Source organism: Rhodanobacter lycopersici (genome assembly GCF_040812335.1).
Taxonomy (GTDB): Bacteria; Pseudomonadota; Gammaproteobacteria; order Xanthomonadales; family Rhodanobacteraceae; genus Rhodanobacter_A; species Rhodanobacter_A lycopersici.
The window spans coordinates 1-53,817 of sequence record NZ_JBFOHK010000001.1 but is presented as its reverse complement, the minus strand read 5'-3'; the positions used below and the strand labels follow the sequence as shown (position 1 = coordinate 53,817).

The 53,817-nt window shown below is 66.6% G+C and carries 55 protein-coding genes; 30 read left to right on the top strand and 25 right to left on the bottom strand.

Annotated elements, in window-relative coordinates:
- Positions 1-84 precede the first annotated feature (84 nt).
- Positions 85-1,911 carry an excinuclease ABC subunit UvrC gene (gene uvrC, locus ABQJ54_RS00275; RefSeq protein WP_367852284.1) on the bottom strand — a complete coding sequence of 609 codons (1,827 nt, stop codon included), beginning with the start codon at positions 1,909-1,911 and terminating at the stop codon, positions 85-87.
- 76 nt (positions 1,912-1,987) lie between these two features.
- Here uvrC and ABQJ54_RS00270 point away from each other — a divergent pair, with 76 nt between their 5' ends.
- A complete protein-coding gene (locus tag ABQJ54_RS00270) occupies positions 1,988-2,146 on the top strand; it encodes a hypothetical protein (protein WP_367852283.1) in 159 nt (52 codons plus the stop codon).
- Between the two features lie 42 nt (positions 2,147-2,188).
- On the opposite strand, the gene ABQJ54_RS00265 is transcribed toward ABQJ54_RS00270, so the two are convergent.
- The 6 genes from ABQJ54_RS00265 to ABQJ54_RS00240 form a co-directional block, all read right to left on the bottom strand.
- Complete coding sequence (locus tag ABQJ54_RS00265; RefSeq protein ID WP_367852282.1) at positions 2,189-2,665, bottom strand: low molecular weight protein-tyrosine-phosphatase; 477 nt, start codon at positions 2,663-2,665, stop codon at positions 2,189-2,191.
- Positions 2,662-3,435, bottom strand: coding sequence for a 3-deoxy-manno-octulosonate cytidylyltransferase (gene kdsB, locus ABQJ54_RS00260; RefSeq protein ID WP_367852281.1), 774 nt, complete (start codon positions 3,433-3,435; stop codon positions 2,662-2,664). The genes ABQJ54_RS00265 and kdsB overlap by 4 nt, the downstream gene beginning before the upstream one ends.
- Before the next feature lie 26 nt (positions 3,436-3,461).
- A complete protein-coding gene (aroA, locus tag ABQJ54_RS00255; protein ID WP_367853535.1) occupies positions 3,462-4,856 on the bottom strand; it encodes a 3-phosphoshikimate 1-carboxyvinyltransferase in 1,395 nt (464 codons plus the stop codon).
- An 8-nt stretch (positions 4,857-4,864) separates the two neighbouring features.
- A complete protein-coding gene (gene pheA, locus ABQJ54_RS00250; RefSeq protein WP_367852280.1) occupies positions 4,865-5,953 on the bottom strand; it encodes a prephenate dehydratase in 1,089 nt (362 codons plus the stop codon).
- Between the two features lie 326 nt (positions 5,954-6,279).
- Entirely contained in the window at positions 6,280-7,365 is a 1,086-nt protein-coding gene (gene serC, locus ABQJ54_RS00245; RefSeq protein ID WP_367852279.1) for a 3-phosphoserine/phosphohydroxythreonine transaminase, read from the bottom strand.
- 195 nt (positions 7,366-7,560) lie between these two features.
- Positions 7,561-8,328, bottom strand: a complete 768-nt coding sequence (locus ABQJ54_RS00240; RefSeq protein ID WP_367852278.1) for an FHA domain-containing protein — start codon at positions 8,326-8,328, stop codon at positions 7,561-7,563.
- A gap of 134 nt (positions 8,329-8,462) precedes the next feature.
- On the opposite strand from ABQJ54_RS00240, the gene ABQJ54_RS00235 reads away from it, so the two are divergent.
- Together ABQJ54_RS00235 and infA are read left to right on the top strand one after the other, a co-directional pair.
- Positions 8,463-8,738, top strand: a complete 276-nt coding sequence (locus ABQJ54_RS00235; protein ID WP_367852277.1) for a polyhydroxyalkanoic acid system family protein — start codon at positions 8,463-8,465, stop codon at positions 8,736-8,738.
- Positions 8,739-8,898: 160 nt separating this feature from the next.
- On the top strand, positions 8,899-9,117 hold the full coding sequence (gene infA / locus ABQJ54_RS00230; RefSeq protein ID WP_077485337.1) for a translation initiation factor IF-1: 219 nt from the start codon (positions 8,899-8,901) through the stop codon (positions 9,115-9,117).
- Positions 9,118-9,189: 72 nt separating this feature from the next.
- Here the strand turns inward: infA and clpA are convergent, their stop codons facing one another.
- Both clpA and clpS read right to left on the bottom strand, forming a co-directional pair.
- A complete protein-coding gene (gene clpA / locus ABQJ54_RS00225; RefSeq protein WP_367852276.1) occupies positions 9,190-11,463 on the bottom strand; it encodes an ATP-dependent Clp protease ATP-binding subunit ClpA in 2,274 nt (757 codons plus the stop codon).
- A gap of 97 nt (positions 11,464-11,560) precedes the next feature.
- Entirely contained in the window at positions 11,561-11,887 is a 327-nt protein-coding gene (gene clpS / locus ABQJ54_RS00220; protein ID WP_367852275.1) for an ATP-dependent Clp protease adapter ClpS, read from the bottom strand.
- 115 nt (positions 11,888-12,002) lie between these two features.
- Between clpS and ABQJ54_RS00215 the strand changes: the two genes are divergently transcribed.
- Genes ABQJ54_RS00215 through hflD form a run of 3 tightly spaced genes read left to right on the top strand, consistent with a single transcriptional unit; the run spans position 12,003 to position 14,243 of the window.
- Positions 12,003-12,488, top strand: a complete 486-nt coding sequence (locus ABQJ54_RS00215) for an NUDIX hydrolase (protein WP_367852274.1) — start codon at positions 12,003-12,005, stop codon at positions 12,486-12,488.
- Positions 12,485-13,606, top strand: a complete 1,122-nt coding sequence (mnmA, locus tag ABQJ54_RS00210) for a tRNA 2-thiouridine(34) synthase MnmA (protein WP_367852273.1) — start codon at positions 12,485-12,487, stop codon at positions 13,604-13,606. Before ABQJ54_RS00215 ends, mnmA begins: the two co-directional genes overlap by 4 nt.
- Before the next feature lie 10 nt (positions 13,607-13,616).
- Positions 13,617-14,243 (top strand): high frequency lysogenization protein HflD, encoded by a 627-nt coding sequence (hflD, locus tag ABQJ54_RS00205; RefSeq protein ID WP_367852272.1) that lies wholly within the window; start codon positions 13,617-13,619, stop codon positions 14,241-14,243.
- Between the two features lie 161 nt (positions 14,244-14,404).
- On the opposite strand, the gene ABQJ54_RS00200 is transcribed toward hflD, so the two are convergent.
- A complete protein-coding gene (locus ABQJ54_RS00200; RefSeq protein WP_367852271.1) occupies positions 14,405-15,310 on the bottom strand; it encodes a LysR family transcriptional regulator in 906 nt (301 codons plus the stop codon).
- A gap of 113 nt (positions 15,311-15,423) precedes the next feature.
- Positions 15,424-15,783 carry a helix-turn-helix transcriptional regulator gene (locus ABQJ54_RS00195; RefSeq protein WP_367852270.1) on the bottom strand — a complete coding sequence of 120 codons (360 nt, stop codon included), beginning with the start codon at positions 15,781-15,783 and terminating at the stop codon, positions 15,424-15,426.
- A 114-nt stretch (positions 15,784-15,897) separates the two neighbouring features.
- Between ABQJ54_RS00195 and ABQJ54_RS00190 the strand changes: the two genes are divergently transcribed.
- The 3 genes from ABQJ54_RS00190 (at position 15,898) to ABQJ54_RS00180 (ending at position 18,081) form a co-directional block, all read left to right on the top strand.
- Entirely contained in the window at positions 15,898-16,389 is a 492-nt protein-coding gene (locus tag ABQJ54_RS00190) for a hypothetical protein (RefSeq protein ID WP_367852269.1), read from the top strand.
- Between the two features lie 74 nt (positions 16,390-16,463).
- The gene (locus ABQJ54_RS00185) at positions 16,464-17,525 is read left to right on the top strand and encodes a hypothetical protein (RefSeq protein WP_367852268.1); all 1,062 of its coding nucleotides are present in this window, start codon (positions 16,464-16,466) and stop codon (positions 17,523-17,525) included.
- 10 nt (positions 17,526-17,535) lie between these two features.
- Positions 17,536-18,081, top strand: coding sequence for a zinc ribbon domain-containing protein (locus ABQJ54_RS00180; RefSeq protein WP_367852267.1), 546 nt, complete (start codon positions 17,536-17,538; stop codon positions 18,079-18,081).
- Positions 18,082-18,214: 133 nt separating this feature from the next.
- Here the strand turns inward: ABQJ54_RS00180 and ABQJ54_RS00175 are convergent, their stop codons facing one another.
- Complete coding sequence (locus tag ABQJ54_RS00175) at positions 18,215-20,806, bottom strand: bifunctional aconitate hydratase 2/2-methylisocitrate dehydratase (RefSeq protein ID WP_367852266.1); 2,592 nt, start codon at positions 20,804-20,806, stop codon at positions 18,215-18,217.
- A gap of 339 nt (positions 20,807-21,145) precedes the next feature.
- On the opposite strand from ABQJ54_RS00175, the gene acnA reads away from it, so the two are divergent.
- Together acnA and ABQJ54_RS00165 are read left to right on the top strand one after the other, a co-directional pair.
- A complete protein-coding gene (gene acnA / locus ABQJ54_RS00170; RefSeq protein ID WP_367852265.1) occupies positions 21,146-23,896 on the top strand; it encodes an aconitate hydratase AcnA in 2,751 nt (916 codons plus the stop codon).
- 181 nt (positions 23,897-24,077) lie between these two features.
- Entirely contained in the window at positions 24,078-25,769 is a 1,692-nt protein-coding gene (locus ABQJ54_RS00165; RefSeq protein WP_367852264.1) for an AMP-binding protein, read from the top strand.
- Between the two features lie 60 nt (positions 25,770-25,829).
- Here the strand turns inward: ABQJ54_RS00165 and ABQJ54_RS00160 are convergent, their stop codons facing one another.
- Complete coding sequence (locus tag ABQJ54_RS00160; protein WP_367852263.1) at positions 25,830-26,192, bottom strand: PilZ domain-containing protein; 363 nt, start codon at positions 26,190-26,192, stop codon at positions 25,830-25,832.
- 735 nt (positions 26,193-26,927) lie between these two features.
- Between ABQJ54_RS00160 and ABQJ54_RS00155 the strand changes: the two genes are divergently transcribed.
- Genes ABQJ54_RS00155 through arsC form a run of 4 tightly spaced genes read left to right on the top strand, consistent with a single transcriptional unit; the run spans position 26,928 to position 30,495 of the window.
- Positions 26,928-27,887: a segregation and condensation protein A gene (locus ABQJ54_RS00155; RefSeq protein ID WP_437343301.1), complete on the top strand. Its 960-nt coding sequence runs from the start codon at positions 26,928-26,930 to the stop codon at positions 27,885-27,887.
- 17 nt (positions 27,888-27,904) lie between these two features.
- Positions 27,905-28,732: an SMC-Scp complex subunit ScpB gene (gene scpB / locus ABQJ54_RS00150; protein ID WP_437343300.1), complete on the top strand. Its 828-nt coding sequence runs from the start codon at positions 27,905-27,907 to the stop codon at positions 28,730-28,732.
- Between the two features lie 12 nt (positions 28,733-28,744).
- Positions 28,745-30,160: a pseudouridine synthase gene (locus tag ABQJ54_RS00145; RefSeq protein ID WP_367852262.1), complete on the top strand. Its 1,416-nt coding sequence runs from the start codon at positions 28,745-28,747 to the stop codon at positions 30,158-30,160.
- Complete coding sequence (arsC, locus tag ABQJ54_RS00140) at positions 30,157-30,495, top strand: arsenate reductase (glutaredoxin) (RefSeq protein ID WP_367852261.1); 339 nt, start codon at positions 30,157-30,159, stop codon at positions 30,493-30,495. Before ABQJ54_RS00145 ends, arsC begins: the two co-directional genes overlap by 4 nt.
- Before the next feature lie 13 nt (positions 30,496-30,508).
- Here arsC and ABQJ54_RS00135 read toward each other — a convergent pair whose 3' ends face one another.
- From ABQJ54_RS00135 to ABQJ54_RS00115, 5 genes are all read right to left on the bottom strand, one after another.
- Positions 30,509-30,745, bottom strand: a complete 237-nt coding sequence (locus tag ABQJ54_RS00135; protein ID WP_367852260.1) for a hypothetical protein — start codon at positions 30,743-30,745, stop codon at positions 30,509-30,511.
- Complete coding sequence (locus tag ABQJ54_RS00130) at positions 30,742-30,936, bottom strand: hypothetical protein (RefSeq protein ID WP_367852259.1); 195 nt, start codon at positions 30,934-30,936, stop codon at positions 30,742-30,744. The genes ABQJ54_RS00135 and ABQJ54_RS00130 overlap by 4 nt, the downstream gene beginning before the upstream one ends.
- A gap of 119 nt (positions 30,937-31,055) precedes the next feature.
- Positions 31,056-31,853: an amidohydrolase gene (locus tag ABQJ54_RS00125; RefSeq protein WP_367853532.1), complete on the bottom strand. Its 798-nt coding sequence runs from the start codon at positions 31,851-31,853 to the stop codon at positions 31,056-31,058.
- A 2-nt stretch (positions 31,854-31,855) separates the two neighbouring features.
- Positions 31,856-33,001, bottom strand: coding sequence for a pyridoxal phosphate-dependent aminotransferase (locus ABQJ54_RS00120; protein WP_367852258.1), 1,146 nt, complete (start codon positions 32,999-33,001; stop codon positions 31,856-31,858).
- Between the two features lie 127 nt (positions 33,002-33,128).
- Entirely contained in the window at positions 33,129-34,094 is a 966-nt protein-coding gene (locus ABQJ54_RS00115) for a LysR substrate-binding domain-containing protein (protein ID WP_367852257.1), read from the bottom strand.
- A 112-nt stretch (positions 34,095-34,206) separates the two neighbouring features.
- Here ABQJ54_RS00115 and ABQJ54_RS00110 point away from each other — a divergent pair, with 112 nt between their 5' ends.
- From ABQJ54_RS00110 to ABQJ54_RS00060, 11 genes are all read left to right on the top strand, one after another.
- Positions 34,207-34,788: an FMN-dependent NADH-azoreductase gene (locus tag ABQJ54_RS00110; RefSeq protein WP_367852256.1), complete on the top strand. Its 582-nt coding sequence runs from the start codon at positions 34,207-34,209 to the stop codon at positions 34,786-34,788.
- 191 nt (positions 34,789-34,979) lie between these two features.
- Positions 34,980-35,360, top strand: coding sequence for a hypothetical protein (locus tag ABQJ54_RS00105; RefSeq protein WP_367852255.1), 381 nt, complete (start codon positions 34,980-34,982; stop codon positions 35,358-35,360).
- A 3-nt stretch (positions 35,361-35,363) separates the two neighbouring features.
- A complete protein-coding gene (locus ABQJ54_RS00100) occupies positions 35,364-35,738 on the top strand; it encodes a GntR family transcriptional regulator (protein ID WP_367852254.1) in 375 nt (124 codons plus the stop codon).
- Positions 35,735-36,592: an ABC transporter ATP-binding protein gene (locus ABQJ54_RS00095; RefSeq protein ID WP_367852253.1), complete on the top strand. Its 858-nt coding sequence runs from the start codon at positions 35,735-35,737 to the stop codon at positions 36,590-36,592. Before ABQJ54_RS00100 ends, ABQJ54_RS00095 begins: the two co-directional genes overlap by 4 nt.
- Entirely contained in the window at positions 36,589-37,557 is a 969-nt protein-coding gene (locus ABQJ54_RS00090; RefSeq protein WP_367852252.1) for a hypothetical protein, read from the top strand. The genes ABQJ54_RS00095 and ABQJ54_RS00090 overlap by 4 nt, the downstream gene beginning before the upstream one ends.
- 32 nt (positions 37,558-37,589) lie before the next feature.
- Positions 37,590-38,300 carry a hypothetical protein gene (locus tag ABQJ54_RS00085; RefSeq protein WP_367852251.1) on the top strand — a complete coding sequence of 237 codons (711 nt, stop codon included), beginning with the start codon at positions 37,590-37,592 and terminating at the stop codon, positions 38,298-38,300.
- Between the two features lie 109 nt (positions 38,301-38,409).
- On the top strand, positions 38,410-38,856 hold the full coding sequence (locus ABQJ54_RS00080) for a hypothetical protein (RefSeq protein WP_367852250.1): 447 nt from the start codon (positions 38,410-38,412) through the stop codon (positions 38,854-38,856).
- Between the two features lie 55 nt (positions 38,857-38,911).
- Positions 38,912-39,298: a hypothetical protein gene (locus ABQJ54_RS00075; protein ID WP_367852249.1), complete on the top strand. Its 387-nt coding sequence runs from the start codon at positions 38,912-38,914 to the stop codon at positions 39,296-39,298.
- Positions 39,299-39,352: 54 nt separating this feature from the next.
- Positions 39,353-40,075 carry a DUF4386 domain-containing protein gene (locus ABQJ54_RS00070; protein WP_367852248.1) on the top strand — a complete coding sequence of 241 codons (723 nt, stop codon included), beginning with the start codon at positions 39,353-39,355 and terminating at the stop codon, positions 40,073-40,075.
- 43 nt (positions 40,076-40,118) lie between these two features.
- Positions 40,119-40,562 (top strand): DUF6326 family protein, encoded by a 444-nt coding sequence (locus ABQJ54_RS00065; RefSeq protein ID WP_367852247.1) that lies wholly within the window; start codon positions 40,119-40,121, stop codon positions 40,560-40,562.
- A gap of 12 nt (positions 40,563-40,574) precedes the next feature.
- Complete coding sequence (locus tag ABQJ54_RS00060; protein WP_367852246.1) at positions 40,575-41,144, top strand: YggN family protein; 570 nt, start codon at positions 40,575-40,577, stop codon at positions 41,142-41,144.
- 54 nt (positions 41,145-41,198) lie between these two features.
- On the opposite strand, the gene ABQJ54_RS00055 is transcribed toward ABQJ54_RS00060, so the two are convergent.
- Positions 41,199-42,581 carry a class II fumarate hydratase gene (locus tag ABQJ54_RS00055; RefSeq protein WP_367852245.1) on the bottom strand — a complete coding sequence of 461 codons (1,383 nt, stop codon included), beginning with the start codon at positions 42,579-42,581 and terminating at the stop codon, positions 41,199-41,201.
- Positions 42,582-42,831: 250 nt separating this feature from the next.
- Here ABQJ54_RS00055 and purB point away from each other — a divergent pair, with 250 nt between their 5' ends.
- Positions 42,832-44,199, top strand: a complete 1,368-nt coding sequence (gene purB, locus ABQJ54_RS00050; RefSeq protein WP_367852244.1) for an adenylosuccinate lyase — start codon at positions 42,832-42,834, stop codon at positions 44,197-44,199.
- 131 nt (positions 44,200-44,330) lie between these two features.
- Here the strand turns inward: purB and ABQJ54_RS00045 are convergent, their stop codons facing one another.
- Together ABQJ54_RS00045 and gstA are read right to left on the bottom strand one after the other, a co-directional pair.
- The gene (locus ABQJ54_RS00045; protein WP_367852243.1) at positions 44,331-44,945 is read right to left on the bottom strand and encodes a CPBP family intramembrane glutamic endopeptidase; all 615 of its coding nucleotides are present in this window, start codon (positions 44,943-44,945) and stop codon (positions 44,331-44,333) included.
- Between the two features lie 294 nt (positions 44,946-45,239).
- Complete coding sequence (gstA, locus tag ABQJ54_RS00040; RefSeq protein WP_367852242.1) at positions 45,240-45,845, bottom strand: glutathione transferase GstA; 606 nt, start codon at positions 45,843-45,845, stop codon at positions 45,240-45,242.
- A 175-nt stretch (positions 45,846-46,020) separates the two neighbouring features.
- Here gstA and ABQJ54_RS00035 point away from each other — a divergent pair, with 175 nt between their 5' ends.
- Both ABQJ54_RS00035 and ABQJ54_RS00030 read left to right on the top strand, forming a co-directional pair.
- Positions 46,021-46,404 carry a winged helix-turn-helix transcriptional regulator gene (locus ABQJ54_RS00035; RefSeq protein WP_367852241.1) on the top strand — a complete coding sequence of 128 codons (384 nt, stop codon included), beginning with the start codon at positions 46,021-46,023 and terminating at the stop codon, positions 46,402-46,404.
- A 131-nt stretch (positions 46,405-46,535) separates the two neighbouring features.
- Positions 46,536-47,141 carry a DUF6624 domain-containing protein gene (locus ABQJ54_RS00030; RefSeq protein WP_367852240.1) on the top strand — a complete coding sequence of 202 codons (606 nt, stop codon included), beginning with the start codon at positions 46,536-46,538 and terminating at the stop codon, positions 47,139-47,141.
- A 76-nt stretch (positions 47,142-47,217) separates the two neighbouring features.
- Here ABQJ54_RS00030 and cysK read toward each other — a convergent pair whose 3' ends face one another.
- Both cysK and cysG read right to left on the bottom strand, forming a co-directional pair.
- Complete coding sequence (gene cysK / locus ABQJ54_RS00025) at positions 47,218-48,159, bottom strand: cysteine synthase A (protein ID WP_367852239.1); 942 nt, start codon at positions 48,157-48,159, stop codon at positions 47,218-47,220.
- A 71-nt stretch (positions 48,160-48,230) separates the two neighbouring features.
- The gene (gene cysG / locus ABQJ54_RS00020; protein ID WP_367852238.1) at positions 48,231-49,700 is read right to left on the bottom strand and encodes a siroheme synthase CysG; all 1,470 of its coding nucleotides are present in this window, start codon (positions 49,698-49,700) and stop codon (positions 48,231-48,233) included.
- Positions 49,701-50,164: 464 nt separating this feature from the next.
- Between cysG and ABQJ54_RS00015 the strand changes: the two genes are divergently transcribed.
- Positions 50,165-51,214 carry a LysR substrate-binding domain-containing protein gene (locus ABQJ54_RS00015; RefSeq protein WP_367852237.1) on the top strand — a complete coding sequence of 350 codons (1,050 nt, stop codon included), beginning with the start codon at positions 50,165-50,167 and terminating at the stop codon, positions 51,212-51,214.
- Here ABQJ54_RS00015 and ABQJ54_RS00010 read toward each other — a convergent pair.
- Together ABQJ54_RS00010 and cysI are read right to left on the bottom strand one after the other, a co-directional pair.
- On the bottom strand, positions 51,180-52,058 hold the full coding sequence (locus ABQJ54_RS00010) for a phosphoadenylyl-sulfate reductase (protein ID WP_367852236.1): 879 nt from the start codon (positions 52,056-52,058) through the stop codon (positions 51,180-51,182). The genes ABQJ54_RS00015 and ABQJ54_RS00010 overlap by 35 nt on opposite strands.
- A complete protein-coding gene (cysI, locus tag ABQJ54_RS00005) occupies positions 52,055-53,740 on the bottom strand; it encodes an assimilatory sulfite reductase (NADPH) hemoprotein subunit (RefSeq protein WP_367852235.1) in 1,686 nt (561 codons plus the stop codon). Before cysI ends, ABQJ54_RS00010 begins: the two co-directional genes overlap by 4 nt.
- Between the last annotated feature and the right edge of the window lie 77 nt (positions 53,741-53,817).

Below are 53,817 nucleotides of genomic sequence, written 5' to 3'. Positions count from 1 at the left end.
CCTGCGGGTTTGCCACAGTGTCGCATGCCGCCGCGTCATGGCGCAGCGAAAAATGCCGAAACGCGCCGTCCGGTCGGCGCGCCTTCAACCGTGCAACGCGTCGTAGATGCGTTCGGCCAGGCCGCGGTCGATGCCCTTCACGCGCATCAACTCCTCCACGCCGGCAGCCTCCACCCCGGCCAGGCCGCCGAAGGTTTTCAGCAGCGCGGCGCGACGGCGCGCGCCCACGCCGGGCACGTCCTCCAGCACGCTGCGCTCGCGCGCCTTCTCGCGCCGCTTGCGGTGGCCGCTGATCGCGAAGCGGTGCGATTCGTCGCGCACCGCCGCCACCAGGTGCAGCGCCGGCGAAGTCGGGCCGGGATGGATCTCGCGGCCCTGGTCGACCAGGATCAGCGTCTCCTCGCCCGCGCGCCGCGCCGGCCCCTTGGCCACGCCAACCACGTGGATGCCGGCGACGCCCAGTTCCTTCAGCACCTCCAGCGCCTGCGCCACCTGGCCACCGCCGCCGTCGATCAGCAGCACGTCGGGCTTCGCGCCCTCGCCTTCGGCCACCTTGCGGAAGCGCCGGGTCAGCGCCTGGTGCATGGCGGCGTAGTCGTCGCCCGGCGTGATGCCGGCGATGTTGAAACGGCGGTAATGCGACTTCTCCGCCCCTTCCGGCCCGAACACCACGCAGGAGGCCACGGTGAGCTCGCCACGGGTGTGGCTGATGTCGAAGCACTCGATGCGCCGCGGCGGCTCGGGCAGTTCCAGCAGCTTCTGCAGGTCCTCGAAACGCGTGCCCAGGGTCTGCCGACTCGCGAGGCGCTGGGTCAGCGACGCCTGCGCGTTGCGCTCGGCCATCTGCAGGAAACGCGCGCGCTCGCCGCGCACGCTGCTCTTCAGTTCCACCGCATGCCCGCTCTGTTCCGCCAACACCTCGGCGAGCACGGCCTGTTCCGGCAGTTCCTCGCCCAGGATCAGCTCACGCGGCACCGGGCGCTCCAGGTAGTACTGCGCCACGAACTGGGCCAGCAGGTCGGCCGGCTCGGCATCCAGCGGCAGGCGCGGGAAGAAGTCGCGCGTGCCCAGGCTGATGCCGCCGCGGAAGAACAGCACGCTGACGCAGGCCAGGCCCGACTCGATGCGACAGGCGATCACATCCATGTCGGCGCTGGCGCCCTGCACGTGATGCTGCGCCTGCAGTTGCCGCAGCGCAGCCACCTGGTCGCGCAGCGCGGCGGCGCGCTCGAAGTCCAGTTTCGCGCTGGCCTGCTCCATCGCCATGGCCAGTTCGTCGATCACCGCGCTGCTGCGGCCTTCCAGGAACATCTCGGCGTGGCGCACGTCGCCGGCATAGTCCTCCTTCGTGACCAGCCGCACGCACGGCGCGGTGCAGCGGCCGATCTGGTACTGCAGGCAGGGCCGCGAGCGGTTGCGGAAGTAGCTGTCCTCGCACTGGCGCACCTTGAACAGCTTCTGCATCAGGCCCAGGCTCTCGCGCACCGCGAAAGTGCTGGGGTACGGTCCGAAATAGCGTCCCGGCAGGTTCTTCGCGCCGCGGTGGAAGGCCAGCCGCGGATAGTCCTCGCCACCGGAGAGATAGATGTAGGGGTAACTCTTGTCGTCGCGCAACATGATGTTGTAGCGCGGCTTCAGCGACTTGATCAGCTGCGACTCCAGCAGCAGCGCCTCGCCTTCCGTGCGCGTGACGGTGATCTCGCAGCGTGCGATCTGCGCGATCATCGCGGCGATGCGCGGCTCCAGGCGCGGCTTGAGGAAATAGCTGCCCACACGCTTCTTCAGGTTGCCCGCCTTGCCCACGTACAGGAGCTCGCCGTCCGCGTCGAAATAGCGGTAGACGCCGGGCGAAGTGGTAAGGGTGCGGACGAAGGCCTTGCCGTCGAAGGCCAGCGGCGATGTGGGCTGCATGCGTGGATTCTAGCCGCTTCGACTTGTCGCGGCCGATATCATGGACGCTCCTGTCGATTGCCTGGCGGAGACACCCATGGGCTGCCTGCCGATCCCCATCCTGTTCGTGCTCGGCGTGCTGATCGGCGATTGGCTGTGGGGCGACCGCGGCGTGCTGTGGGGCGCCGGCGTTGGCCTGCTGCTCGGGGTGATCCTGTTCGGCATCTTCATCGCGAAGCTGCGCCAGCGTCGCTGAGCCTTGCCAAAAGGCTGCAGCGCGTCGGGCGCCATCCGGGGATCAGCAGCCAGCGTCGCGCAGGCGCTCGACCAGGCCGGCGACGCCGCGTTCGGCCAGTTTCACCGCTGCGGCAAAGCCGGCAGTGTCGCCATGCCACGGATCGGGAAATTCCACTGGCGGTGCCGTGCCGGTCCACTCGAGGAACAAAGCGGTCTGCTCCACCTGTCCAGGCGTTGCGGCGAGTTTGCGCAACTCGCGCAGGTTGTCGCGATCCATCGCCAGCAACAGGTCGTAGTCCGTGAAATCGTGCCCGCGCAGTTGGCGTGCGCAGTGCAGCGACAAGTCATGGCCCGCGGCTCGCGCCGCCGCGATCATGCGCGGGTCGGCGCCCTCGCCTGCATGCCAGCCGCCGGTGCCGCAAGACGCCACGGCCACGTCCAGTCCGGCCTCGGCCAGACGCTTGCGCGCAACGGCTTCGACCAGCGACGAACGGCAGATGTTGCCGAGGCAGACGAACAGCACGCGCCGCACGTTCATCCCTGCGTTCGCAGCCATTGTTCGGCGCGCACCAGGTCGGCCTCGGTGTCGATGCCGGGCGGGAACGGCTCCGGCGTGAGCCGCACGGCGATCGCATGGCCGTGCTCCAGCACGCGCAGCTGTTCCAGCGACTCGGCCTGTTCCAGCGGCGTACGCGCCAGCCGCGCGTACCGTGCGAGGAAGCCTGCGCGATAGGCATAGATGCCGATGTGGCGCAGGAACGGCGTGTTTGCCGGCACCACCTCGCGACTCGCGGCAAAGGCGTCGCGCGCCCACGGCAAGGGTGCGCGGCTGAAGTACAGCGCACGGCCGTTCGTGCCGCGCACCAGCTTCACCACGTTCGGATCAAACAGTTCATGCGCGTCGGCGATCGGGGTCGCCAGCGTGGCCATCGGCGCATCGTCCTCGGCCAGCGCACACGCCACCTCGCGGATGCCGGCCGCGGGCGCGAACGGTTCGTCGCCCTGCAGGTTCACCACGATGGCGTCGTCGGCCCAGCCGCATAGGCCCGCGCATTCCGCAAGACGGTCACTGCCGGAGGCATGCTCGGCACGCGTCATGCAGACCCTGACGCCCTGCCCGGCCAGCGCATCGGCGATGCGCGCATCGTCCGTCGCCACCACCACGTCCGCCGCACCCGCCTGCAAGGCCCGCTGCACCACGCGCACCACCATGGGCACGCCGGCGATCTCGCGCAGCGGCTTGGCCGGCAGGCGCGTGGAACCATAGCGGGCGGGGATGGCGACGATGAAGGGCGGGACAGTGGGCATGGCGGACTCGGTATGGGCCGCCAAGCCTAACCCGCACGCCCCTTCATGTGTAGGAGCGCACCCTGTGCGCGAATGCCCTGGTGCTGGACAAAGCCAAGAGCATTCGCGCACAGGGTGCGCTCCGACACGGAGACGGCCAGGTCGAAGCCGCAGCCGTTGGCCAGCGCCATGAAACCGGGGAACGAGGTGGCCACATGACAGCAGTCATTGATGCGCACCGGCGCCTGTGCCACCAGCCCGGCCACCGCGAAGCTCATCGCGATCCGGTGGTCGGTGAGGCTTTCCACCGCGCCGCCGGCGAGCGTACCGCCATGGATGGTTGCGCCATCGGGCGTCTCGTCGACCGTGATGCCCAAGGCACGCAAGCCCGTGGCCATGGCGGCGAGACGGTCGGATTCCTTCACGCGCAATTCGGCAGCGCCGCGGATGACGGTATTGCCATTGGCCACCGCCGCGGCGACGAACAGCGCCGGGAACTCGTCGATCATGTCGGGCACCAGCGCCTCGGGCAGCTCGACGCCGTGCAACGGCGCATAGCGCACCACCAGGTCGCCCACCGGCTCGCCGCCGCTGGTCGTCCCGTTCTCGATGCGGATGTCCGCACCCATCAGTCGCAACGCTTCCAGCAGCCCGGTACGGCGCGGGTTGAGGCCGACCGCCGGCAGGCGCAGCCCGGAGCCGGGCACAATGCTCGCGGCGACGAGGAAGAACGCCGCCGAGGAGAAATCCGCCGGCACGTCCACGTCGGTGGCATGCAGCGCATGGCCACCGGAAAGCTTCGCGCGGCCGGGCTCGAACGCGATCGGCCAGCCGAACGCGGCCAGCATGCGCTCGGTGTAGTCGCGAGTGGGATGCGGCTCGATCACCTCGGTCTCGCCTTCCGCATACAGGCCCGCGAGCAGCAGCGCGGACTTCACCTGCGCGCTGGCCACCGGCAGTTCGTAGCGGATGCCGTGCAGGTGCTGGCCGCCGTTGACGCGCAGTGGAGGCAAGCCGCCCTGCGTGTCGATGCGCGCGCCCATCGCGGCCAGCGGATCGGTGACGCGGCGCATCGGCCGCTTCGACAGCGAGGCGTCGCCGACCAGGGTGCTGTCGAAGGCCTGCCCGGCCAGCAGGCCGGCCAGCAGGCGCATGCCGGTGCCCGCGTTGCCGCAGTCCAGATCTTGCGCGCTTGCGCGCAGGCCGTGCAGGCCCACGCCATGCACGAGGCGCTCGCCGTCGGCAGGCGTGTCGATGCGCACGCCAAGCTGCTGCAACACGGCGGCGGTGGCGCGGGTGTCCTCGCCTTCGAGAAAACCGCGGATGTGCGACGTGCCGTCCGCCAGCGCGGCGAACATCAGCGCGCGGTGCGAGACGGACTTGTCGCCCGGCACGCCCACGCTGCCCCGCAGCGGTCCGGCCGGGCCGCTGCGCCAGTCCATGCGCCCGTTCACGGCAGTGCCACCGGGTAGGAGCCGAGCACGCGCAGCTGCGCCACCGACTGTTCGATCTCCTTCACCGCCGCCTGCAGCGCCTCGTCCTGGATATGGCCGGAAACGTCGATGAAGAACGCGTACTGCCACTTGCCGCTGTGCGCGGGACGCGATTCGATGCGGTTGAGGCTCACCCCGTGCTGTGCGAACGGACTCAGCACGTGGTACAGCGCGCCCGGCTGGTCGTTCACCGTGATCAGCAGCGAGGTGCGGTCATTGCCCGAGGGCGGGAACAGGCTGCGGCCGATCACCAGGAAGCGGGTGGTGTTGTCGGCGCGGTCCTCGATGCCGGTGGCCAGCGTCTTCAGGCCGTACACCTTGCCGGCCGTCTCGCCGGCGATGGCGCCGGCGTCGTCGGCATGGCGTGCCAGCCGCGCGGCCTCGGCGTTGCTGCCTACCGCCTCGCAGGCCACGTGCGGCAGGTTCATGCGCAGCCAGGTCTTGCACTGCTGCAGCGACTGCGCATGCGCATAGACGCGCTTGATGGATTCAAGGTTGCCCGCCATCGAATGCAGGCACTGGTGCACGCGCAGCTCGACTTCGCCGCAGATGCGCGCGTCGGAAGTGAGGAACATGTCCAGCGTCACCTGGATCATGCCCTGGCCGGAGTTCTCCACCGGCACCACGCCGAAGTCGGCATGGCCGGCGGCGACTTCCTGGAACACCTCCTCGATGCTGCCCAGCGGCAGGCCGTAGGCGGCATGGCCGAAGTGCTTGCGCACTGCCTGCTCGCTGAAGGTGCCCTCGGGGCCGAGGTAGCCGATCTTCAACGGGTCTTCCTGCGCCAGGCACGAGGACATGATCTCGCGGAACAGTCGCACCATCTCGGCGTCGGGCAAGGGCCCCTTGTTGCGGTCCACCACCATGCGCAGCACGTGCGCCTCGCGCTCGGGGCGGTAGTAGTCGATCGCGGACAAGCCCTCGCCCTTCACCCGCGCCACTTCCTGCGCCCAGTTGGCGCGCTCGGAGATCAGCTCCTGGATCTGCCGGTCGATGCTGTCGATGCGCTCGCGCACATTGGCCAGCGAGGTCTTGCTGTCTGTCATGTTAGAGCCTGCTCATGATCTCCGAGTACCTCGCGCCGTAGTCTGTTTGCGCGCAGGCCAAGGAAGAACGAAGGAGTGGACGTCCGTCCACGACTGAGTGATGACGAAGGGATGCGGGCAAACAGACCCGGCCCTTCGGGTTGCCATCGAATGGCCGCCATGCGGCAGCGCGCGGCTTGGCCTGACAGCCAGTCAGGCGCTGTGCCACGCACTACCACCTGACGGCCATTCGATGGCAACGCGGGGTGCTCGGAGATCATGAGCAGGCTCTTTATGTCTGGATGGATAGAAGGCCAAATGCGGTTTGCCGATGATGCCCGAAACGCTCAGCCGTGTCGCCTCGCGAAGTCGCGCATGAATGCGACCAGTGCCTCCACCGCCTCCGGCGGCACCGCGTTGTAGAGCGAGGCGCGCATGCCGCCCAGCGCCTTGTGGCCCTTCAGCGCGATCAGGCCGGCGGCCTCGGATTCGGCCAGGAACGGCGCGTCCAGCGCGCTGTCGTGCAGGGTGAACGGCACGTTCATGCGCGAGCGCGCGGCCGGATCGATCGCGTTGCGGTAGTAGCCGCCGGAACCGTCGATGGCCGCATACAGCCGCGCGGCCTTGGCCTGGTTGCGCTCGGCCATCGCGGCGAGGCCGCCCTGCGCCTTCAGCCACTGGAAGGTGAGCCCGGCCAGGTACCAGCCCCAGGTGTTCGGCGTGTTGAGCATGGAGTCGTTCGCGGCATGCTCGGCGTAGCGGAAGATCTTCGCCATCGGCCGCGTGGCACGCGCCAGCAGGTCGCGGCGCACGATCATCAGCACCAGGCCGGAAGGGCCGATGTTCTTCTGCGCGCCGGCGTAGATCAGGCCAAAGCGGCGCACGTCCAGCGGCGCCGAGAGGATGTCGGAGGACATGTCGGCCACCAGCGGCACCTCGCCCACGTCGGGGACGACGTGGTGCTGCAGGCCGTGGATGGTCTCGTTGGGCGTGTAGTGCACGTAGGCGGCGCGTGGGTCGAGCTTCCATTCCCCGCGCGGAGGCAGGCGGCGGTAATCGTCGGCCTTGCTGTCGGCGGCCACGTTGACCCTGACGTAGGTCGCCGCCTCGCTGGCCGCCTTGGCGCCCCAGTGGCCGTTGACGATGTAGTCGGCGCTGTCGCCCTCGCCCGCCAGGTTCATCGGGATCTGCGCGAAGTGCTGGGTGGCGCCGCCCTGCAGGAACAGCACGGCATAGTCGTCGGGGATCGCGGCCAGTTCGCGCAGGTCCGCCTCGGTGCGGGCCGCCATGGCGATGAAGCGCTTGCCGCGGTGCGACTGCTCCATCACCGACATGCCGCTGCCGTCCCAGTCCAGCAGCTCGCGCTGCGCGCGCTCGAGCACCTCGCGCGGCAGCGCCGCCGGACCCGCACTGAAATTCCACACCTGGCTCACCGATCGTTCCCCGTGGCTGCGTCCACCGCATTATGCCGCGTCGCAACATGGAACCGTCAATGGGTTTTTTGAGTAGTGCGGCCAAGGATGGCCGCCCATTTGATTTCCGCGATCATGGATGATCGCAAAGGTACCGAGTAGTGCGGCGAGGGATGGCCGCCCGTTTGATTCTCGCGACCATGGATGATCGCAAGATCAGAAGCGGATCCACAGCACCAGGGCGATGCCCAGCGCCAGCACGGCGGCGGTCACGATCAGCCACCACACCTCGCCACGCGGACCGGCGGCATCCTCGGGGAGTGGCTGCGCCGGCGGCTCGGGCGGCGCGATCGCGGGCTCCGCTTCCATTCCCGGCGCGTCGAGCACGAAGCGATGCGGCCCCAGGCTGAGCTGATCGCCGGCCTGCAGCACCACGCGCTGCACCGGTACACCATTCACCCGCAGCGGATAGGTCGTCGACGCCTGCGTCGTCTCGAGCACCAGGCCGTCGTCCTGCCAGCCCAGCTTCAGGCTCGCCATCTCGCCTTGCGGCAGTTCAAGCGGGCAACGACCGTAGGGTCCCAGATCCAGGCCGGTGCCGATCGGCAGGACCCGTCCCGACAAGGTACCGGCCAGCGCGCGCAGCGCCGCGGTGCAACGCGCCTGCACCGGGACTGCCGCGACTTCGCGCTGCTCCGGCGACGTGTCGTCGCGCAGCAGCATGCGGCAATCACCCACGCTCAGCATGTCGCCGGGACGCAACAAGGCGCGTTCGCGCACCGGCCGCGCATTCACGTACACGCGCGTGGCCGAAGGCAGCACCTGCAGCACCCAGCCGCGCCGATCCTGCTCGATGCGCAGGTGCCGCGGCGCGGCCTGCGTCGCCGAGAGCACCAGATCGTTGTCCGCCGCACTGCCTATCCGCAATTGCGGCTTTGCCCACGGGAAATCTTCGCGGGCGGAATGGAGAAACTCGATGCGCATCGCCGTACCAGTCCATTGACCACGGCACTCTAGCATGCAGTTCCTGAGCACTCGTTCACGTTTTGCGCGACGTCATGCAGCATCGATATCGTGGCGCGCGAGGACGTATCATGCCCGCCCCGACGGAGCCCCGCATGCCCAGCATCGACATTCACCGCCCCCACCGCCTGCCGCTGCCGGAAGCCCGTGCCGTGGTCGAAAAGGTGGCCGCACGCATGCACGAGAAGTTCGACCTTGATGGTCACTGGCAGGGCGACACCCTGCACTTTTCCCGCCCCGGCGTGAACGGCCAGATCGCCGTGAGCGACGACATGATCCGGGTGCGCGTCGAACTCGGCCTGCTGCTGTCCCCGCTCAAGGGCATGATCGAGCAGGAGATCCGGCGCAAGCTGGATGAGCATTTCGCCTGACGATTTTTTGCGACCGCCTCCACCATCCATGGCAGCCGCCCTTCGGGCCATCGCGGCACGATGTCAAGCATGTCTGCCGGCGATATTTTGATCGCGGGCCCGACCGTGGCATAATCGCCCGCTTATGCGGCCACCATGGTCGCTCTCCGACCCGGAACACATGGCCAAAGACGACGTCATCGAAATGGAAGGCACGGTCCTGGAGACCCTGCCCAACACCATGTTCCGCGTGCAGCTGGAGAACGGGCACGTGGTCATCGCCCACATCTCCGGGCGCATGCGCAAGCATTACATCCGCATCCTCACGGGCGACAAGGTCAAGATCGAGATGACCCCGTACGACCTGAGCAAGGGACGCATCACCTACCGCATGAAATAAGGCGACGGCCGCATCGGCATGGAAAGGCCGCGCAGTGCGCGGCCTTTTGTGTTGCCTGGTCCCGGCTTGTGGTCACTCCACCACGGCTGGCACTTTCTCGGCGGCTTCGCAGCCTACCGCCAGTTCACCGTTCTTCACGCCCAGCGTCACCTTGCCGCCTTCGGCCAGCTTGCCGAACAGCAGCTCGTCGGCCAGCGCGCGCTTCACCTTCTCCTGGATCACCCGCGCCATCGGCCGGGCGCCCATCTGCGCGTCGAAGCCGTGCTCGGCCAGCCAGTGGCGCGCCTCGGCATCCACGTCCAGGCTCACGTGCTTCTCGGTGAGCTGCGCTTCCAGCTCGATCAGGAATTTGTCCACCACGCGCAGGATGTGCTCGAAGTCCAGCGCGTTGAACTGGATGATCGCGTCCAGCCGGTTGCGGAATTCCGGCGTGAAGCTGCGGCGGATCACCTCCATCGCGTCGGTGTGGTGGCTCTGCGTCACGAAGCCGATGCTGCGCCGCGAGGCCTGCGCCGCGCCGGCGTTGGTGGTCATCACCAGGATCACGTTCTTGAAGTTCGCTTCGCGTCCGTTGGTGTCGGTGAGCACGCCGTGGTCCATCACCTGCAGCAGGATGTTGTAGACGTCCGGGTGCGCCTTCTCGATCTCGTCCAGCAGCAGCACCGCATGCGGATGCTTGGTCACTGCCTCGGTGAGCAGGCCACCCTGGTCGAAGCCCACGTAGCCCGGGGGCGCGCCGACCAGGCGCGATACCGAGTGCGCCTCCATGTACTCGGACATGTCGAAGCGGATCATCTCGATGCCGAGCTGCAGCGCCAGCTGGCGGGTGACCTCGGTCTTGCCCACGCCGGTGGGACCGGCGAGCAGGAAGCAGCCGATCGGCTTGGCCGGGTCGGCCAGGCCCGAACGTGCCATCTTGATCGAGGCGGCCAGCGCCTCGATCGCGGCATCCTGGCCGAACACCACCATCTTCAGGTTGCGCTCCAGATTCCTCAGCACATCACGGTCGGAAGCCGAGACCTGCTTGGCCGGGATGCGCGCCATCTTGGCCACGATGTACTCCACCTCGGCCACGTCCACCTTGCCGCTGCGCTGGTCCTCGGGCAGCAGCCGTTGACGGGCGCCCGCCTCGTCGATCACGTCGATCGCCTTGTCCGGCAGCAGGCGGTCGGGGATGTGCTTCACCGACAGATCCACCGCCGCCTTCAGCGACTCGTTGGTGTAGATGACGTTGTGGTGCTCCTCGAAACGCGAGCGCAGGCCCTTGAGGATCTCGATGCTGTCGGCCACCGAGGGCTCGACCACGTCGATCTTCTGGAAGCGGCGCGCCAGCGCGCGATCCTTCTCGAACACGCCGCGGTATTCCTGGAACGTGGTCGAGCCGATGCAGCGCAGCTCGCCGGAGGCCAGCAGCGGCTTGATCAGGTTGCTGGCGTCCATGGTGCCGCCCGAGGCGGAACCGGCGCCGATGATGGTGTGGATCTCGTCGATGAACAGGATCGCGCCCTGCTGCTTCTTCAGCTGGGCGATGACGCTCTTGAGGCGCTTCTCGAAGTCGCCGCGGTACTTGGTGCCCGCCACCAGCGCGCCCAGGTCGAGCGACCAGATCGTGGCGTTCTCCAGCACCTCGGGCACCTCGCCGTCCACGATGCGCTTGGCCAGGCCCTCGGCCAGCGCGGTCTTGCCCACGCCGGCGTCGCCCACGTAGAGCGGGTTGTTCTTGCGGCGGCGGCACAGCACCTGGATGGTGCGCTCGATCTCGTCGGCGCGGCCGATCAGCGGGTCGATCTTGCCTTCCAGCGCCAGTTCATTGAGGTTGCTGGCGTACTCGGAGAGCGGATTGCCCTTCGCCTCGCCGCCTTCCTCGCCCTCGCGCTCGATGCCGCCGGCGGGGCCAGTCGCGGACTCGTCGCCCACCTTGGCGATGCCGTGCGAGATGTAGTTGACCACGTCCAGCCGGGTGATCTCCTGCTGGTGCAGGAAATACACGGCGTGGGAATCCTTCTCGCCAAAGATCGCCACCAGCACGTTGGCACCGGTGACCTCCTTCCGCCCCGAGGATTGCACATGGTAGACGGCGCGCTGCAGCACGCGCTGGAAACCGAGCGTGGGCTGGGTGTCGCGCTCGTCGCCGTGCGGCAGCACCGGCACGGTCTCGGCGATGACCTTTTCCAGCTCATGGGTGAGCCGCGGCAGGTCCACGCCACAGGCGCGCAACGCGCCCAGCGCGGACTGGTTGGCGGTGAGCGCGAGCAGCAGGTGCTCCACGGTCATGAACTCGTGGCGCTGCTCGCGGGCCTGCTTGTAGCACTGGCCGATGGTGACTTCGAGATCCTTGCTGAACATCCGGACCGTCTCCGTTGCAATGGCATGGGCGGCTATGCCGCGATGGCTACATAGTGGGGGCAGCTAGATCATTTCCATAGTATCGCCGGGGCGGCCACTAGAGCTTCTCCATGGTGCATAGCAGAGGGTGCTGATGGGAGCGTGAATACTCGTTGACCTGGGTGACCTTGGTCTCGGCCACCTCGCGGGTAAACACGCCGCATACACCCTTGCCGCGGGTATGCACATGCAACATCACCTGCACGGCACGCTCCTGGTCCAGGCCGAAGAAGCCGCGCAACACCTCGACCACGAAATCCATCGGCGTGAAATCGTCGTTGAGCAGCACCACCTGGAACAACGGCGGCCTCGCCACCTCCGGCTTCGCAGTCTGCACCGCCAGGCCGTGACTGCCTTCCTGTTCGTTTTCGGGTTCGTGAGCCATGTAATGAAGAGTGTTCCTTCGACAGATTCGATTATACGCCGCGCCGACTGCACGCCCGGCGACGATTGGATTCTCAGGTAATGGCACAATGACGGCTTTTCCACCCCCTCCCCTCATGCCCTCTTCCGCTGTCACCGATGCGATCTGGCGCCCCCACGTCACCGTGGCCTGCGTGGTGGGCGACGGCGCGCGCTACCTGATGGTCGAGGAAGAAGTGAATGGCCGGCTCGCCTACAACCAGCCTGCCGGACACCTGGAGGATCGTGAACGCCTCGTCGATGCGGCGGCACGCGAAACGCTGGAGGAAACCGGCTGGACGGTGCAGCCCACCCACCTGATCGGCGTGCACCAGTGGCGCAGCACCGAACACGGCGAAGGCGTGATCCGCTTCAGCTTCGCCGCACGTCCCATCAGCCACGATCCGGCGCGCCCCCTGGACGCCGGCATCCGCCGCGCCCTGTGGCTGGACCGCGCCGAAATCGCCGCGCTGGGTGAGCGCCTGCGCAGCCCGCTGGTACTGGCGAGCATCGACGCATGGCTCGCCGGCGCCCGCTTTCCGCTGGACGCGCTGCACGCCTGGCCGCCCGGCACCACGCCATGAAGGTGATGCTGGGCATTTCCGGCGGCGTCGACTCCTCGGTCGCGGCGCTGCTGCTGCAACAGGCCGGCCACGAGGTCGAGGGCCTGTTCATGCAGAACTGGGAAGAGGACGACCGCAACGGCCCCTGCACCGCCGACGCCGACCGCAAGGACGCCGTGGCCGTGTGCGGCCGGCTGGGCATCCCGTTCCACGCGCGCAACTTCGCCGCCGAGTACTGGGACGGCGTGTTCGCGCACTTCCTCGCCGAATACCGCGCCGGTCGCACGCCCAATCCCGATGTGCTGTGCAACCGCGAGATCAAGTTCAAGGCCTTCCTCGACGAGGCGCGCGCGCTGGGCGCGGAGAAGATCGCCACCGGCCATTACGCCCGCGTGGACTGCCGCGGTGGCGCGTACCGCCTGCTGCGCGCGGTCGATGCAGCCAAGGACCAGACCTACTTCCTGCACGCGCTGGGCCAGGCGCAGCTGGCGGTCACGCTGTTCCCGGTCGGCGAGATCGAGAAGCCGCTGGTGCGTGAGCTGGCGCGCGAGGCGCGACTACCCACGCACGCGAAGAAGGACTCCACCGGCATCTGCTTCATCGGCGAGCGCGATTTCCGCAGCTTTCTGGCGCAGTACATCCCGGCCCGGCCCGGCGAGATGCGCACGCCCGAGGGTGCAAGAGTCGGCGAACACCAGGGCGCGATGTATTACACGCTGGGCCAGCGCAACGGCCTGGGCATTGGCGGGCGCCAGGGCGCCAGCGGCGAGCCCTGGTACGTGGTGGGCAAGGACGTGGCGGCCAATGTGCTCTACGTGGCCCAGGGCAACGCCAACCACTGGCTGGATTCGCGCACGCTGCGCAGCGAAGCGCCGACCTGGGTGGCCGGCCACGCACCGGCCGCCCGTTTCCGCTGCACCGCCAAGACCCGCTACCGCCAGGCCGACCAAGCCTGCGAAGTGCAAGTGCTGGACACAGGGCTTGAGGTACGCTTCGACACCCCGCAACGTGCAGTGACCCCCGGGCAATCGGTGGTGTTCTACGACGGCGAAGCCTGCCTCGGTGGCGCGGTGATCGCCGCCACCGACGCGCCCTTCGGCGGCCTTCCCCTATCAGGAACGAGAGTTGACGGTGCTTGATGCCTTTTCGATGAACGAGGAACGCGTGCTGGCCCTGGCCGGCCTTTACCAGGCCTGTGCGCTGGTGCAGCAGCTGGCCAACCAGGGCCGCTGCGACGAGAGCGCGATGGACGCCAGCATCGCCAGCGTGTTCCGCATCGATGCCCCCTCGGTGGTCGGCGTGTACGGCAGCATCGCCAGCATGCGGCTGGGCCTGCGCAACCTGGTGTCCCAGCTCGACGAGAACAGCGAGGACATGGCCGTGACCCGCATGGCGATGACCGTGATGCGGCTGGAACGCAGCCTGTCCGGCCGCCTGGAACTGCTCGACCAGCTGCAGCAGGGCATCCGCGCGGCGCAGCGCCAGGTCGAGCATTTCGGCCAGGGTTCCAGCCAGGTCACCGCGCGCCTGGCCGAGCTGTATGCCGCCACCCTGTCCACCCTGCGCCCGCGCGTGATGGTCAACGGCAACCCGCAGCACCTGCAGCAGGCGGCCGTCGTCGAGAAAGTGCGCAGCAACCTGCTTGCGGCCGTGCGCTCTGCCGTGCTGTGGCGCCAGCTCGGCGGCCGCCAGTGGCAACTGCTGCTGTTCCGCCGCCAGTGCAGCATGCTGGCGCGCGGGCTGCTCACCGGGGCCACGCTGGACAGCGGGCGCTAGGAGCCTGGGCGACAGAAGCCGTCCGGGCTGCAAAGGCCGCCAAGCGGTCCATGTTTCCGCCGCTTCTTGGCCCATGGCGATGGCTGTGGGCCGGCGAATCGTCGAAAACCTGTCCTCGCTCGGTACGCTTTTCGCCTCGAACGTTTCTGCCGCCCAGGCTCCTAGCCGAGCAACTTCAATCCCGGCAACTGCCTTGCCAACGCACGCAACAGCTTGGCGAAGGCGGCAAGGTCGGCACTCCACGGCGTGGCCTCGCGCCAGTACAGCGCGATCTCGCGACCCGACGCCTGCCCCTTGATCTTCGCCAGCACGATGTCGGGTTTGGAGGCCAGCCGCTCGTGCGCCAGCGCGGGCACCAGCGCGTGCCCCCCGCGCAGGCTGACCAGGGCGGCCAGGCTTTCCAGGCTCACGTCCTGCACGTGGCCGTCGCCGTCGGCATGGCTCTCGGCCATCAGGATCGCATCGGCCTTTTCCAGTTGCTCCAGTGCCACGCTGCGCCGGCCGGCCAGCGGGTGGTCGGCGCGCAGCATCGCTTCCCATGGCTCGAAGAACAGCGGCTGCATCGCGATGCCGCTGGCCAGCGGCGCGAGCGGCGCCAGCACGGCGTCGAGTTCCGCCTCGTGCAGGCGGCGCAGCAGGCCGCGCGGCTTGCCTTCGGAGATACCCAGCCGCACGCCGGGGAAATGCTGCGGAAACGGTGCGATCAAGTGCGGCAGCAGGTAGGGGCCCAGCGAGGCCGGCACGCCCAGCCGCAGCTCGCCGCCGAAGGCCACGGCACCGGCGCGCGCGGTCTGCTGCAGCAATTCCGCCGCGGCGATCAAGGCATCGATGCGCTCCAGCAGGCGCCAGCCGCCTGCGGTGGGCACCACCTTGCGGCCGCCGCGCTCGAACAGCGGCGCGCCCAGCGCCTGTTCCACCTTCTGCACCTGGTGCGACAGCCCGGACGGGCTGATATGCATGGCCCGCGCCGCGCTGTTGAAGCTGCCGTGGCGGTGCACCGCCTGCACCATCATCAGGTCGCGCAGCGAAATCGCCGAAATATGCGAAGAGATCATCCGTGCGCCCATGGTTGCCGCCATGGGCGAAGCATAAACGACGAAGCCCGGCATGCGGCCGGGCTTCGCTTTCCATCCTTGCTCCCGCTCGCGGGCCAGGGACCGGAGAAGGAGCGCATGTCCGCTCACTCCGCCGACTTGATCAAATCCAGCAGTGCCCCGCGTTGCCGGGGCGACAGGCTGCGGTAGCGCACCAGCAGCGCGCGCTCCTTCTCGTCGCGGGCCACCGGCGACGTCTCGTCGGGAGCGTCCCGCACCATGCGTTCCGACAATGCGCCGACCGCGCCGGTACCGCAGATCAGTTCGTCCAGCGAGCGGCGCAATTGGCGGCGCAGCTCCGGCAGCATGCGGAAACTAGGCGTCTCGCGGCCATTTTCCCAAGCCGAAACCGAGGACTTGGTAACGCCCAGTTCAAAGCCGAGCTGCTCCTGCGTCATCCCTGCGGCCACGCGCGCCTCGCGCAGGCGATCGCCGAAATGCTTCATCCGCAGGCTCCGTGGACGGGGCCTCTGACGGTATGGGGGTTCCGAACGCGTGTCGTGCGGACATGGCTTGACACCGAAAGTTCGGAAATTCCACACTTGGAAGGAAGGAGATGCTTGACCTGGGGCAAGGAAAGCCACGCAGAACACCAGCAGCACAAGGGGACACCAATGACAAGCTTTACGACCGCTCAACTGATTGAGCGAGTGTTCCATCGCGTCGCATACGTGATGCATCACATGTGGCAGGAAGATGGTTGCTCGGACACACGCTTGCTGGGCGAGCCACTTGTCCCCGACAAGTATGTCGTGGTCGGCGAATCGATCCGTGGCTCCGAGTACCGGGAACACGTCATTCCACGGCTTGTCCTGTGCGACGAATGCCTTGCCATGTTCTCCCGCAGGGAGAGCATAGAAGCCGTAGCCAAATTCCTTCAGGAAAATCTGAAGATCGTGCGCATCTCGCGCGCCGAACGGCACATGCTCGACAGCAGCTCGCAACTCAACCTTAGACAACGCATGCCTGATGACTGGAACTTTTCCAGCGGCGATCCATTCGTGCGACTCAAGTTAGCCAACATTGAATTCCGCAAATCAGGCGACACCTAAAACCGCCACAGAACCATACATCACGAGCTCCGTCCACGACGATTAAAAATATCTAACACACGAAGGCGTTTCAAATGCAACCTGCAGAGAAATTTGCAATTACATTAATCACACTAGTTGCTTTAATAGCAACAATTACCGGATGCAACCAAAACCAAACGCAAATTCCGAGCACCCCATCAAGTTCCGCAAAAAATCCCGGAAACACGGGTACTGAACCCACCAAACAGGCCCCGCCCAACGCCACCCCAGCATCGCGCCAGCCTGTTTCAGCCACTGAAAAAACCTCAGTAACCGATCCTGTCGTGCAGGCGATTCATTGTAAAGATATCCAGTACGACAATCCTAACTACTCCAGCAACATGGATAAGCTAGCGACCCTTGCAAGGCTGCCTAACAATTATTATTCACGGTATGACGAAGACGTAGTTGGATACCTGTGCAAAGGTGACACAAAATCCATCCAAGGCGAAGTCGATGATGGTTATGTAAAACAGTCCGAGGTAGATGGCATTAAGGAGGCCTTGGGATTAGATGACCGATCCGAAATGGGCATGAGCTACGGCTATTCTCGTCAAAAATTCTCAAGCATGGGCCTGTGCGAAGCATGTGCCGACAATGTTGCACAATACTATACGAAGAAGCCAGATTCAGAGTGCGGCAGGCTCGCCAAGCAAGCGCTAGAGGGGAACCCTAAAGCCATCAACACCCTTCAGTCGTTCCCAGATTACTGCATATGGAAATATAGTAACGAAAACAACATTCCATCAGATACATCACAACAACCAAGCCAGTCCGATTCCGCAACAAAACCGGTTTCTGTTAATGATTTTATTTTAGACAGCCAAAACTACGCCGATGGTCAAATCGCAAGCATTTACGGACTACCTTTCTGCATCAACGGATCAAATTGCAGTCTGTACGCCGATGGAGATGGCGTCAATTCAGTCTCCTTCACTTATCAACTTCCCAGAAACGACAGGGAAAAGCTGATCACCTGCGACATGATTTCCAACAGATGCCAGGCCACAATCTCTGGAACTGTCACCCATGATGACTCAGGCGACATCTCCATCAATGCGATTTCAATAGTCTGGTCGGAGCCTATTGACACAACTCGTGCAGCAGAACAGTGAGGATTGCCCCATGTTCTGCGCAAACTGTGGTGCCAAAGCCAACGACGAAGCACATTTCTGCCAAAGCTGTGGGCAGTCGTTAAAGGCTGCCACCCTACCCGTTCCGGCAACTCCATCCACGCCAGAATCTCTATCTCCTGCCAGCTTCAAGCAACAATCACCCACCGCTACTGTTGTCACAGTGACCTCGCGCACAGCACAACCATCCCCCACCGGGTCGGCCGCCGTACGCAAAGGCATGACGCAAGCTAAATTCAACGAGGAAAACAGCGGCATCATGGTGGGGGAGATCATGCTGATCTCCATCGCGACCGGCATGGCCACTACCTCTTGGTGGTGGTTCGGTGGCCTGTTCCTTGGCCTCGTTGTCGCCATGAACATCAAGCCACTGGCGAAATTACTGGCCTTCGTGTTGAGCCTTGGCTGGGGGCTCGTGGGCTATGGAATCGGCGTGATCTTCCACTCCCAGCCCGCATCCATCGTTCTTGGCTTGTTGGGTTTCATGTGCGGGCTTGGCCTGCATCTGTCCGCGATCCAATGGTTTCGGGACATTTGAAGCACTTGTGATTCAACATCGAAAACGACGAGGCCACGCTCGAAGCCGGGCCTCGTCGTTTTTGAGGAATGCGCAAGCCTTGCCCTCTCCCCTACCCCTCTCCCGCAAGCGGGAGAGGGGATGAGACGCGGGCTTACGCCGCGACGGTATCCGCGACTTCCTTGTAGTCATGGATCTTGTCGAAGTTCATGTAGCGGTAGATCTTGTCGCCGTTGGCGTTGATCACGCCGATGTCGGCCATGTACTCGTCCCTGGTCGGGATGCGGCCGAGGCGCGAGCAGATCGCAGCGAGTTCGGCCGAACCCAGGTACACGTTGGAGTTCTTGCCGAGACGGTTGGGGAAGTTGCGGGTGGAGGTGGAGAACACCGTGGCGCCCTCGCGCACCTGCGCCTGGTTGCCCATGCACAGCGAGCAGCCCGGCATTTCCATACGTGCACCGGCAGTGCCGAAGGTGCCGTAGACGCCTTCGTTGGTCAGCTCGCTGGCATCCATCTTGGTCGGCGGGGCCACCCACAGCTTGGTCGGGATGTCGCGCTTGCCTTCCAGCAGCTTGGCCGCAGCACGAAAATGACCGATGTTGGTCATGCACGAGCCGATGAACACCTCGTCGATGGTGGCGCCGGCCACGTCGCTGAGCGTCTTCACGTCGTCCGGGTCATTCGGGCAGGCCACGATGGGCTCGTGCACGTCGGCCAGGTCGATCTCGATGACGGCGGCGTATTCGGCGTCGGCATCGCGCTCCAGCAGTTGCGGGTTGGCCAGCCAGGCTTCCATGGCCTTGATGCGGCGCTCCAGGCTCCGCGGATCCTTGTAGCCCTGGGCGATCATCACCTTGAGCAGGGTGATGTTGCTGTTGATGTATTCGATGATCGGCGCCTTGTCGAGGTGCACCGTACAACCGGCGGCCGAGCGCTCGGCCGAGGCATCGGACAGCTCGAACGCCTGCTCCACCTTCAAGTTCGGCAGACCTTCGATTTCCAGGATGCGGCCGGAGAAGATGTTCTTCTTGCCCTGCTTGGCCACGGTCAGCAGGCCCTGCTTGATGGCGTACAGCGGGATGGCGTTGACCAGGTCGCGCAGGGTGACGCCCGGCTGCAGCTCGCCCTTGAAGCGCACCAGCACGGATTCGGGCATGTCCAGCGGCATCACGCCCGTGGCGGCCGCGAAGGCCACCAGGCCCGAGCCGGCCGGGAACGAAATGCCGATCGGGAAGCGCGTGTGGCTGTCGCCGCCGGTGCCGACGGTGTCGGGCAGCAGCATGCGGTTGAGCCAGCTGTGGATCACACCGTCGCCCGGACGCAGCGAAATGCCGCCGCGGGTGCTGATGAATTCCGGCAGCGTGTGGTGGGTCTTCACGTCCACCGGCTTCGGATAAGCGGCGGTGTGGCAGAACGACTGCATCACCAGGTCGGCCGAGAAGCCCAGGCAGGCCAGGTCCTTCAGCTCGTCGCGGGTCATCGGGCCGGTGGTGTCCTGCGAACCCACCGAGGTCATCTTCGGCTCGCAATAGGTGCCAGGGCGCACGCCCTGGCCTTCCGGCAGGCCGACCGCGCGGCCGACCATCTTCTGCGCCAGCGTGAAGCCCTTGCCGGTGTCGGCCGGCTGCTGCGGCAGGCGGAACAGCGTGGAAACCGGCAGGCCCAGCGCTTCGCGCGCCTTGGCAGTGAGGCCGCGGCCGATGATCAGCGGAATGCGGCCGCCGGCACGCACTTCGTCGAACAGCACGTCAGACTTCACCTGGAACTCGGCGATCACTTCGCCGTTCTTCAGCGCCTTGCCGTCGTAAGGGCGCAGCTCGACGACGTCGCCCATGTTCATGTTCGACACGTCAAGTTCGATCGGCAGCGCGCCGGCGTCTTCCATGGTGTTGTAGAAGATCGGGGCGATCTTGCTGCCCAGGCACACGCCGCCGAAGCGCTTGTTCGGGATGAAGGGGATGTCTTCGCCGGTCCACCACAGCACGGAGTTGGTGGCGGACTTGCGGCTGGAACCGGTGCCGACCACGTCGCCCACGTAGGCGACCAGGTGGCCCTGCTTGGTCAGGTCCTGGATCAGCTGGATCGGGCCGCGCTTGCCGTCTTCCTCCGGCTGGAACGGCGCGCCGTCGCGCTTGTTCTTCAGCATGGCCAGCGCGTGCAGCGGGATGTCCGGGCGCGTGGTGGCGTCGGGGGCCGGCGACAAGTCGTCGGTGTTGGTTTCACCCGGCACCTTGAATACGGTGATGGTCAGGCTTTCCGGCACTTCGGGTTTGCTGGTGAACCACTCGGCGTCGGCCCAGCTCTGCAGCACGGCCTTGGCGTTCGCGTTGCCCTTGTCCGCTTTCTCCTTCACATCATGGAAAGCGTCGAACATCAGCAGCGTGTGCTTGAGCGCGTTGGCGGCGACGGTGCCGACCTGGGCGTCGTCGAGCAGCTCGATCAGCGGGTGGATGTTGTAGCCGCCCAGCATGGTGCCGAGCAGTTCGGTGGCCTTCTCGCGCGAGATCAGCGCGCACTGCTCGGTACCGAACGCCACCGCCGCCAGGTACGAAGCCTTGACCTTGGCCGCGTCATCCACGCCAGCCGGCACGCGGTTGCTGATCAGGTCGACGAGGAACGCTTCTTCGCCTGCCGGCGGGTTCTTCAGCAGCTCGACCAGCTCGGCGGTCTGCTGGGCCGACAGCGGCAGCGGCGGGATGCCCAGCGCGGCGCGCTCGGCAGCATGTTGGCGATAAGCGGTAAGCATGTGGCTCGTCCTGTGGCGGGGATTGGCTGCTCCCCTGCACAACGGGGGAGAAAGTCGTGGCGCTGCCTTTTTGCTCGTCATTCCTGCGCAGGCAGGAATCCAGTGACGTTGCACTCGATGATCCTGGGGCGCTGGATCCCGGCCTGCGCCGGGATGACGAGCAGAATCCGGAAGCTCATCGGCCGCCAATTTTGCCAGCCGCCCCGCGCACCCGGCAACGGAAAGCTGTTTCCGGCTGCGTTCGAAATCGTGCAATGCCGCCTTGCGATACCGCTCACGTTCGGTGGCGTAGCATCCTTGCGTTCACCATCGCCAGATTCGAGCCACCGGAGTCAAGCCATGCAGGATTCATTCGCCACCCGCGACACCCTCGCCGTCAACGGCAAGCAGTACCAGATCGCCAGCCTCGCCAAACTGGGCCAGCGCTTCGACCTCAAGCGCCTGCCCTACTCGATGAAGATCCTGCTCGAGAACCTGTTGCGCCACGAGGATGGCGTCAACGTCACCGCGAAGGAAATCGAAGCGGTGGCGAACTGGGACGCGAAGAAGGAGCCGGATACCGAAATCGCCTTCATGCCCGCACGCGTGGTGCTGCAGGATTTCACCGGCGTACCCTGCGTGGTCGACCTGGCGGCGATGCGCGACGCGGTGGTGAAGCTGGGCGGCGATGCCAAGCAGATCAACCCGCTGGCGCCGGCCGAACTGGTGATCGACCACTCAGTGCAGGTCGACGTCTACGGCTCGGAAAGCGCGCTGGAGAAGAACGTCGAGATCGAATTCCAGCGCAACCAGGAACGCTACAGCTTCCTGCGCTGGGGCCAGAAGGCCTTCGACAACTTCAAGGTGGTGCCGCCGCGCACTGGCATCGTGCACCAGGTGAACCTGGAGCACCTGGCACGCGTGGTGTTCACCGGCGACGAGAACGGCGAGCCCTGGGCCTACCCGGACACCGTGTTCGGCACCGACAGCCACACCACGATGATCAACGGCATCGGCGTGCTGGGCTGGGGCGTGGGCGGCATCGAGGCCGAAGCCGCGATGCTGGGCCAGCCGTCGTCGATGCTGATCCCGCAGGTGGTCGGCTTCAAGCTCAGCGGCAAGCTCGCCGAAGGCGTCACCGCCACCGACCTGGTGCTCACCGTCACCCAGATGCTGCGCAAGCTCGGCGTGGTGGGCAAGTTCGTCGAGTTCTTCGGCGACGGCCTGAAGCACCTGCCGCTGGCCGACCGCGCCACCATCGCCAACATGGCGCCGGAATACGGCGCCACCTGCGGCATCTTCCCGGTCGACCAGGAGGCGCTCAACTACCTGCACCTGTCCGGCCGCGGCGACGCGCAGATCGCATTGGTCGAAGCCTATGCCAAGGCGCAGGGCCTGTGGCACGACGAACACACGCCGCACGCCGAGTTCACCACCACGCTGGAACTCGACCTGGCCGACGTGAAGCCGTCGCTGGCCGGCCCGAAGCGCCCGCAGGACCGCGTGCTGCTGGAAGGCGTGCAGAAGAACTTCCACGAAGTGATCGGGCCGCTCACCGCGAATCGCCCACCGCGCGACGACGCTACCGCCGACTTCATCGCCGAAGGCGGTTCGGCGGCGATCGGCAACGCCGCCAATGGCATCACCAACGGCGGCGTGCGGGTGGAAAAGGACGGCGAAAGCTTCAAGATCGGCGACGGCTCGGTGGTGATCGCCGCGATCACCTCCTGCACCAACACCTCCAACCCGGCAGTGATGCTGGGCGCCGGCCTGCTGGCGAAGAAGGCCGCGGCCAAGGGCCTGAAGGCCCAACCGTGGGTGAAGACCTCGATCGGCCCGGGTTCGAAGGTGGTCTCCGACTACCTCGAGAAGACCGGCCTGCTGAAGGAATTGGAAAAGGTCGGCTTCTACATCGTCGGCTACGGCTGCACCACCTGCATCGGCAACTCCGGTCCGTTGCCGGCCGAGATCAGCAAGGGCATCGCAGAGGGCGATCTGGCCGTGGCCTCGGTGCTGTCCGGCAACCGCAATTTCGAGGGCCGCGTGCATCCGGAAGTGAAGATGAACTACCTGGCCTCGCCGCCGCTGGTGGTCGCCTACGCGCTGGCCGGCACGCTGGACATCGACCTCACCAGGGATGCCATCGGCACCGGCAGCGACGGCAAGCCGGTCCATCTCAAGGACATCTGGCCGACCAACCAGGAAATCTCCGACACCATCGCCGGTGCGATCAACCCGGAGATGTTCAAGAAGAACTACGCCGACGTGTTCAAGGGCGACAGCCGCTGGAACAAGATCGCCTCGCCGGACGGTGCGGTGTACCAGTGGAACGACTCCACCTACATCAAGAACCCGCCCTACTTCGACGGCATGACGATGGCGCTGGGCAAGGTGGAGGACATCCACAGCGCCCGCGTGCTCGGCCTGTTCGGCGACTCCATCACCACCGACCACATCTCGCCGGCCGGATCGATCAAGAAGGATAGCCCGGCCGGCCGCTTCCTGATCTCGAAGGGCGTCGAGCCCAGGGACTTCAACTCCTACGGCTCGCGCCGCGGCAACGACGACGTGATGGTGCGAGGCACCTTCGCCAACATCCGCATCAGGAACCAGATGCTGGACGGCGTCGAGGGCGGTTACACCGAGCACGTGCCGTCGGGCGAGCAGATGGCGATCTACGACGCGGCGATGAAGTACAAGGCCGAGAAGACCCCGCTGATCGTGCTCGCCGGCAAGGAATACGGCACCGGCTCCAGCCGCGACTGGGCCGCCAAGGGCACCCTGCTGCTGGGCGTCAAGGCGGTGATCGCCGAAAGCTTCGAGCGCATCCACCGCTCCAACCTGGTCGGCATGGGCGTGCTGCCGCTGCAGTTCAAGGACGGCGAGAGCGCCAAGTCGCTGGGCCTCGACGGCTACGAGAGCTTCGACATCACCGGCCTGGAAGGCGGCGAGGCCAAGGAAGCGAAGGTGGTTGCCACCGGCAAGGATGGCAAGAAGAAGGAGTTCACCGTGAAGGTGCTGCTGCTCACCCCGAAGGAGCGCGACTTCTTCCGCCATGGCGGCATCCTGCAGTACGTGCTGCGCCAGCTGGTCGGCAAGAAAGCGGCCTGAGCGCAGCCGCGACTCCGTTGCACCACGGCCGCCCCGATTCGCCTCGGGGCGGCGTTTTTTCGGCCATTGCAAGGCATTCCGCGGCTTGCCGCTGTACGCGGGCGTATGCTCCAATGCCGGGAGGGGGCGTCGCCATCTCCACCCTGCCTTGGCGGCCATGATTCAGGAGTCGAGCAAGCACATGAGCAACGAGCGGCCGTGGCTGGACCACTATCCGGCAGGCATACCCGCCGAAATCGACCTCAATGCCTACGCCTCGGTGGCCGCCGTGCTGGAAGAATCCTTCCAGCGTTTCCGCGACCGCCCCGCGTTCGCCAATTTCGGCAAGCAGCTCAGCTACGGCCAGACCGATACGCTCAGCCGCCAGTTTGCGGGTTACCTCACCGGTGTGCTCAAGCTCGGCAAGGGCGATCGCATCGCGATCATGATGCCGAACGTGCTGCAGTACCCCATCGCGCTGTCCGGTGCGCTGCGCGCCGGACTGGTGGTGGTCAACACCAATCCGATGTACACCGCGCGCGAGCTGAAACACCAGCTGCTGGACTCCGGCGCCAAGGCCATCGTGGTGCTCGACAATTTCGCTGCCACCCTGCAACAGGTGGTGGCCGACACCCAGGTGCAGCACATCATCACCACCGGCATCGGCGACCTGCTCGGCTTCCCCAAGGGCGCGCTGGTCAACTTCGTGCTCAAGCACGTCAAGAAGATGGTGCCGGCCTACAACCTGCCGCAGGCGGTGCGCTTCCGCGACGCGCTGGCACAGGGTGCCGCGCACCCGCTGCCGAAAGTTGAACTGGGCCACGACGACATCGCCTTCCTGCAGTACACCGGCGGCACCACCGGCGTGGCCAAGGGCGCCATGCTCAGCCACGGCAACATGGTGGCGAACATGCTGCAGGCCGGCGCCTGGATCGGGCAGAACGCGAAGTATGGCGAAGAAATCATCATCACCGCCCTGCCGCTGTACCACATCTTCTCGCTGACCGCGAACGGCCTGGTCTTCATGCGCCTGGGCGGGCTCAACTGGCTGGTCACCAACCCCCGCGACATGCCGGGGTTCGTCAAGGAGCTGAAGGCCTCGCGCTTCACCGCGCTCACCGGCGTCAACACCCTGTTCAATGGCCTGCTCAATACACCGGGCTTCGCCGAAGTGGACTTTTCGCGTCTGCATCTGACGCTGGGCGGCGGCATGGCGGTGCAGCGCGCGGTGGCCGAGCGCTGGAAGAAGGTCACCGGCTGCCCGCTGGTCGAGGCCTATGGCCTCACCGAGACCTCGCCGGCGGCCTGCATCAACCCGCTCGACCTCAAGGACTACAACGGCTCGATCGGCCTGCCGATCCCCTCCACCGACGTGGCGATCTGGTCGGAGGACAATCGGCCACTGCCGGTCGGCGAGGTAGGCGAACTGATGGTGAAGGGACCGCAGGTGATGCAGGGTTACTGGAACCGCCCCGACGAGACGGCCAAGGTGCTGGGCGCCGACGGCTGGCTGCACACCGGTGACATCGCCAGGATGGACGAAGCCGGCTACTTCTACATCGTCGACCGCAAGAAGGACATGATCCTGGTATCCGGTTTCAACGTGTACCCGAACGAAGTGGAGGACGCGGTGATGCAGCACCCCGGCGTGGCCGAGGTGGCCGCGGTCGGCGTACCGGATGAGCACTCCGGCGAAGTGGTGAAGCTGTTCGTGGTGCGCAAGGATCCGAACCTCACCGAGGAGGCGCTCAAGCAGTTCTGTCGCGACAACCTTACCGGCTACAAGCGGCCAAAGTTCATCGAGTTCCGCGACGCCCTGCCCAAGAGCAACGTGGGCAAGATCCTGCGCCGCGAACTGCGCGGCGAGAAGAAGGCCGCGGCCAGCGCCCACTGAAACGATGAAGGCCCCGCACATGGCGAGGCCTTCGATTCAACCAGCCCTGCGGAAGCGCAATCAGTTCTTCCACGCCTCCAGGATATCGGCGTAGCCACCCAGCAGATTCCACAACGGCACCTGCTTGTCCTCGGGGATGCAAACGTAGGAAAAGCCGATGTTGTGATCGGCGACGCGCGCGACCTGCGCCTCCAGATGGATGTGCAGGTCGCTGCCGAAGATCATGTCCAGCAGCCAGGTCTGTCCTACCTCGCCAGTCCAGCCCAGTGGCCGGCGCAGCAGCGCACCGGTCGCGGAAATGTCCACCAACTCGGTGGGATGCGACTCGACGCCGCGGCTCATCAGCACGGTCGTCTCGATCTGCATGCGCGCCGGGCGCAGGCGTTCGGCTTCGTCGCTGAACTTGTTGTCGTCCTTTGCCATGCCGGGCTCCTTGTCTGTTGCATCCCCGCCACCGTAATGGCACCCGCGGATCGACTCGTTACGCTGCGTCCGCCATCACACTCAAGCAAGCCACGTGCCACCCCGCGAATGTCGGTGCGATACGGCTCCTGCGAGTGTTTTCGTCCGCGGCGACTGACGCTTGCTCGCCGTCTCGGACACTCAAGGTCACCTGTGCAGCCTGCCGCCCGCCCGCGCCGATATACCCGGGCCACCTCGATCCTCCACGTGCAAGAGTCGTATTGTACCCATCGACAGGATCATGCTCCGCTTCCGCATCCGCTGGACTTGTCGCCGGCCAGTCGCTACTCTGTAACTCACGCGTGGCGCCATGGTCAGACGTCGACCGGTCGTTCCGGTGGCGATGGCGCCCACCCGATGCCCCAGGCAGATCGTCCGACTTGTCGGTGACGTCCCGTTCGTCACCGCATCGCCTTGTTCCCGCCAGACGCGATCAGCGTTCCGCACCGGCACATGGCTGCAACGCCCGCAAGCCTGATCGAACCGCGACACGCGACTTCGTCACGCCGGCAACGACAAGGGGGAGCCAGACACTGTCTGCACGGCACCGTGCGAAACCGCTTTACCGAAGTGCCGCCCCCGGCGCCACGATCCGTGCACAGTGTTCCCGCCCGGATCGCCCAACGGGGCAACCGTTTCGCCCATGATGGATCAAGACGCATTGCCGGCCGCCGGGCGGCCCAACGACACGCATCGATGAGCACCGAGCCAGACGGGCCGCAGAGCCCGGTCGTATCGCAGGACAGCCACGCGGCACGCCCCCAGCAGCAGGAAATGCCGCTGGCGGTCGTGCGTGGCGAGCCGGTACTGCAGATGCCGCAGGACCTGTACATCCCGCCGGACGCGCTGGAAGTCTTCCTGGAGGCGTTCGAGGGACCGCTGGACCTGCTGCTGTATCTGATCCGCCGGCAGAACCTGGACATCCTGGATATCCCGATTGCCGAGATCACCCGGCAATACATGGAATACATCGACATGATGCGGGAGACGATGCGGCTGGAGCTGGCCGCGGAATACCTGCTGATGGCGGCGATCCTGGGCGAGATCAAGTCGCGGCTGCTGTTGCCCAGGCCGCCCGCCGAGGAAGGCGTCGAGGAGGATCCGCGCGCCGAACTGGTGCGCCGCCTGCAGGAATACGAGCGCTTCAAGAGGGCCGCCGAGGACATCGAGGCCCTGCCCCGCATGGAGCGCGATACGGCCATCGCGCAGGCCGACACCGGCGAGCGCAACGTGATCAAGCTGCCGCCGCCGCTGGATCTCAAGGAAATGCTGCTGGCGCTGAAGGACGTGCTGCACCGCGCCGAGCTGTTCGGCCACCACGCGATCAAGCGCGAGGCGCTCAGCGTGCGCCAGCGCATGGGCGAGCTGCTGGGCAGGCTGGAAGGCCACGCCTTCCATCGCTTCGAGACGCTGTTCGACGTCAGCGAAGGCCGCCTCGGCGTGGTGGTCACCTTCCTCGCCATGCTGGAGCTGGCCAAGGAAATGCTGATCGAGATCGTGCAGGAAGCTCCGCTGGCGCCGATCTACCTGAAGGCGCGGGTGGAACACGGCGAGGGACTCCTCGCCGACGGAATGGAAAGCGACGGGACGAATGACCCCGCCGCAGAAGAATCGGCGTTCGAGACCCCGGACACCGCCGGCAACGGCACTCACTGAATCGGCATCGCAGGCCCATGCAGATCGAGCAACTCAAACCCATCGTCGAGGCGGCCCTGCTCGCCGCCAGCCAGCCGATGACCGTCGCCCAGCTCGGCGACCTGTTCGCCGAAACCGAGGAGGTCGGCCACGAGCAGATCGCCCGTGCGCTGGAGTCCCTCGCCGCCGACTGCGAAGGCCGCGGCGTGGAACTGAAGGAAATCGCCTCCGGCTTCCGCTACCAGGTGCGCCAGGAAGTGCATCCCTGGATCTCGCGGATGTGGACCGAGAAGCCCAGCCGCTATTCGCGCGCCCTGCTGGAGACGCTGGCGCTGATCGCCTACCGCCAGCCGATCACTCGCCCGGAGATCGAGCAGATCCGCGGCGTGGTGGTGTCCAGCAACATCGTCAAGACGCTGGAGGAGCGCGAGTGGATCCGCGTAGTCGGCTACCGCGACGTGCCCGGCAGGCCGGCGCTGTTCGGCACCACCCGCGCCTTCCTCGATTACTTCAACCTGAAGTCGCTGGACCAGTTGCCGCCGCTCTCCGAAATCCGCGACATGGAAGACCCGCAGATGGGCTTCGAGCAGACCCCGCTGCCCGCCCGCGTGATCAAGGACCTGCCGATCGATCCGGACGAAGAGGCACCGGCCGGGGAAGATGTCGCGGAAGTCGCCGGAACCGATCCCGAGACTGACGGACATATGCTCGACGACGACGCGCCGGGCCACGAAGCAGCCGCGCCCGCCACCGAAACCACCGAGGACGCGGCAACCGCGTCAGATGAATCCGAACCCACCACCACTGCCGACGAGGCAGCGGCTCCCGCGGACGTCGACAACGACGGCACCGCACAGCATTCCTGAGGAGTACCGCGCATGACTGCGCCGCAGAAATCCATCCTTTCCCTCAAGCGCGCCGCGGTCAGCGACGCCGCCCCGCTGGAAGAACGCCTGCACAAGGTGCTCGCCAACGCCGGCCTCGGCTCGCGCCGCATGCTGGAACAGCGCATCCAGGCCGGCGAGATCGAACTCAACGGCAGCCCCGCCGGCATCGGCACCAGCGTGCGCGCGGGCGACCGCGTGGTGGTCGACGGCAAGCAGTTCGTGGTCGCCACCGACAACCGCGGCGACGCCGAGGTGCTGATCTACCACAAGCCCGAGGGCGTGCTGACCACCCGCGACGACCCCGAAGGCCGCCCCACCGTGTTCGAACAGCTGCCGCGCCTCAAGGGTGCGCGCTGGGTCGCGGTGGGCCGCCTCGACATCAACACCACCGGCCTGCTGCTGCTCACCACGGACGGCGAACTGGCCAACGCGCTGATGCACCCCAGGAGCGGCATCGAGCGCGAATACCTCTGCCGCGTGCATGGCGAAGTGCCCGACGAGGTGATCGAGAAGCTCAAGGCCGGCGTGGAGCTGGAAGACGGCCCCGCCCGCTTCGACGAGATCGCGGTGATCAACCGCGGCGGCAGCCACAGCTGGTTCCGCGTGGTGATCCGCGAAGGCCGCAACCGCGAGGTGCGCCGTCTGTGGGATTCGCAGGGCTTCCTGGTCAGCCGGCTCAAGCGCATACGCTATGGCGGCATCGAACTGCCGCGCACCCTGCGCCGCGGCGACTGCGCACCGCTGGACGAAGAAGCGGTGAAGCAGCTGCGCCAGACCAGCAGCCTCGGCGCGCCGCAGCCCGTGCTTACCCTGAGCCCGGTGCTGCACCAGCGCCGCGCCAGCCGCAACGTCACTGAATACCGCCCCGAGCACGGCTCGACCGGCGCCTGGAGCGGCGGCTACCAGGACGAGGCACGCGAACTGCGCGCCTTCGACCGCATCCGCGAGGAAGCGCCGCGCGGCCGCCAGAAGCAGCGCCGTCCCGGCCAGGAAGTGAACGGCAACGTGGCGCTGCCCGAGCGCGCGCCCGGCGGCAATCACCGCAAGAAGAACAAGCGTGGCGTCGCGCCTGGCCAGGAACTGCCCTCGGTGCGCACCTGGTTCGCCGGCGACAGCCGCGATGGCGCAGCCCGACCCGCCGGCGCCCCCGGCAAGCGTCGCAGCGGCAAGTCCGCCGGCGCACGTGGCGGTGCCGGGCATGGTGGTTTCGCGGCTGCCGGCAGCACCGGCGGCTTCGGTAGCGGACACGCCTTCGGCCATGGCAACAACGAAGCGCGCCCCGGCGGCAATCGTCCGGGCCACGGCCGCCCGCAGGGCCAGGGCGGCAACCGCCCGCCCCACGGCGGCGGCCGTCCCGGCGGCAATCGTCCGCATGGCCGCGGCGGCAACCGTTCCGGCAATCGATGATCCGCATCTACCACAACAGCCGATGCAGCAAGTCGCGCGCCACGCTGGCGCTGCTCGAAGGCCGCGAGGTCGAGGTGGTGAACTACCTCGACACGCCGCCCGACGCCGCCGAGTTGAAACGTCTGCTCAAACTGCTTGGCATTCCCGCCCGTCAGCTATTGCGCACGGGCGAGGACGCGTACAGGCAACTCGGCCTCGCCAATCCTTCCATGGACGACGAGGCCCTGATTGCCGCGATGGCCGCCCATCCCATCCTGATCGAGCGGCCCATCGTGGTCGCCGACGGCAAAGCGGCGATCGGCCGTCCGCCGGAGGCGGTGCTGGCGATACTGTGATCGCCCGCGCCGCTCAGTTGTCGGCGGTCACGCGCGTGGCCGCCCACGCCGGTGGTGGACACGAAGCCGCCGGTGGTGGCCAGGCCATGCGGTTGCGTCGCCGCGTCCTGCCACAGCGCACCGCCGCCCACGCGCGCGATGCGCGCCTGGCCTCTACCTCGACGCGGTTCAACAACCCCAGATCGAGCATCAGGGCATCCTCGCGCACCGCCAGTGCGGCCACGTTGTGACCGCCGCCGCGCACCGTCATCGGCAACCGCGCACCGCAAAGCAGACCGCAGCGCAGACGTCGTCGGCGTCCGCACATTGCGCGACGGTCAGCGGACGGCGATCGATCGCGCCATTCCACACGCGGCGCCGCAACTCGTAATCCGCATCGCCGGGCCGCAATACGCGACCTTGCATTGCCTTGACCAACCCCTGCCAGGCGCCGCTGGACATGGCTCCTCCCCATTCGCGGCGACGACGCGGCACGCTGCCGGCTGCTCGGCATCATGCGCCTGTCGCCGCCGCAAACATGATGGAATTGTTGGGATTTGCTGGCGGGGAGCCAGCGCGTGCTACAGGGTCAACGTGAACCCATCGGCATCCATCCACGCCGGAAAGCGCTCGCGATGGGCGATCAGCGGCGCGGGATCGAGGGTGAGGGTGGCGACCTGCTCCAGCGCGCCGCACTCCACCAGCGGCTCGCCCACCGGATCGATCACCGCGCTGTCGCCGGCGTAAGGCAGGTCGTTACCGTCCACGCCCACGCGGTTCACGCCGATCACGCAGGCCAGGTTCTCGATGGCGCGGGCGCGCAGCAGGGTGCGCCAGGGCTGACGGCGCGGTGCGGGCCAGTTCGCCACGAAAATGGCGAGGTCGTAGTCCATGCCGCCTGCGGCGCTTTCCAGCCGGCGGTTGCGCAGCCACACCGGGAAACGCAGGTCGTAGCAGACCTGGGGCAGGATGCGCCAGCCCTTAAGTTCCACGATCAGCCGTTCGTTGCCGCCGCCGTAGCGGGTGTGCTCGCCGGCCATGCGGAACAGGTGGCGCTTGTCGTATTGCTCGAACGTGCCGTCGGGCCGCGTCCACAGCAGGCGGTTGTAGACGGTGCCGCCTTCGCGGATCGCCAGGCTGCCGCAGATCACCGCACCCACCTCGGCGGCCAGCGCGCGCAGCCAGGCCACGCCCTCGCCGTCCATGGTGTCGGCGCTGGCACCCGTGTCGTTGCTGAAGCCGGAGAGCAGGGTTTCCGGCAGCACGATCAGGTCGCTGCCGCGCGCGCGGCGCACCAGCGCACCGTAGTAGTCACGGTTGGCCGGGGCGTCGTGCCAGCGGGTGGCGCCCTGCACCAGCGAAACGGTCAAGGTCTGCAAACTCACAGCTTGCACAGCCGCTCGGCGGCCGCCTCCATGGTGGCATCGCTCTTGGCGAAGCACAGGCGCAGCAGGCGCGTGCCCGGCGCGGTTTCGCAGAACGGCGTCAGCGGGATCGCCGCCACCCCGCCCTGCTCCACCAGCCAGCGGCTGAAGGCGAGATCGTCCTCGTCGCGGATCGCGGAGTAGTCCACCAGCTGGAAGTAGCCACCCGGCACGTCGAGCAGTTTGAAGCGCGAGGGCGCCAGCAGCGCGCGGAAGCGGTCGCGCTTGGCCTGATAGAACGCGGGCAGTTCCAGGTAATGCTGCGGGTCGCTGGCGAGGAATTCGGCGAACGCGGCCTGCGCGGGATGGAAGCTGCAGAACGTGAGGTACTGGTGCACCTTGCGGAATTCCGCAGTGAGCGCCTTGGGCGCCACCGCATAGCCCAGTTTCCAGCCGGTGCAGTGGTAGGTCTTGCCGAAGGAGGAGATCACGAAGCTGCGCGCGGCGAGTTCGGGATGGCGCAGCACGCTCTCGTGCTGCCTGCCGTCATAGACGATGTGCTCGTACACCTCGTCGGACAGCACCACGATGTCGGTGTCGCGCACGATCGTCGCCAGCTCTTCGAGGTCGGCTGACGACAGCACCGCGCCCGACGGGTTGTGCGGGCTGTTGATCAGGATCATGCGCGTGCGTGGCGTCACCGCGTCGCGCACGCGCTGCCAGTCCACCGCGAACGTCGGCGCGATCAGCGGGATGTGCACCGCCTTCGCGCCCTGCAGCTCGATCGCCGGCTCGTAGCTGTCGTAGGCGGGATCGAACACGATCACCTCCTCGCCCGCGCGCACCACGGCGGCGATCGCCGCGAACAGCGCCTCGGTGGCGCCGGAGGTGACGGTGATCTCGGCGTCCACGTCGGGGCGATGGCCGTACATGCGCCCGGTCTTGGCCGCGATCTGCTCGCGCAGCGGCGCGGTGCCGTGCATCGGCGCGTACTGGTTGCGCCCCTCGTTCATCGCGCGCGCCAGCGCATCGCGCAGGCCCTGCGGCGGCTCGAAATCGGGAAAGCCCTGCCCCAGGTTCACTGCCTTGTGCTCCAGCGCCAGCTGGCTCATCACGCTGAAAATGGTGGTGCCGACCTTGGGGAGCTTGGTGTCGATCTTCATCGCTTTGCCATATGGAAGTCCAAACGAAAGCGTAGCATGCGCATGCATCTCCTGTAGGAGCGCGCCCTGTGCACGAATGCCTTGCGCTTCGATCGGAGCCAAGAGCCATCGCGCACAGGGTGCGCTCCTACAGCTCCGGCAACGCGCGCGTCTTGCACTCCTCGTGCTTGCGCAGGGTGGTGGCAGGCAGGCGTTCGGCGAGGAAATCCACCAGCGCACGCACGCCCGGCAGCATGCCGCGGCGGCTGGGGTAGATGAAATGCATGGTGCCTTCCGGCGCGCTCCATTCCGGCAGCAGCACCTCCAGCTCGCCACGGGTCACCGCCGGTGCGCAGACGAACTCCGGCAGCAGGGTGACGCCGATGCCACGGCGTGCCGCCTCCAGCAGCACGGCGAAGTCGCCGCAGATCAGGCGCGCATTCACCTCCACGCTGACGCGCTCGCCTGAAGCGTCGATCAGCTCCCAAGTCTGCGGACCTTCGTGCTCCTGCATCGACAGCGCCGGCAGCTTCGCCAGTTCGTCGGGGTGCTGCGGCCGCCCCTGCGCGTCGAGCAGTGCCGGGGCGGCCACCGGCAGCACGCGCGACTGGCCGAAGCTGCGCACCACCATGTTGGCGTCGGTATCGAGCTTGCTGCGCACACGGATCGCCAGGTCGTAGCCCTCGCCGAGCAGATCCACGCGGCGGTTGCTGGAAAGCACACGCACCTGCAGCCGCGGGTACTGCACCAGGAAGTCCGGCAGCACGTGCGCCAGGATGGTCTGGGTGAGCGACACCGGGCAGCTCAGGCGCACCACGCCGCGCGGCTCGGCACGCAGCTCGTCCACCGCCTCCTGCGCGGCGCGCGCCTCCTCCAGCACGGCACGGCAATGCGCGTAGAAGCGCTCGCCCACCTCGGTGACCACGAAGCGGCGGGTGGTCCGCTGCAGCAGGCGCACGCCAAGGCGTTCCTCCAGCTGCGACACCCGCTTGCTGAGCCGCGACTTGGGCACGCCCAGGGCTCGTCCCGCCGCGGAGAAGCCGCCGTGCTCCACCACGGCTGCGAAGAAGTACAGGTCGTTGAGATCCTGCAAGGCGCCGTCCAACTGCAGCATGACCGTTTCCCTTTTCGAACGATAAGTTCGGATTTTGCCGGCTTATCACCGGATTGTTCCAAATATACCTTGATCGCGTTGCCGGATACCCCGGCCCGATCAGGAAACTGCCATGAAACTCTTGCATATCGATTCCAGCGCGCTGGGCGGCCATTCGGTTTCGCGCCAGCTTTCCGCAGAGGTCGTCGCCGAACTGCAGCGCCTGCACCCGGGCATCGAAATCCGCTACCACGATCTCGCCGCCCAGCCGCTGCCGCACTGGACGCCGGTGGCCGACGCCGCCGATCCCGCCGCGGTGCGCGGCAGCGAGATGCTGGACGAATTCCTCGCCGCCGACGTCGTGGTGATCGGTGCGCCGATGTACAACTTCAGCATCCCCAGCCAGCTCAAGGCCTGGCTGGATCGCATCGCGGTGGCGGGCAAGACCTTCCGCTACGGCCCGAATGGCCCCGAGGGCTTGGCCGGCGGCAAGCGCGTGATCGTGGCTTCCAGCCGCGGCGGCATGCATGCCGGCAGCCCCATGGACTTCCAGGAGCCCTACCTGCGCGCCCTGCTCGGCTTCCTGGGCATCGACTTGGTGGAGTTCGTGCGCGCCGAAGGCGTCAACATGAGCGTCGAGCACAAGGCGGGCGCGCTGGCTTCGGCGCGCCAGGCCATCGGCACGCTGGGCAGTGGCGTCGCCCAAGCCGCCTGAGCCGTCCACCAGCACGAAGCAAGACCCCGCGAGGCCGGCCATAGTGCTGGCCTCGCGCTTTTCCGCGCCCGTGCGCCCCACCCCTGCCATCAGTCATGTTGCCAAACACGCTTGCAGTGCTTGACGGTTCAATTATCAGTGTTATAGTTCACTACAACACCGGTCCACGAGCTCACTAAAGGAGAGCCGACATGAACGCGAAGCACGAGTCCAGCACGAACCGCCCCGTCGTCGCCGACGACGTCTTCGTCTCCACCCTGATCCCGGCCCGGCACTGGATCGCCTCCGCCGCCGCCCTTGTAATGACCACCCTGACCCTGGCGGTGGTGAACCTGCCCGTCCGCACGCCCGAGGTCGCCTGGATCAACGGCATTCACGTGACCAACCTGGCCCCGGTCGAGGTCACTCCCACGGCTGCCGAACTGAAGGCTGCGGCCCTGCTGGAGCACGCTGCGGTGGGCATCGTCACCCTGCCCGATGGCGGGCGTGCCGCCCAGCTCGGGGCACAGCTGGCCATGCCCTACTATTCGTTTGGCACCACGACGGCCGGCATCGCCAGCAGCAAGGAATAATCCATGACCATCACCTGGAACGACAGCATCCCGATCTATCGCCAACTGCACCAACGCGTGGTGGCGATGATCCTGGATGGCGCCTTGAACGAGGGCGACCCGCTGCCGTCGGTGCGCCAGGTGGCCGCGGATTTCCAGATCAATCCGCTGACCGTGTCGAAGGCGTACCAGGAGCTGGTTGACGAACGCTTGGTTGAGAAAAGGAGGGGATTGGGCATGTTTGTCATCGAGGGTGCACGCGAAGAACTCTTGAAATCCGAGCGCGAACGCTTCCTGCGCGAGGAGTGGCCCGCGCTGTACGCCCGCCTGCAGCGGCTGGGCCTGGACCTGAAGACCCTGCTGCGCGAGACGCAGGCCGAGCCGGAGAAGCACGCATGAACGCCGTCGTCGCCGCCAGCGGCCTGAGCAAGCGCTACAAGAACACCGCCGCGCTGGACAATGCGAGTTTCCGCATCGAATCCGGCCGCATCGTGGGCCTGATCGGCCCGAACGGCGCGGGCAAGACCACCGCGTTGAAGGCCATCCTCGGCCTCACCGATTTCCAGGGCGAGCTTTCCGTGCTGGGCCTCGACCCGCGCAAGCAGCGCAACAAGCTGATGGAACAGGTCTGTTTCATCGCCGACGTGGCGGTGCTGCCGCGCTGGATCCGCGTGAGCGAAGTCGTCGACTTCGTCGCCAACACGCATCCGCGCTTCGACCGCAAGAAGTGCGAGGCCTTCCTCGCCCGCACCAAGCTCACGTCCAACCAGCGCGTCAAGCAGATGTCCAAGGGCATGATCGTGCAGCTGCACCTGGCGCTGGTGATGGCGATCGACGCGCGCCTGCTGGTGCTGGACGAACCCACCCTTGGCCTGGACATCCTCTACCGCAAGCAGTTCTACCAGAGCCTGCTGGAAGACTACTTCGACGAGAACAAGACCATCATCGTCACCACCCACCAGGTGGAGGAAGTCGAGCACATCCTCACCGACCTGATGTTCATCCGCGACGGCAGGATCGTGCTGGACGCCGACATGGACGCGGTGGGCGAACGCTTCGTCGAGGTGATGGTAGGCGCCGACAAGGCCGCCGAAGCCCGCCAACTCAAGCCGCTGGACGAGCGCCAGGTGTTCGGCAAGAGCATCTTCCTGTTCGACGGCGCCGACCGCGCGCGGCTGGAGGTGCTGGGCGAGATCCGCCGCCCCTCCGTCAGCGACCTGTTCGTCGCCACCATGAAAGGGACCTACGCATGAAAACCCCGGCTCTGAACGAAATGTACTGGCTGGTGAAGCGCGAGTTCTGGGAACACCGCGGCGGCTTCCTGTGGGCGCCGGTGATCACCGGCGGCGTGTTCCTGCTGCTGAACCTGATGGGCGTCATCGCCGGCGAGGTGTTCGGCGCGCAGCACGGCATCCACTCCCTGTTCAACGCCCGCATCCACATCCTCGACCACGCACTGAGCGCGGACGAGGCGGTCCGGGCCGGCACGCTGATGGACATGGTGATGTACTCGACCACGTTCATCATCAGCATCGTGCTGGGCTTCGTGGTGTTCTTCTACTGCCTCGGCGCGCTGTACGACGACCGCCGCGACCGCAGCCTGCTGTTCTGGAAATCGCTGCCGCTGTCGGACTCCGCCACCGTGCTGTCCAAGGTGGTGGCCGGCACCCTGCTGGCACCGGTGATCGCGGTGGTCTGCGGCGTGGTCACCGGCATCGCGATGCTGCTGATGTACGTCATCACGCTGTCCTTCCACGGCGTCGGCGCCTGGCACCTGCTGGCCTACGCGCATCCGTTCCGGGTCATCGCCAACCTGGTCGGCACCATCCCGCTGTACGCGCTGTGGGCCTTGCCCGCCACGGGCTGGCTGCTGCTCTGCTCCGCCTGGGCACGCAGCAAGCCCTTCCTGTGGGCCGCGGTGCTGCCGATCGCGGTGGGCATGATGCTGGGCTGGTTCAACCTGATGGGCGCACCAGTCATGGGCAACCACTGGTACTGGAGCGACGTCTGCGGCCGCATCCTGCTCAGCGTGTTCCCGGGCAGCTGGCTGAGCGCGGGCAACTACCAGAACGTGAGCAATGGCGCGGCCCTGGACGTGCTGAACCTCGGCAGCGCCTACAGCGTGATGGGCACGCCCAGCTTCTGGATCGGCGCGGTCGCCGGCCTCGCCCTGCTCGTCGGCGCGATCTGGCTGCGCCGCTGGCGCGACGACAACTGATATCCAGTCGTACTCAAACGGGGAGAACAACAATGAAAGGCAACGCATTCACCGGCAGCATCCTCGCCCTGACCCTGCTGCTGCCGCTCACGGCCTGCAGCCAGTCCAGCCAGAACGACACGGGCACCAGCGCCAACGGCGACGTGGCCAAGGCGATGCAGGAAGCCCGGCAGCAGACCTCGCCATCGGTCATTGCCGCGGAAGTGCAGAAAGGCATCGACAAGGCCAAGCAGGAGCTGGTCACCCAGAACCTCGATGTCACCAACGTCCGCATCGGCAAGGGCGAGCGCAACAGCCACGACGATCGCCCCAAGGCCGCGATCACCCCGCAGGGCGACCTACTGATCGCGGGCAACAAGGTCGATGCCACCCCGGAACAGCACGCCATGCTGGTGGATTACCGCCAGCAGATCATCGGCATCGCCGAAGCCGGCATGGACATCGGCGCCAGCGGTGCCGACCTGGGCGTCAACGCGGCCCGCGAAGCAATCCTCGGCGCGCTCGGCGGCAAGAGCGACAAGGAGATCGAGGCCAGCATCAAGCCGCAGACCGACAAGATCCAGGCGGCCGCCCTGCGCCTGTGCAAGCGCCTGCCCGACCTGCTCGTCTCGCAGCAGAAGCTGGCGGCCGCCATGCCGGCGTTCCAGCCCTACGCCACGATGACCCAGAAGGACGTCGACGACTGCGGCAAGGACATCGTCGACAGCAACGGCAAGAAGGGCTTCGCCGTATTCTCCGACTGATAACGACCCACGCCATCGTCAACGGAACCCAACGATGAATCCTCGCTCTCTCGCCTGCACCGTCCTGCTTTGCGCCCTGCTCGCCGCCTGCAGCATCCCCGACACCACCATGGAAAACGGCGCGATCAAGCTGTACGGGGATGTGGTGGTCCTGCATGTCGATGGCGCACCGGAAGCCGACATCGCCGCTGACGGCGGGTTCACGGTCAATGACAAGCCCGTGGAGGTCACGCCCGCCGAACGCACCCTGCTGGCGCAATACAACCGCAGCGTGCGCTCCGTGCACGAAACCGGACTGGCCATGGGCAAGGCCGGCATCGAGACGGCGGCCAAGGCCATCGCCGCCAAGGCCTCGTCCACGCCGGGCAAGGCCGACACCGCGGCCGAAACCGGCGCCAGCAAACTGCAGGATCTGACTCTCGGCATCTGCAAGGCTACCGCCGCCATCAAGGCCGCGCAGGATCAGCTCGCGGCGCAATTGACAGCCTTCAAACCCTACGCCGCCATCGTCGGCGCCGACGACGCGACGAATTGCGTAAAGGACGCGAAGAGCTGAGCCGCGGCCGCCACGCGCGCCATTTCATCCATCGAATCATCGAGGAAACATCCGCATGCGAACCCTGATCCTGTTGGGCGCCCTCGCCGCCGCGACCGCCGTTGCGCTGCCAGCGCAAGCCGATGGCTACCTGAAAATCCACGGTACCCGCGACAACCTGACCTGGCACACCAGCAACGGCCGCGCGCTCGACCTCGCCTCGCCCGAGGGCAAGGGCATCCGCATCAACCGCATCGAGCCGGCTGGCCACGACGGGTTGCGGCAAGGCGACGTGATCGTCGCGGCCGATGGCCAACCCGTGGCGCACGTGGTCGATCTGACGATCTTTGTGAACGCGCACCTGCAGGCTGCCTGCAAGCTGACCGTGCACAGGGGCCAGAGCAACGTGCAGGTGGCCTTGCCTGCAGGCGAACTGGCCGCACTGGTGCACCCAAGCCCCTGAGCAAGCGCACTGCTCCGTCTCACCTGTCGTGCCCCACGCCGCAAGGAAACACTCGTGAGTCCAAGGGATCGAACCGCACGACTGGCCGGCCTGCTCTACCTTCTGGTGGTGCTGATCGCGCCATACCGCCTGATCTACGTGCCAAGCAGCTTATTCGTGGACGACAACGCAGCCGCCACCGTCGCCAACATCGCCACCCACGAGATGCTGTTCCGGCTCGGCCTCGCCGCCGACCTGGTCTGCGGTGCATTGCAGGCCTTCATGGTGCTGGCGCTTTACCGCCTGCTCGGCGAGGTGAACCGGCGCCACGGCATCGCGATGCTGCTGCTTGGCGGCGCGCTGGTGCCGGCGCTGTACTTCTTCAACGTGGTCAACGATGCCGCCGCGCTGCTGCTGGTGCACGGCGGGAATGCACTGGCCGCATTCGATCCGGCCCAGCGCGCGGCACTCGCCACACTGTTCCTGCACCTGCACGGGCAGACCGTGGGCGCCGCCGAATGGCTGTGGGGCTTGTGGCTGTTCCCGCTGGCGCTGCTGGTGCTGCGCTCGGGTTTCCTGCCACGCCTGTTCGGCTATGGCCTGATCCTCAATGGCCTCGCCTACGCGATCCAGAGCCTGGCCTGGGCGCTGCGACCGGATTGGCAGGACACATTGTCCAGCCTGCTCGGCCCGCTGCAGTTCGTGGAGGTGCTGTTCATGCTGTGGCTGCTGGCGATGGGCGCACGGCGTGGGTTCCGGCGCCTGCACGACGATGCACCGACGCCTGCGGGTGCCTGAAACCGGCCTGCCGCTGCTTCAACCGAACACAAGGGAGCACGTTTTGAACCCGACGACTGCAAGGCCGCTGGAAGACATCAAGGTGCCGGTCAGGCTGAAGCTGGCCGCGCTGTGGACGTCCGTGATGTTCTGCTACATCTACGGCGATTTCCTCGGGCTTTACCGGCCCGGGGATATCAAGGGGATTTTGGCTGGCGAGGGTCTGCTTGGACCTGCCAGCCAGGGTTCACTGCTTGTCGTGGCCATCCTGATCGCCGTGCCCGCCGTGATGATTTTCCTGTCGCTGGCGCTGCCGCCCAGACTGACTCGCTGGCTGAATATCCTCGTGGGCGCGCTGCTGACTGCGATCGTGCTGATGACGATACCGGGGTCCTGGGTGTTCTACGTTTTTCTCAGCGCCATCGAGGTCGTGCTGCAGTCGTTGGCCGTGTGGTACGCATGGCGCTGGCCGAGAGCCCTGACCACTGCTTGCTACGTTACCCAATAGGAGTATGTCTAAATGTCTTACCAACGCGTGATCGGGTTGCTGGTGTTGACCGCCCTGATAGTTGGCTGTGGCAGAGAATCTGGCAATACCAACGTCATCAGCTTTCGTAGCGGAGGCCAGGTCACCGGTGACATCACCTTGCGCAAGGATGACGTCGCCCTGCGCGTGCCAAGCGCACCGGAAGCGCTCATCAGCGCCGCCGGCGACCTGAGCATCGATCGACAGCCGACGACGGTCAACGCCGTCCAGCGCGCATTGCTGCAGGATTACTACCGCAACGTGCTGGCCATCAATGGCCACGACCTCGCCACCGACATGGCCGATGCGGCAGCTACTGGGCACGCGATCAAGAGCGTCGCGCGGGATATTGCCAGCGGCAACACCGGCAATATCGACAAGAAAATCCAAGCCAAGTCACCGCAGGTGGCGGAGGCGATCTTGAAGACCTGCCATGATCTGGCCGGTATCAAGGCGGCGCAGGACAGCCTCGCCGGGCAGCTCGCCGCATTCAAACCCTATGCAGGGATCATCGAGGCCAGCGCCATCAGCGATTGTGAAGCAATGGCCGCGCGACGCGGGTAACAAACGGTAACGAGTGCCGCGGCACCCGTTGTCGTTTCTGCCCAAGGCGATCGGTTACTCGCCGTGAATGCCGCCCTTGGTCAGCGCCAGCGGGTCGAGCAGTTTCTGCAGCTCGGCTTTCGACAACCCGGTGGTTTCCAGCGCCACGTCGAGGATCGGGCGATGCTGCTTGTAGGCCTGCTTCGCGGTGGCCGCGCCCTTCTCGTAGCCGATCACGGGATTGAGCGCGGTGACCAGGATGGGGTTCAGCGCCAACGCCTGGTTGACCCGCGCCTTGTTCACGACGAAGCCGGCGATGCTCTTGTCGGCGAGCAGGCGCGAGACGTTGGCGAGGATGCCGATGGATTCGAGCAGGTTCAGCGCGATCAGCGGCAGCATCACGTTGAGCTGGAAGTTGCCGGACTGGCCGGCCACCGCGATGCCGGCGTCGTTGCCGATCACCCGCGCGGCCACCATCGCCACCGCCTCGGGGATCACCGGGTTCACCTTGCCGGGCATGATGGATGAACCGGGCTGCAGCGCGGGCAGCTCGATCTCGCCCAGGCCAGCCAAGGGGCCGGAGTTCATCCAGCGCAGGTCGTTCGCGATCTTCATCAGCGCCACGGCGAGTGTCTTGAGCTGGCCGGACAGCTCCACCGCATCGTCCTGCGCGGCCATGCCCTCGAACGGGTTTTCCATCGCCTCGAAGCGCACGCCGGTGAGCTTCTTCAGCTCGCGCGCCACCGCCGCGCCGAATTTCGGATCGGCATTGATGCCGGTGCCCACCGCCGTGCCGCCCTGCGGCAGGCGGCGCATGCGCTTCAGCGCATCCTCGATGCGCGCGCTGGCCGAGCCGATCTGCGCGGCCCAGCCGGACAGCTCCTGGCCGAAGGTTACCGGCATCGCGTCCATCAGGTGGGTGCGGCCAGTCTTGGCCACGTTGCGCAACTGGCGCGCACGCTGGTCGATGGTCTTCTTCAGGTGCTTCAGCGCGGGCAGCAGCTGCTCATGCGCGACCAGCGTGGCGCTGACGTGGATCGCGGTGGGAATCACGTCGTTCGAGCTTTGCCCGTAGTTGACGTGGTCGTTCGGGTGCACCTTGGCGCCGGCGCGCGCGGCGAGGTGGGCGATCACCTCGTTCGCGTTCATGTTGGTGCTGGTACCTGAGCCGGTCTGGAACACGTCGATCGGGAATTGCACGTCGTGTTCGCCGTTTGCCACCGCCAGCGCGGCCTTGCGGATCGCCGCGGCCTGCCCCTTCTTCAGGTAGCCCAGCCCCAGGTTCGCCTCGGCCGCAGCCGCCTTGATCAGGCCCAGTGCGCGGATGAACTCGCGCGGCAGGCGCAGGCCGGAAATCGGGAAGTTGTCGATCGCGCGCTGGGTCTGCGCGCCGTACAGCGCGTTGGCTGGGACCTTCAGCTCGCCCATGCTGTCGTGTTCGATGCGGAAATTGGCCATGTCGGTTCTCGCGGAAATGGATTGTTTGCCCGTCATTCCGGCGCAGGCCGGAGGCGCTTCACAACAGCGAAGCTGGTCATCCAGTCTGGTGACTCGTGCGCAGCACGCAGAACCTGTTTCGTGTGCTGTGCACGCATACTTCACTGGATCCCGGCCTGCGCCGGGATGACAACCGACGGCCACTATAGACATCCGGGCATCCAGCCGCCGTCAATGTAAAATGGCCGTTTCCCCGCGCCGGAACACCCCGATGTCCAACCACGCCCTCACCGCCCTGTCGCCGCTGGACGGCCGCTATGCCGGCAAGGTCGAGCCGCTGCGCCCGATCTTCAGCGAGTTCGGCCTGATGCACCGCCGCGTGCACGTGGAGATCGAATGGCTGCTGGCGCTGGCCGCCGAGCCGGGCATCGAGGAACTGCCGCCGTTCACGGATACCCAGGTCAAGCAGTTGCACACCATCGCCGACAGCTTCGCGATCGAGGAAGGCGCCCGCATCAAGGCGATCGAAGCCACCACCAACCACGACGTGAAGGCGGTGGAGTACTTCATCAAGGAGCGCATCGGCTCGGATCCTGCCTTGGCCCAGGCCAGGGAGTTCGTGCACTTCGCCTGCACCAGCGAGGACATCAACAACCTTTCCTACGCGCTGATGCTGCGCGACGCCCGCGAGCAGGTGCTGCTGCCGGCCTTCGACGGCATCGTCGCCAGGCTGCGCGAACTGGCGCACGCGAACGCCGCGCTGCCGATGCTCTCGCGCACCCACGGCCAGACCGCCTCGCCCAGCACCCTGGGCAAGGAGTTGGCGAACGTGGTGGCTCGCCTCGAACGCCAGCGCAAGCAGCTTGCCGCGCTGGAAGTCCCCGGCAAGATCAACGGCGCGGTGGGCAACTACAACGCCCACGCCATCACCTACCCGGAAATCGACTGGCGCGCGTTCTCGCAGCGCTTCGTGGAGAGCCTGGGCCTGGACTACAACCCGTACACCACGCAGATCGAGCCGCACGACGGCGTGGCCGAATACTGCGACGCGGTGCGCCGCGCCAACACCATCCTGATCGACCTCGCGCGCGACGTGTGGGGCTACATCTCGCTGGGCTACTTCAAGCAAAAGCTCAAGGAGGGCGAGGTCGGCTCGTCCACCATGCCGCACAAGGTCAACCCGATCGACTTCGAGAACGCCGAGGGCAACTTCGGCCTCGCCAACGCGCTGCTGGGCCACTTCGCGGAAAAGCTGCCGATCAGCCGCTGGCAGCGCGACCTCACCGACTCCACCGTGCTGCGCGCGCTGGGCACCGCGTTCGGCCACACCCTCGTCGCGCTGGAATCGCTGCAGAAGGGCCTGGGCAAGCTCACCGTGAACGCCGACCGCCTCGCCGCCGACCTCGACGCCAGCTGGGAAGTGCTGGCCGAGGCCGTGCAGACCGTGATGCGCCGCTATGGCCTGCCCCAGCCCTACGAGCAGCTCAAGGCGCTGACCCGCGGCCAGGGCATCACGAAGGAATCGATGCGCGAATTCATCGGCAAACTGGAGCTGCCCGCCGAGGCGAAGCAGCGACTGCTAGACCTCACGCCGGGCGGCTATATCGGGCTGGCCGAAACGCTGGCAAAGGACATCTGAGCCGCAACCGCACCGATCCGCCACCCGCCGGATCGCGTCACGCCTGTGCTGCTGGAAAAAGCGCCTGCATCGCATCGCTGTGGCCGCCACCTGCTTCGCCCTCATCCCGGCAAAAGCCGGGATCCGGCGATCTAGCGGCCGAACAGCAACGCGATCGTGCAGTAGGTCACCAGGTTGGCCGAGGCATGCAACGCGTAGCCGGGCAGGATCGAGCCTTTTGCATGGCGCTCGTTGAGCCACCCGGCTATCCAGCCGAGCACCCCGGCATTGACGCAGAGCGCGAAGAGGATGAAGTGATCGACCTTCGCGACGGCAAGCAGCGCAAGATGCACGAAACCGAATATCGCCGCCTGCAGCACATTCCCGGCCCGGAACCCCAGCCATCGGATCGACGCTTTCGCGATGAGGCCCCGGAACAGGATCTCCTCGCTCACCGCCGTCTTGAAGAGCGCGGTAACGACCAGGGCAACCCATGCCGCGCCACTACCGTGGCCGGACAATGCGGCGGCGATCGCCGTACCTTCGCCGCCCGCGATGGCGCGCACCGACGGAAACGCAACGGCCGTGGCGGCAATCACGATGCCGATGCCCGTGCCGATCAACACGATAGGCAGCGGCGCACGATACAGGCCCACATAGCGGCGAAAGCCGGCTTTCCGGCCGAAGGCCGCATAGACAAGGCCGGCGATGGCGAGGACGACAGCGATTTGCACCATCGCCGATATCAGGGTGGCCACGATCAGCATCGGATCGGGTCCGCGCGGCCAGCCTCGCAACGAGGCGGCATCACCGCAAGGATGGGTTGCAGCCTTTTCCCTGGTCGCATATCGATCCCCTGATCCGTATCGCGTCATGAAGAGCCAATGGCGAGGAATGTATCACCTCGCCATCGCCCATGCTGGGACATCACGCAACCGGATGCGCGCCCCGCTATCGGCAGGCATCAGGGCTTGGGAAAAAGCCCCCATTCCGTGGAATTTTCCAGTCGCGAGTCCGGCGCGGATGTGCATGCCATCCATGGCATGCCCCTTCGGGTTCGCCTACTTCGGCCTTTCGGCCGCCATCGCCGCCTGCACCGCCGGACGCTCGCCCACGCGCTTCTGGAAGGCCAGCAGCGACGGGAAGCCCGACAGGTCCAGCTCCACGTGCTTCGCCCAGTTGGTCACGGTGAACAGGTAGGCATCGGCCGCGCTGAACTTGTCGCCCAGCAGGAAGGGCTGCTTCGCCAGCACGTTCTCGATGAACTGGTAGCGGCGCTTCAGGTATTCCTTGCGCTCGGTGCGGGTGGCCTCGGGCGTCTCGGGCTTGAACAGCGGGCTATAGCTCTTGTGGAGCTCCGAGTTGATGTAGCCCAGCATTTCCTGCAGGTGATAGCGCGGCAGCGTGCCGTTCGCGGGCGCCAATCCGCTGGCGGGGTTCTGGTCGGCCAGGTACTGCACGATCGCAGGGCCTTCGGTCAGCACTTCGCCGCTGTCCAGCTCCAGCACCGGCACGTAGCCCTTGGGATTGACCAGCCAGAAATCCGCGCCGCTCTCGGTGCGCTTGGCCTTGCCGTCGACCTTCTCCAGCTGCAGCGGCAGGCCGGCCTCGAGCGCCACGATGTGCGGGGACAGCGAACACGCGCCGGGGGAGTAATAGAGCTTCATGCGATGACTCCTGGTGGGGACGGGGAAACGGATGCGTTCCGGCCGAAGCCGCACATCCAAGCCCCGCATGCTACGCCGCCATGGTTACCATTGGATACCATCTGTCCGACGGGCGGCCGCAGAATGCGGTAACCCCGCGGTTACCGAACCACCCACGCCAGCAACGAGCCATCCCATGGGCCTCCCCGTACGCAAGAGCAAGGTCGTGCTGCCACCCGCCTGCCCGCTCACCGAAAGCCTGGCACTGCTGCGCGGCGCCTGGGCGCCCAACGTGATCTGGTATCTGAGCGCCGAACCCCGCCGCTTCGGCGAATTGCGCCACGACATCCCGCGCATCTCCGCCCGCGTGCTCAGCGCCCGCCTGCGCGAACTGGAATCGCGCGGCCTGGTCTCGCGCCGCCTGCTGGATACCTCGCCGCCCTCCGCCGAATACGCGCTCACCGAACTGGGTCGCGAACTGCTGCCGGCGATCAATGCGCTGGCGCGGGTGGGGCAGAAGCTGATTGCGGAGTGGGATTCGCGGGCTTCGCTGGCGAAGAAGGTGCGTGTGGTGGGGTGAGGCCACGCGCCTGCCTACCGGGCAGTCATTGTGGAACGGCGTCGAGATCGTTTCCAGCGTCGCCAAACGCTGCGTGGTTACACTGCAGCTTGGAACCCACTTTTGATTTGGGCATCAACAGGAAAGCGCAGATGCAATATTCAAATGAATCGCTGAGCCAGGAGCTCGTGGCATTGGCGAAAGGCGATCTTTCCGTGAGGAGTGAACTGGTAGCTGACGGTTCACTTGGGTTCCAAGGCTATCACCCTCGCATGGAGGCAGTGCACAAAGACAACGCCGCTCGCCTAGCGGCCATCATCGATCAATATGGCTGGCCCGGGTTAACTCTTGTCGGTAAAGAGGGCGCATGGGCAGCATGGCTAATCGCCCAGCACTCCATTGGCAACCCTCCATTTATGCGACGATGCTTGTCTTTGCTTAAACAGGCCACTTCCGACGGCGAAGCCATCCCTTGGCAGGTGGCAATGTTAGAAGACCGTATTCGGATGTATGAGGGAAAGCCTCAAATTTACGGAACTCAGTTCCAACCGGATAAGAACGGCCAACTTAATCCTTATCAAATCGAGAATCCCGAGTCGGTCAATGACCGGCGGCTTGCGGTTGGTTTGAACACCATCGAGGAAAGAACTGCCGAGTTAAGAGCACAAAGTGCCAGTGAGAATATTCCGACACCACCCGACCTTGAAGAGCAATATGAAAAGTGGCTTTACTCCGCAGGTTGGAGGGTTGCAAGTTGAAGCCCAAGGAACCGTTGCAGTCGACCGGCAAACCGCTGCGCGGTTCGCCGGCGACCGAGCTTAGGCGTTAAATCCTTCACCCCACCTCATCCGACCCCTCGTTGACTCCCTCGAACAGGAAGGTCGACAGGTAGCGCTCACCGGTATCCGGCAGCATCGCCAGCAGCACCGAGCCTTCAGGCGCGGTTTTGGCCACGTCGAGCGCGGCAGCCAAGGTGGCGCCGGAGGAGATGCCGGTGAAGATGCCCTCCTTCTGCGCCAGCGCGCGCGAGGTGTCGCGGGCCACGGTGTCTTCCACCGTCACCAGCTGGTCGACCACCTTGCGGTTGAGCACAGCGGGTACGAAGTCGGGGGTCCAGCCCTGGATCTTGTGCGGCTGCCACTCCTTGCCGCCTAGCAACGAGGCACCGGCCGGCTCGGTGGCGATCACCTTCACTTCCGGCCGCGCCACCTTGAGCACCTCGCCCACGCCGGTGAGCGTGCCGCCGGTGCCCCAGCCGCTGACGAAGTAGTCGAGGCGGCGGCCGGCGAAGTCGCGCAGGATTTCCGGGGCGGTGGTCTGGCGATGGTAGGCCGGGTTGGCCGGGTTCTCGAACTGGCGGGCGAGGAACCAGCCGTGCTTGCGCGCCAGCTCTTCCGCCACCTGCACCATGCCGGTGCCGCGCGCGGCGGCGGGAGTAAGCACTACGTTGCCGCCGTAGGCGCGGATCAACTTGCGCCGCTCGACCGAGAACGAGTCGCTCATCACCGCCACGAACGGATAGCCGCGCGCCGCGCACACCGCCGCCAGCGCCACGCCGGTGTTGCCCGAGGTAGCTTCGACCACGGTCTGGCCAGGCTTGAGCGTGCCGCGCTGCTCGGCGTCGAGGATGATCGCCAGGGCGAGACGGTCCTTCACGGAGCCTGCTGGATTGAATGCCTCCACCTTCACGTACAGCTCGACGTGCTTCGGGGCGAGGCGATGCAGGCGGACGATGGGCGTGTTGCCGATGGTGTCGAGGATGCTGTCGTAGATCATGGGGTGATCCCCTGTGAGGAATGAGAGTGGAAGTGTCCGGCCATGCTGCGCCGGGACATGCAAGGTTTTCGTCAAGCGCGGCGGCGCAGGGGTGCGCTGGCATCCCGCACTGGCCGCGGCGGCTCGAGCTGCCGCACGGCGGCCACCGCTTCGCCCAGCGGTGGCGCGCCGAACCAGGCCAGCCGCCCGGCCAGCGCGGCCACCTCGCCCAGGATCAGCAGCGCAGGCGAGCGTACCGCGTGCGCAGCGGCGCGTTCGGGCAGGCTGGCCAAGGTGCCGGTGACCACGCGCTGGTCGGCGCGCGCGCCGTTCTCGACCAGGGCGAACGGCGTGCTTGCGGCGCGGCCGTGCGCCAACAGATGCTCGCGCAGGCTGTCGAGGCCGGCCACGCCCATGTACACCGCCAGGGTCTGCCGTTCCTGCGCCAGCGCGCGCCAGTCCAGCGTGTCCAGCGAATCGCGGCAGTGCGCGGTGACGAAGCGCACCGACTGCGCGTGGTCGCGGTGGGTCAGCGGCACGCCGGCATGCGCGGCACAGGCCAGCGCGGCGGTGACGCCGGGCACCACTTCATAGGGAATGCCGTGGTCACGCAGGAATTCCAGCTCCTCGCCGCCGCGGCCGAACACGAAGGGATCGCCGCCCTTCAGGCGCACCACGCGGCGCCCTGCCTGAGCGTGCTCAAGCAGCAGCGCATGGATCTCGTCCTGGGTGGCGTGATGCTTGCCCGCCTGCTTGCCCACTTCGATGCGTTCGGCGTCGCGGCGCGCCAGTTCCAGCACCTCGGCACTCACCAGGCGGTCGTGCAGGATCACGTCGGCCTCGTTCAGCGCACGCAGGCCGCGCAGGGTCAGCAGGCCCGGATCGCCGGGGCCGGCGCCCACCAGCACCACCGATCCGCCCGCCTCGACGGGCGCCGCCCGCAAGGCCTGTTCGGCCGCCTCGGCCGCCTGCCGGGGCTGGCCGTTGCGCAGCAGCGCAGCCACCGGGCCGTTGAACAGGCCTTCGTAGAAGCGGCGCCGTGCCGCCAGCTCGGGATGGCGGCGGCGGATGCGCTTGCGCAGCCGTGCCGCCAGCGCCGCCAGCGGGCCCAGCGAATGGTCGAGCAAGGCTTCCAGCCGCTCGCGCACGAGCCGTGCCAGCATCGGCGCGGCGCCGCCGCTGGAGATCGCCACCACCAGCGGCGCGCGATCGATCACCGCCGGCACCTGGAAGCTGGACAGTTCCGCGTCGTCCACCACGTTGACGAATACGCGCTGCAGCCCGGCCAGTTCCGCGACGCGGGCATTCAGCGCATGGTCCGCAGTGGCCGCCACCACCAGCCACACGTAATCGAGCCAGCCCGGCGTGAATTCACCGGCGCGATGGGCGATGCGCCCCTGCCGCGCCCAGCGCTGCAACTGCGGCGTCAGCTCCGGCGCGCCCACGGTCACCTGCGCACCCGCCGCCAGCAACGCCGCGGCCTTGCGCTCGGCCACGGCACCGCCGCCCACCACCAGCACGGCGCGGCGGGAAAGGTCGGCGAACAGCGGATACAGCTTCATGGCGGGATTTCGACGGCATGACCTTGGAAGGGTTCACGCTACGCAGTGCATTCGGCCTGCGGAAATGATGATCACACCAGTACATATGACGCCACGGCATGAATGCACACTCGGTCTTCTCCCCTCTCCCACCGGGAGAGGGGCCGAGGGAGAAGGTTCGGACTTGCCGCGGCACCTCGCTCCGCCCGAACCCTCTCCCGGCTGCCGCCACCCTCTCCCGGAGGGAGAGGGAACCACCATCCAGCACCGCGCTCAATCAAATCCTGCCAACCTCAATAATTTATGAACGTTTATACGTATAGACGTCCGAACAAAAATGCATATACACTCGACGACATGGCCATCATCCATGCCGAATCCAGCCCATCCAGCGACCGCCCCATGCGGGACCGGACGATGCGATGTATGCGTGCGCAGCACTCCGCCACGACACATCCTCCATCGCCCTGATTCCCTGGATCGTCATGACCCTGACCCAGCTGCGTTACCTCGTCGCCATCGCCGACTGCCGCCTCAACATCACCGCCGCCGCCGAGCACGTGCATGCCACCCAGCCCGGGGTGAGCAAGCAACTCAAGCAGCTCGAGGACGAGCTCGGCCTGCAACTGTTCATCCGCAAGGGCAAGAGCCTGGACTCGACCACCGATGCCGGCGTGCAGGTTATCGAGCGCGCCCGGGTGATCCTGGCCGAGGCGCTGAACATCCGCTCGATCGCCGCGAACCTGCGCAACGAGGCGCACGGCGAGCTGCGCATCGCCACCACGCATACCCAGGCGCGCTTCGCCCTGCCCGCCTCGATCGCTGCGCTGAACCGCCGCTACCCGCAGGTCAGCGTGCACCTGCAGCCCAGCGGCGACGCCGAGGTGATGGCCCTGCTGGAAAGCGGCCGCGTCGACCTGGCCGTAGTCAGCACCTCCGGCGCCGCGCCGGCTGGCGGCATCGCCCTGCCCGCCTATCGCTGGAGCCGCGTGGTACTGGCGCCGCAGAAGCATCCGCTGGCAACCCTGGGCCGCGCACCCACCCTGGATGAGCTGGCCGCGCAGCCGCTGGTGAGCTACGACTCCTCGAAGCGGCCGGAATCCTCGCTGCGCCGCGCCTTCGGCGCCGCCGGGCTGGTGCCGCAGATCGCGATGACCGCCGCCGACGCCGACCTGATCAAGACCTATGTGCGGGCAGGATTGGGTATCGGCGTGCTGGCCGAGATGGCGCTGCAGCCGGGCGAGGACGCCGACCTGCGGGTGATCCAGGCGGATGCGCTGCTGCCGCTGTGCACCACCTGGATCGTGCTGCGCAAGGACAGCGTGCTGCGCGACTACACGCTGGAATGGATCGCGCAGTTCGCGCCGCACCTGGACCGCAACGACGTGCGCCGCCTGCTCACCCTCGGGATCACGCCGGAAACGCCGCCCCGCGTGCCGCACTGGCGCGAGCGCCAGGATGCTGTCGCGGCAGCCCGGGCCGCCACGGCTGCTCCGCCGCTCACGGCAGTTCGTGCAGGCCGCACTCGCGCTTGAGCCCGAAGAAGCGGGTGTCCTCGGCATCCATGCCCGGCTCCCAGCGCTGCGTGGTATGGGTGTCGCCGATCGAGATGTAGCCCTGCTCCCACAACGGGTGGTAGGGCAAGCCGTGCCGTTGCAGGTAGCGGCCTACGTCGCGGTCGCTCCAGTCGGCGATGGGATGCAGCTTCCACCTGCCCATGCCTGGATTTCGAAGGATCGCCTTCCCGGTGCTCCTTCGAATCGGCGGGTCCGGCGCATGCCCGGACCCGCCTCCGTCCGACACGCCCTGGCGTACTGGACGCGACGAGCCATCGCTGGCTCGGCCGCCGCCCTTGCTCGCAGTCGACGGGTCCGGACGCCACTCCACGAAATCGATGGCACGGCGGCTGCGCGACTGGCTGCGGCGCAGGCCGGCGAACCAGCCCTGCACGCCCAGCTCGGCCAGCGCGCGCTGCATCGGCTCCACCTTGCGGATGCGGTTGTAACGGTCCAGCCCCTCGATGCCCTGCTCCCACAGCTTGCCGTAGCGCGCCTCGGCCCAGGCGCGGCCGATGCTGGGGCGATAGACCTTGAGGTTGAGCGCAAGCCGTTCGCTCAGCGTGTCGACGAACTGGTAGGTCTCGGGAAACAGGTAACCGGTGTCGATCAGGATCACCGGAATGTCCGGCGCGTGGCTCGCCAGCAGATGCAGCGACACCGCCGCCTGCGCACCGAAACTGGAGGACAGCGCGTGCGCACCCGGCACATGCTCCAGCATCCAGCGCACGCGTGCCTCGGCATCGCGCCTGGCCAGCCAGTGGTTGAGTGCGAGCAACGCCTCGACATCGTCGCCGTCGGCGGGAAGATCCGGCGCGCTCATGCAATGACCTCCAGTGCGATCTTTTTCGACGCGAGCACGCCGGCGCGCAGCAGGAAGTCGCCGAAATGCTCGCCCAGCGCGCGTTCGCCGGCATAGCGGGCAAACAGCAGGTCGAGCGTTTCGAGCAGGGTCGGCTCGTCCACGTTCTCGCGATAGACCTGGTTGAGCCGCTGGCCACGGAAATCCGCCGCCAGGCGCAGGTCGTAGCGGCCCACCGCGCGACCGACCAGGGCAATCTCGCCGAGGTACGGGCGCGAGCAGCCGTTCGGGCAACCGGACAGGCGCAGCAGGATCGGCGCATCGAGCAGGCCGTGGCGATCCAGCGAGGCTTCCAGCTTGGGCAGCAGCTGCGGCAGGTAGCGTTCGCTCTCGGCCATCGCCAGCCCGCAAGTGGGCAGCGCCACGCAGGCGATCGCGTGGCGGCGGATGCCGCTGTAGCGGCGATAGCCGTCCATGCCGTGCGCGGCCACGATGGCGTCGATGCGCGCACGCGCGGCCGCGTCCACGTTGGCAATGATCAGGTTCTGGTTGCAGGTGAGCCTGATGTCACCCGCATGCACGCGCGCGATCTCGCGCATGCCGCTCAGCCAGCGCGCTTCGCCGGTGTCCAGCAGACGGCCGGATTCCACCTGCAGGGTGAGGTGCCAGCGGCCCTCATGGCCTTCGATCCAGCCGTAGCGGTCGCCGTTGTGGTCGAAGCGGAACGGCCGCGCCGATTCCAGCGCGAAGCCAGCGCGCTGTTCGATCTCCGCCTTCACCGCGGCGAGACCGTGCGTGTCGATGGTGTATTTGAAGCGCGCATGCTTGCGCTCCTCGCGGTCGCCCCAATCGCGCTGCACGGCGATGGCGGCCTCGGCCAGCGTCACGAGGCGCCCGGGCGGTACGAAGCCAATCACATCGGCGAGGCGCGGATAGGTGGTGGGGTCTCCGTGGGTGGCGCCCATGCCGCCACCGATCGCCACGTTGAAGCCGGTCAGTTCGCCCTGTTCGACGATCGCGATCAGGCCCAGGTCCTGGGCGAACACGTCGATGTCGTTGAGCGGCGGGATCGCCACGCCGATCTTGAACTTGCGCGGCAGGTAGGTGGCGCCGTACAGCGGCTCGTGCTCGGCCGCGGCGGCCTCGCCCACCAGCTTCTCGCCGTCCAGCCAGAGCTCGTGGTAGGCGCGCGTCTTCGGCTTCAGGTGTTCGGACAGCTTCGCGGCCCATGCATAGGCGGCGGCATGCGCCTGCGACTCGACCGGGTTGGTGTTGCACACCACGTTGCGGTTGACGTCGCCGCAGGCGGCGATGGTGCTGGCCAGCGCGGCGTTGATCGCGGCGATGGTGGGCTTGAGGTCATGCTTGACGATGCCGTGCCACTGGAAGGTCTGCCGGGTGGTGATGCGCAGGCCGCTGGAGGCGTAGTCGCTGGCGATCCGGTCGAAGGCCAGCCATTGCGCCGGCGTCATCACTCCGCCCGGCAGGCGCGCACGCACCATGAATGAATACGCCGGCTCCAGCTTCTGCCTGCGGCGCTCGTCGCGCAGGTCGCGGTCGTCCTGCTGGTAGCTGCCGTGGAACTTCAACAGCTTGTCGTCGTCCTCGCTGATCGCGCCGGTGACCGGGTCAGCCAGGCCTTCGGCGATGCCGCCGCGCAGGAAGCGGCTGGCGGTCTTGATGTGTTCGAGATGGGAGGGCATGGGGATTCTCTGGAACATCCGGGTCGCGGCTGAAGCCGCTCCTACAGCGTATGGATCGTAGGAGCGGCTTCAGCCGC

What these genes read in the sequence shown, in the direction of transcription:
- ABQJ54_RS00060 (WP_367852246.1), top strand. Translation starts at nt 40,575, where the DNA reads ATGTCTTACCAACGCGTGATCGGGTTGCTGGTGTTGACCGCCCTGATA.
- ABQJ54_RS00155 (WP_437343301.1), top strand. Translation starts at nt 26,928, where the DNA reads ATGAGCACCGAGCCAGACGGGCCGCAGAGCCCGGTCGTATCGCAGGAC.
- ABQJ54_RS00100 (WP_367852254.1), top strand. Translation starts at nt 35,364, where the DNA reads ATGACCATCACCTGGAACGACAGCATCCCGATCTATCGCCAACTGCAC.
- cysG (WP_367852238.1), bottom strand. Translation starts at nt 49,700, where the DNA reads ATGAAGCTGTATCCGCTGTTCGCCGACCTTTCCCGCCGCGCCGTGCTG.
- cysI (WP_367852235.1), bottom strand. Translation starts at nt 53,740, where the DNA reads ATGCCCTCCCATCTCGAACACATCAAGACCGCCAGCCGCTTCCTGCGC.
- ABQJ54_RS00265 (WP_367852282.1), bottom strand. Translation starts at nt 2,665, where the DNA reads ATGAACGTGCGGCGCGTGCTGTTCGTCTGCCTCGGCAACATCTGCCGT.
- scpB (WP_437343300.1), top strand. Translation starts at nt 27,905, where the DNA reads ATGCAGATCGAGCAACTCAAACCCATCGTCGAGGCGGCCCTGCTCGCC.
- ABQJ54_RS00145 (WP_367852262.1), top strand. Translation starts at nt 28,745, where the DNA reads ATGACTGCGCCGCAGAAATCCATCCTTTCCCTCAAGCGCGCCGCGGTC.
- acnA (WP_367852265.1), top strand. Translation starts at nt 21,146, where the DNA reads ATGCAGGATTCATTCGCCACCCGCGACACCCTCGCCGTCAACGGCAAG.
- ABQJ54_RS00195 (WP_367852270.1), bottom strand. Translation starts at nt 15,783, where the DNA reads ATGAAGCATTTCGGCGATCGCCTGCGCGAGGCGCGCGTGGCCGCAGGG.
- ABQJ54_RS00110 (WP_367852256.1), top strand. Translation starts at nt 34,207, where the DNA reads ATGAAACTCTTGCATATCGATTCCAGCGCGCTGGGCGGCCATTCGGTT.
- aroA (WP_367853535.1), bottom strand. Translation starts at nt 4,856, where the DNA reads ATGGACTGGCGCAGCGGCCCGGCCGGACCGCTGCGGGGCAGCGTGGGC.
- ABQJ54_RS00015 (WP_367852237.1), top strand. Translation starts at nt 50,165, where the DNA reads ATGACCCTGACCCAGCTGCGTTACCTCGTCGCCATCGCCGACTGCCGC.
- hflD (WP_367852272.1), top strand. Translation starts at nt 13,617, where the DNA reads ATGAACGAGGAACGCGTGCTGGCCCTGGCCGGCCTTTACCAGGCCTGT.
- arsC (WP_367852261.1), top strand. Translation starts at nt 30,157, where the DNA reads ATGATCCGCATCTACCACAACAGCCGATGCAGCAAGTCGCGCGCCACG.
- ABQJ54_RS00130 (WP_367852259.1), bottom strand. Translation starts at nt 30,936, where the DNA reads ATGTCCAGCGGCGCCTGGCAGGGGTTGGTCAAGGCAATGCAAGGTCGC.
- ABQJ54_RS00105 (WP_367852255.1), top strand. Translation starts at nt 34,980, where the DNA reads ATGAACGCGAAGCACGAGTCCAGCACGAACCGCCCCGTCGTCGCCGAC.
- ABQJ54_RS00160 (WP_367852263.1), bottom strand. Translation starts at nt 26,192, where the DNA reads ATGGCAAAGGACGACAACAAGTTCAGCGACGAAGCCGAACGCCTGCGC.
- ABQJ54_RS00095 (WP_367852253.1), top strand. Translation starts at nt 35,735, where the DNA reads ATGAACGCCGTCGTCGCCGCCAGCGGCCTGAGCAAGCGCTACAAGAAC.
- ABQJ54_RS00115 (WP_367852257.1), bottom strand. Translation starts at nt 34,094, where the DNA reads ATGCTGCAGTTGGACGGCGCCTTGCAGGATCTCAACGACCTGTACTTC.
- ABQJ54_RS00135 (WP_367852260.1), bottom strand. Translation starts at nt 30,745, where the DNA reads ATGACGGTGCGCGGCGGCGGTCACAACGTGGCCGCACTGGCGGTGCGC.
- ABQJ54_RS00270 (WP_367852283.1), top strand. Translation starts at nt 1,988, where the DNA reads ATGGGCTGCCTGCCGATCCCCATCCTGTTCGTGCTCGGCGTGCTGATC.
- uvrC (WP_367852284.1), bottom strand. Translation starts at nt 1,911, where the DNA reads ATGCAGCCCACATCGCCGCTGGCCTTCGACGGCAAGGCCTTCGTCCGC.
- ABQJ54_RS00075 (WP_367852249.1), top strand. Translation starts at nt 38,912, where the DNA reads ATGCGAACCCTGATCCTGTTGGGCGCCCTCGCCGCCGCGACCGCCGTT.
- ABQJ54_RS00240 (WP_367852278.1), bottom strand. Translation starts at nt 8,328, where the DNA reads ATGCGCATCGAGTTTCTCCATTCCGCCCGCGAAGATTTCCCGTGGGCA.
- ABQJ54_RS00085 (WP_367852251.1), top strand. Translation starts at nt 37,590, where the DNA reads ATGAAAGGCAACGCATTCACCGGCAGCATCCTCGCCCTGACCCTGCTG.
- purB (WP_367852244.1), top strand. Translation starts at nt 42,832, where the DNA reads ATGTCCAACCACGCCCTCACCGCCCTGTCGCCGCTGGACGGCCGCTAT.
- mnmA (WP_367852273.1), top strand. Translation starts at nt 12,485, where the DNA reads ATGAAGGTGATGCTGGGCATTTCCGGCGGCGTCGACTCCTCGGTCGCG.
- ABQJ54_RS00215 (WP_367852274.1), top strand. Translation starts at nt 12,003, where the DNA reads ATGCCCTCTTCCGCTGTCACCGATGCGATCTGGCGCCCCCACGTCACC.
- ABQJ54_RS00030 (WP_367852240.1), top strand. Translation starts at nt 46,536, where the DNA reads ATGCAATATTCAAATGAATCGCTGAGCCAGGAGCTCGTGGCATTGGCG.
- clpA (WP_367852276.1), bottom strand. Translation starts at nt 11,463, where the DNA reads ATGTTCAGCAAGGATCTCGAAGTCACCATCGGCCAGTGCTACAAGCAG.
- ABQJ54_RS00185 (WP_367852268.1), top strand. Translation starts at nt 16,464, where the DNA reads ATGCAACCTGCAGAGAAATTTGCAATTACATTAATCACACTAGTTGCT.
- gstA (WP_367852242.1), bottom strand. Translation starts at nt 45,845, where the DNA reads ATGAAGCTCTATTACTCCCCCGGCGCGTGTTCGCTGTCCCCGCACATC.
- ABQJ54_RS00090 (WP_367852252.1), top strand. Translation starts at nt 36,589, where the DNA reads ATGAAAACCCCGGCTCTGAACGAAATGTACTGGCTGGTGAAGCGCGAG.
- infA (WP_077485337.1), top strand. Translation starts at nt 8,899, where the DNA reads ATGGCCAAAGACGACGTCATCGAAATGGAAGGCACGGTCCTGGAGACC.
- ABQJ54_RS00080 (WP_367852250.1), top strand. Translation starts at nt 38,410, where the DNA reads ATGGAAAACGGCGCGATCAAGCTGTACGGGGATGTGGTGGTCCTGCAT.
- ABQJ54_RS00180 (WP_367852267.1), top strand. Translation starts at nt 17,536, where the DNA reads ATGTTCTGCGCAAACTGTGGTGCCAAAGCCAACGACGAAGCACATTTC.
- ABQJ54_RS00045 (WP_367852243.1), bottom strand. Translation starts at nt 44,945, where the DNA reads ATGCTGATCGTGGCCACCCTGATATCGGCGATGGTGCAAATCGCTGTC.
- kdsB (WP_367852281.1), bottom strand. Translation starts at nt 3,435, where the DNA reads ATGCCCACTGTCCCGCCCTTCATCGTCGCCATCCCCGCCCGCTATGGT.
- ABQJ54_RS00120 (WP_367852258.1), bottom strand. Translation starts at nt 33,001, where the DNA reads ATGAAGATCGACACCAAGCTCCCCAAGGTCGGCACCACCATTTTCAGC.
- clpS (WP_367852275.1), bottom strand. Translation starts at nt 11,887, where the DNA reads ATGGCTCACGAACCCGAAAACGAACAGGAAGGCAGTCACGGCCTGGCG.
- ABQJ54_RS00035 (WP_367852241.1), top strand. Translation starts at nt 46,021, where the DNA reads ATGGGCCTCCCCGTACGCAAGAGCAAGGTCGTGCTGCCACCCGCCTGC.
- ABQJ54_RS00010 (WP_367852236.1), bottom strand. Translation starts at nt 52,058, where the DNA reads ATGAGCGCGCCGGATCTTCCCGCCGACGGCGACGATGTCGAGGCGTTG.
- ABQJ54_RS00235 (WP_367852277.1), top strand. Translation starts at nt 8,463, where the DNA reads ATGCCCAGCATCGACATTCACCGCCCCCACCGCCTGCCGCTGCCGGAA.
- cysK (WP_367852239.1), bottom strand. Translation starts at nt 48,159, where the DNA reads ATGATCTACGACAGCATCCTCGACACCATCGGCAACACGCCCATCGTC.
- ABQJ54_RS00200 (WP_367852271.1), bottom strand. Translation starts at nt 15,310, where the DNA reads ATGGGCGCACGGATGATCTCTTCGCATATTTCGGCGATTTCGCTGCGC.
- ABQJ54_RS00055 (WP_367852245.1), bottom strand. Translation starts at nt 42,581, where the DNA reads ATGGCCAATTTCCGCATCGAACACGACAGCATGGGCGAGCTGAAGGTC.
- pheA (WP_367852280.1), bottom strand. Translation starts at nt 5,953, where the DNA reads ATGACAGACAGCAAGACCTCGCTGGCCAATGTGCGCGAGCGCATCGAC.
- ABQJ54_RS00165 (WP_367852264.1), top strand. Translation starts at nt 24,078, where the DNA reads ATGAGCAACGAGCGGCCGTGGCTGGACCACTATCCGGCAGGCATACCC.
- ABQJ54_RS00175 (WP_367852266.1), bottom strand. Translation starts at nt 20,806, where the DNA reads ATGCTTACCGCTTATCGCCAACATGCTGCCGAGCGCGCCGCGCTGGGC.